The 57,671-nt window shown below is 52.3% G+C and carries 47 protein-coding genes and 1 pseudogene (1 of these 48 running past the window's edge); 19 read left to right on the forward strand and 29 right to left on the reverse strand.

Translation table 11 applies throughout. The features are described 5' to 3' along the window. From ACFE7X_RS04860 to ACFE7X_RS04945, 18 genes and pseudogenes are all read right to left on the reverse strand, one after another. Positions 1–3,596, reverse strand: a pseudogene (locus ACFE7X_RS04860) (ATP-binding protein); it reaches 124 nt to the left of the window's first position. A 97-nt stretch (positions 3,597–3,693) separates the two neighbouring features. Beyond that, a complete protein-coding gene (locus ACFE7X_RS04865; protein WP_375434539.1) occupies positions 3,694–3,981 on the reverse strand; it encodes a DUF983 domain-containing protein in 288 nt (95 codons plus the stop codon). Positions 3,982–4,091: 110 nt separating this feature from the next. After that, positions 4,092–4,262, reverse strand: a complete 171-nt coding sequence (locus tag ACFE7X_RS04870) for a hypothetical protein (RefSeq protein ID WP_375434540.1) — start codon at positions 4,260–4,262, stop codon at positions 4,092–4,094. Between the two features lie 124 nt (positions 4,263–4,386). Beyond that, positions 4,387–4,950 (reverse strand): DUF420 domain-containing protein, encoded by a 564-nt coding sequence (locus tag ACFE7X_RS04875; RefSeq protein ID WP_375434541.1) that lies wholly within the window; start codon positions 4,948–4,950, stop codon positions 4,387–4,389. Further along, positions 4,937–5,566 carry an SCO family protein gene (locus tag ACFE7X_RS04880; RefSeq protein ID WP_375434542.1) on the reverse strand — a complete coding sequence of 210 codons (630 nt, stop codon included), beginning with the start codon at positions 5,564–5,566 and terminating at the stop codon, positions 4,937–4,939. Before ACFE7X_RS04880 ends, ACFE7X_RS04875 begins: the two co-directional genes overlap by 14 nt. A 37-nt stretch (positions 5,567–5,603) precedes the next feature. After that, positions 5,604–5,945, reverse strand: a complete 342-nt coding sequence (locus tag ACFE7X_RS04885; protein ID WP_331147719.1) for a cytochrome C oxidase subunit IV family protein — start codon at positions 5,943–5,945, stop codon at positions 5,604–5,606. A gap of 94 nt (positions 5,946–6,039) precedes the next feature. Beyond that, positions 6,040–6,819 (reverse strand): cytochrome c oxidase subunit 3, encoded by a 780-nt coding sequence (locus tag ACFE7X_RS04890; protein WP_375434543.1) that lies wholly within the window; start codon positions 6,817–6,819, stop codon positions 6,040–6,042. Between the two features lie 21 nt (positions 6,820–6,840). Continuing rightward, complete coding sequence (locus ACFE7X_RS04895) at positions 6,841–7,434, reverse strand: heme-copper oxidase subunit III (protein WP_375434544.1); 594 nt, start codon at positions 7,432–7,434, stop codon at positions 6,841–6,843. A 103-nt stretch (positions 7,435–7,537) separates the two neighbouring features. After that, complete coding sequence (gene cyoE, locus ACFE7X_RS04900; protein WP_375434616.1) at positions 7,538–8,389, reverse strand: heme o synthase; 852 nt, start codon at positions 8,387–8,389, stop codon at positions 7,538–7,540. Between the two features lie 52 nt (positions 8,390–8,441). Beyond that, positions 8,442–9,527: a heme A synthase gene (locus tag ACFE7X_RS04905; protein WP_375434545.1), complete on the reverse strand. Its 1,086-nt coding sequence runs from the start codon at positions 9,525–9,527 to the stop codon at positions 8,442–8,444. 169 nt (positions 9,528–9,696) lie between these two features. Next, positions 9,697–11,556: a cbb3-type cytochrome c oxidase subunit I gene (locus ACFE7X_RS04910; protein ID WP_375434546.1), complete on the reverse strand. Its 1,860-nt coding sequence runs from the start codon at positions 11,554–11,556 to the stop codon at positions 9,697–9,699. Positions 11,557–11,586: 30 nt separating this feature from the next. Then, positions 11,587–12,648: a cytochrome c oxidase subunit II gene (locus tag ACFE7X_RS04915; protein ID WP_375434547.1), complete on the reverse strand. Its 1,062-nt coding sequence runs from the start codon at positions 12,646–12,648 to the stop codon at positions 11,587–11,589. 99 nt (positions 12,649–12,747) lie between these two features. Then, positions 12,748–14,073 carry a quinol:cytochrome C oxidoreductase gene (locus ACFE7X_RS04920; RefSeq protein WP_375434548.1) on the reverse strand — a complete coding sequence of 442 codons (1,326 nt, stop codon included), beginning with the start codon at positions 14,071–14,073 and terminating at the stop codon, positions 12,748–12,750. Beyond that, positions 14,073–14,837, reverse strand: coding sequence for a c-type cytochrome (locus ACFE7X_RS04925; RefSeq protein WP_375434549.1), 765 nt, complete (start codon positions 14,835–14,837; stop codon positions 14,073–14,075). Before ACFE7X_RS04925 ends, ACFE7X_RS04920 begins: the two co-directional genes overlap by 1 nt. Then, positions 14,837–15,361 (reverse strand): DUF3341 domain-containing protein, encoded by a 525-nt coding sequence (locus ACFE7X_RS04930; protein WP_375434550.1) that lies wholly within the window; start codon positions 15,359–15,361, stop codon positions 14,837–14,839. Before ACFE7X_RS04930 ends, ACFE7X_RS04925 begins: the two co-directional genes overlap by 1 nt. Continuing rightward, complete coding sequence (gene nrfD / locus ACFE7X_RS04935) at positions 15,354–16,811, reverse strand: NrfD/PsrC family molybdoenzyme membrane anchor subunit (RefSeq protein WP_375434551.1); 1,458 nt, start codon at positions 16,809–16,811, stop codon at positions 15,354–15,356. The genes ACFE7X_RS04930 and nrfD overlap by 8 nt, the downstream gene beginning before the upstream one ends. Before the next feature lie 104 nt (positions 16,812–16,915). Beyond that, complete coding sequence (locus tag ACFE7X_RS04940; protein ID WP_375434552.1) at positions 16,916–19,954, reverse strand: TAT-variant-translocated molybdopterin oxidoreductase; 3,039 nt, start codon at positions 19,952–19,954, stop codon at positions 16,916–16,918. A 153-nt stretch (positions 19,955–20,107) separates the two neighbouring features. After that, on the reverse strand, positions 20,108–21,481 hold the full coding sequence (locus tag ACFE7X_RS04945) for a c-type cytochrome (RefSeq protein WP_375434553.1): 1,374 nt from the start codon (positions 21,479–21,481) through the stop codon (positions 20,108–20,110). A 386-nt stretch (positions 21,482–21,867) separates the two neighbouring features. On the opposite strand from ACFE7X_RS04945, the gene rpsF reads away from it, so the two are divergent. The 6 genes from rpsF (at position 21,868) to priA (ending at position 30,604) form a co-directional block, all read left to right on the forward strand. Beyond that, a complete protein-coding gene (gene rpsF, locus ACFE7X_RS04950) occupies positions 21,868–22,245 on the forward strand; it encodes a 30S ribosomal protein S6 (RefSeq protein WP_375434554.1) in 378 nt (125 codons plus the stop codon). Between the two features lie 8 nt (positions 22,246–22,253). Beyond that, positions 22,254–22,505, forward strand: coding sequence for a 30S ribosomal protein S18 (gene rpsR, locus ACFE7X_RS04955; protein ID WP_022822548.1), 252 nt, complete (start codon positions 22,254–22,256; stop codon positions 22,503–22,505). Between the two features lie 96 nt (positions 22,506–22,601). Beyond that, complete coding sequence (gene rplI / locus ACFE7X_RS04960; protein WP_375434555.1) at positions 22,602–23,045, forward strand: 50S ribosomal protein L9; 444 nt, start codon at positions 22,602–22,604, stop codon at positions 23,043–23,045. A gap of 241 nt (positions 23,046–23,286) precedes the next feature. Further along, positions 23,287–25,830 carry a GSCFA domain-containing protein gene (locus ACFE7X_RS04965; RefSeq protein WP_375434556.1) on the forward strand — a complete coding sequence of 848 codons (2,544 nt, stop codon included), beginning with the start codon at positions 23,287–23,289 and terminating at the stop codon, positions 25,828–25,830. A gap of 64 nt (positions 25,831–25,894) precedes the next feature. Further along, positions 25,895–27,931, forward strand: coding sequence for a thioredoxin domain-containing protein (locus tag ACFE7X_RS04970; protein ID WP_375434557.1), 2,037 nt, complete (start codon positions 25,895–25,897; stop codon positions 27,929–27,931). 129 nt (positions 27,932–28,060) lie between these two features. Continuing rightward, positions 28,061–30,604 (forward strand): primosomal protein N', encoded by a 2,544-nt coding sequence (gene priA / locus ACFE7X_RS04975; protein WP_375434558.1) that lies wholly within the window; start codon positions 28,061–28,063, stop codon positions 30,602–30,604. A 46-nt stretch (positions 30,605–30,650) separates the two neighbouring features. Here priA and ACFE7X_RS04980 read toward each other — a convergent pair whose 3' ends face one another. Together ACFE7X_RS04980 and ACFE7X_RS04985 are read right to left on the reverse strand one after the other, a co-directional pair. Next, positions 30,651–31,352 carry a hypothetical protein gene (locus ACFE7X_RS04980; protein WP_375434559.1) on the reverse strand — a complete coding sequence of 234 codons (702 nt, stop codon included), beginning with the start codon at positions 31,350–31,352 and terminating at the stop codon, positions 30,651–30,653. A gap of 192 nt (positions 31,353–31,544) precedes the next feature. Beyond that, positions 31,545–32,156: a hypothetical protein gene (locus ACFE7X_RS04985; RefSeq protein WP_375434560.1), complete on the reverse strand. Its 612-nt coding sequence runs from the start codon at positions 32,154–32,156 to the stop codon at positions 31,545–31,547. 187 nt (positions 32,157–32,343) lie between these two features. Here ACFE7X_RS04985 and ACFE7X_RS04990 point away from each other — a divergent pair, with 187 nt between their 5' ends. From ACFE7X_RS04990 to ACFE7X_RS05000, 3 genes are all read left to right on the forward strand, one after another. After that, on the forward strand, positions 32,344–33,129 hold the full coding sequence (locus ACFE7X_RS04990) for a class I SAM-dependent methyltransferase (RefSeq protein WP_375434561.1): 786 nt from the start codon (positions 32,344–32,346) through the stop codon (positions 33,127–33,129). A 139-nt stretch (positions 33,130–33,268) separates the two neighbouring features. Then, entirely contained in the window at positions 33,269–34,513 is a 1,245-nt protein-coding gene (locus tag ACFE7X_RS04995; RefSeq protein ID WP_375434562.1) for an S-adenosylmethionine:tRNA ribosyltransferase-isomerase, read from the forward strand. A gap of 248 nt (positions 34,514–34,761) precedes the next feature. After that, complete coding sequence (locus ACFE7X_RS05000; RefSeq protein WP_375434563.1) at positions 34,762–35,079, forward strand: hypothetical protein; 318 nt, start codon at positions 34,762–34,764, stop codon at positions 35,077–35,079. Positions 35,080–35,219: 140 nt separating this feature from the next. Here ACFE7X_RS05000 and ACFE7X_RS05005 read toward each other — a convergent pair whose 3' ends face one another. Together ACFE7X_RS05005 and ACFE7X_RS05010 are read right to left on the reverse strand one after the other, a co-directional pair. Beyond that, a complete protein-coding gene (locus tag ACFE7X_RS05005) occupies positions 35,220–37,829 on the reverse strand; it encodes a M14 family metallopeptidase (RefSeq protein WP_375434564.1) in 2,610 nt (869 codons plus the stop codon). Positions 37,830–37,972: 143 nt separating this feature from the next. Beyond that, positions 37,973–38,242, reverse strand: a complete 270-nt coding sequence (locus ACFE7X_RS05010) for a hypothetical protein (RefSeq protein WP_375434565.1) — start codon at positions 38,240–38,242, stop codon at positions 37,973–37,975. 222 nt (positions 38,243–38,464) lie between these two features. Here ACFE7X_RS05010 and ACFE7X_RS05015 point away from each other — a divergent pair, with 222 nt between their 5' ends. After that, positions 38,465–38,932 (forward strand): hypothetical protein, encoded by a 468-nt coding sequence (locus ACFE7X_RS05015; RefSeq protein ID WP_375434566.1) that lies wholly within the window; start codon positions 38,465–38,467, stop codon positions 38,930–38,932. 194 nt (positions 38,933–39,126) lie between these two features. Then, positions 39,127–40,038, forward strand: a complete 912-nt coding sequence (locus ACFE7X_RS05020; protein ID WP_375434567.1) for a prohibitin family protein — start codon at positions 39,127–39,129, stop codon at positions 40,036–40,038. Between the two features lie 74 nt (positions 40,039–40,112). On the opposite strand, the gene ACFE7X_RS05025 is transcribed toward ACFE7X_RS05020, so the two are convergent. Both ACFE7X_RS05025 and ACFE7X_RS05030 read right to left on the reverse strand, forming a co-directional pair. Further along, positions 40,113–41,498 carry a RagB/SusD family nutrient uptake outer membrane protein gene (locus ACFE7X_RS05025; RefSeq protein ID WP_375434568.1) on the reverse strand — a complete coding sequence of 462 codons (1,386 nt, stop codon included), beginning with the start codon at positions 41,496–41,498 and terminating at the stop codon, positions 40,113–40,115. A 24-nt stretch (positions 41,499–41,522) separates the two neighbouring features. Next, positions 41,523–44,585 carry a SusC/RagA family TonB-linked outer membrane protein gene (locus ACFE7X_RS05030; protein WP_375434569.1) on the reverse strand — a complete coding sequence of 1,021 codons (3,063 nt, stop codon included), beginning with the start codon at positions 44,583–44,585 and terminating at the stop codon, positions 41,523–41,525. Between the two features lie 310 nt (positions 44,586–44,895). On the opposite strand from ACFE7X_RS05030, the gene ACFE7X_RS05035 reads away from it, so the two are divergent. Continuing rightward, positions 44,896–46,068: a ribonuclease D gene (locus ACFE7X_RS05035; protein WP_375434570.1), complete on the forward strand. Its 1,173-nt coding sequence runs from the start codon at positions 44,896–44,898 to the stop codon at positions 46,066–46,068. A gap of 114 nt (positions 46,069–46,182) precedes the next feature. On the opposite strand, the gene ACFE7X_RS05040 is transcribed toward ACFE7X_RS05035, so the two are convergent. Continuing rightward, complete coding sequence (locus tag ACFE7X_RS05040; protein WP_375434571.1) at positions 46,183–46,368, reverse strand: hypothetical protein; 186 nt, start codon at positions 46,366–46,368, stop codon at positions 46,183–46,185. 398 nt (positions 46,369–46,766) lie between these two features. Between ACFE7X_RS05040 and ACFE7X_RS05045 the strand changes: the two genes are divergently transcribed. Both ACFE7X_RS05045 and mltG read left to right on the forward strand, forming a co-directional pair. Further along, a complete protein-coding gene (locus ACFE7X_RS05045; RefSeq protein ID WP_375434572.1) occupies positions 46,767–48,218 on the forward strand; it encodes a helix-turn-helix domain-containing protein in 1,452 nt (483 codons plus the stop codon). Between the two features lie 321 nt (positions 48,219–48,539). Continuing rightward, positions 48,540–49,601 carry an endolytic transglycosylase MltG gene (gene mltG / locus ACFE7X_RS05050; RefSeq protein WP_375434573.1) on the forward strand — a complete coding sequence of 354 codons (1,062 nt, stop codon included), beginning with the start codon at positions 48,540–48,542 and terminating at the stop codon, positions 49,599–49,601. A 96-nt stretch (positions 49,602–49,697) separates the two neighbouring features. On the opposite strand, the gene ACFE7X_RS05055 is transcribed toward mltG, so the two are convergent. Continuing rightward, entirely contained in the window at positions 49,698–51,239 is a 1,542-nt protein-coding gene (locus ACFE7X_RS05055; protein WP_375434574.1) for a hypothetical protein, read from the reverse strand. Positions 51,240–51,393: 154 nt separating this feature from the next. On the opposite strand from ACFE7X_RS05055, the gene dtd reads away from it, so the two are divergent. Then, positions 51,394–51,843 carry a D-aminoacyl-tRNA deacylase gene (gene dtd, locus ACFE7X_RS05060; protein ID WP_375434575.1) on the forward strand — a complete coding sequence of 150 codons (450 nt, stop codon included), beginning with the start codon at positions 51,394–51,396 and terminating at the stop codon, positions 51,841–51,843. 82 nt (positions 51,844–51,925) lie between these two features. Further along, on the forward strand, positions 51,926–52,252 hold the full coding sequence (locus tag ACFE7X_RS05065) for a nucleotide pyrophosphohydrolase (protein WP_375434576.1): 327 nt from the start codon (positions 51,926–51,928) through the stop codon (positions 52,250–52,252). Positions 52,253–52,374: 122 nt separating this feature from the next. Here the strand turns inward: ACFE7X_RS05065 and ACFE7X_RS05070 are convergent, their stop codons facing one another. Further along, on the reverse strand, positions 52,375–53,091 hold the full coding sequence (locus ACFE7X_RS05070; protein ID WP_375434577.1) for a 2-phosphosulfolactate phosphatase: 717 nt from the start codon (positions 53,089–53,091) through the stop codon (positions 52,375–52,377). A 148-nt stretch (positions 53,092–53,239) separates the two neighbouring features. After that, positions 53,240–54,346: a glycine cleavage system aminomethyltransferase GcvT gene (gcvT, locus tag ACFE7X_RS05075; RefSeq protein WP_375434578.1), complete on the reverse strand. Its 1,107-nt coding sequence runs from the start codon at positions 54,344–54,346 to the stop codon at positions 53,240–53,242. A 206-nt stretch (positions 54,347–54,552) separates the two neighbouring features. On the opposite strand from gcvT, the gene ACFE7X_RS05080 reads away from it, so the two are divergent. The 3 genes from ACFE7X_RS05080 to ACFE7X_RS05090 all read left to right on the forward strand — a co-directional run bounded on the left by ACFE7X_RS05080 (position 54,553) and on the right by ACFE7X_RS05090 (position 56,991). Then, positions 54,553–54,918 carry a CZB domain-containing protein gene (locus tag ACFE7X_RS05080; protein WP_375434579.1) on the forward strand — a complete coding sequence of 122 codons (366 nt, stop codon included), beginning with the start codon at positions 54,553–54,555 and terminating at the stop codon, positions 54,916–54,918. Positions 54,919–54,956: 38 nt separating this feature from the next. Then, the gene (locus tag ACFE7X_RS05085; protein ID WP_375434580.1) at positions 54,957–56,492 is read left to right on the forward strand and encodes an ATP-binding protein; all 1,536 of its coding nucleotides are present in this window, start codon (positions 54,957–54,959) and stop codon (positions 56,490–56,492) included. Positions 56,493–56,559: 67 nt separating this feature from the next. Beyond that, positions 56,560–56,991: a response regulator gene (locus ACFE7X_RS05090; protein ID WP_375434581.1), complete on the forward strand. Its 432-nt coding sequence runs from the start codon at positions 56,560–56,562 to the stop codon at positions 56,989–56,991. Between the two features lie 95 nt (positions 56,992–57,086). On the opposite strand, the gene ACFE7X_RS05095 is transcribed toward ACFE7X_RS05090, so the two are convergent. Further along, positions 57,087–57,662, reverse strand: a complete 576-nt coding sequence (locus ACFE7X_RS05095) for a ribonuclease HII (RefSeq protein WP_375434582.1) — start codon at positions 57,660–57,662, stop codon at positions 57,087–57,089. Between the last annotated feature and the right edge of the window lie 9 nt (positions 57,663–57,671).

Here is a 57,671-nt window from a genome sequence, read left to right on the forward strand (position 1 = left end):
TTAGGAATGAATATTTTTTCGCGTCCCTCCACCGGAATACCCGCACCATTGTCTTGAATACCAATACGCACCCGGCCTTCGGGCTGAATTTGAATACACACGTCAATAACTGGAGCCCGACCTTCGGGTACGGCTTGCAAGGCGTTGATCAGCAAATTATTGAAAGTCCGCACCAGTAAATTTTCGTCGGCGAATACCGTAATCGGTTCGTCTCCTGCTGGCACTAGCAGACCAATACGGGCGTCGGGGCGGCTTCCTTGATGCAACTCTACACAGCGGCGGATTACTTCCACTACATCTAACCGCGCCGGACGCATGGCGGGTAGGTTCGTGAAGTTGGAAAACGAGGTAGCAATATCCGTCAGAACATCAATCTGCGTAATAAGCGTTTGGGATACTTTGCCCAACAACTCGTTGATGTTGGGTCGGTTGTCGTGAATAGCCCGCTGCAAGAACTGCAAACTCAGCTTCATAGGCGTAAGCGGATTCTTGATTTCGTGCGCCACCTGCCGGGCCATTTCGCGCCATGCCGCTTCCTTCTCCTGTACAGCCAGTTCTTGTTTGCTTTGCTCCAGCTTCAGCAGCATGGCATTGTATTCGCGCACCAGCAGCCCAATCTCGTCGTTGGACTGGTAATCCAGCATTTCGTTCTGGCCCGTGAGCGTGGTTTGCTTCAGCTTTTCGGTAAGTAGTTTGAGCGGATTGGTGAGCACCCGGGAAGCCACGAAAGCTAGCACCAGAAACAGAATAAACATCACCGTGAACGTATTCAGGATAATGGCAATCAAGTCAACCAACTTGTTGTCAAGGTCCTTCTCGGAATCGAAGAAGGGGATGCCGACGTAGCCGAGCACCGCACTGGCGCGCTCGTCGGCGTCGGCGGCGGCCCGCAGTGGCAAATACAGCGTGTTGAACGACAAAGAACCGGCGCGCTCCTCGAGAAGCACCCGGGGTTTCACTTGCTCTTTCAGGCCCGCTACCGCCTGTGGGTTCATCAGCGTACCCAGCAGCCCCGACTCGAAAATGATTGGCTGGCTACTTACCAGCAAGATGCCGTGGGAATCGTAGAGGTTGAGGTCGGTTTCGGTAAGAGCCGACACGTTGTCGGCTAGAGCCAGAAGGTCGGCTCGGCTAGCCGAATCGGCCAGAAGGCGGCTGTTTTCGAGTAGATTGTCTTGCACGGCCCGACCGCGCCGCTCATACGTACGCCGTAGGTCGCGCTGGTACGAACTTTTCACTTGGCTGATCGTAGCTACACTCACCACCACCAGCGGCAGCATGATTCCGAGGTTGAGGAATAGTTGAATCTTGGTACTGAAGTTGGTACGAAACACATCCAGGTACGCCCCCTGCCCTAGCAGATAAAACCCACTGGAAATCAGTACGAAGAAGGCGTGAAGCAGAAATAGAAAAGAGAAATTGGACAGCCAGTCAGCAAAGCCATAAGTGGCCGTAGTGACAACTACTGTACGTTGCTGCGTTTCGTCGCGCGTGGCAAAGTGGTGAAACCGACCCACGACGAGTCCACTCTGGTACAAACGCGGGTTGTTGTACAAGTCGGGCGTGAGGCGATTAATGTAGTCGTAGTCTCCTTCGCTGTATACTAGCTGGTCGTTTTCGTAGCCGGCATAGCTCAAATCAGCCCCTAGACCCGGCTGGAAAAATTTTTGATCTATCAGCAGTTCTGGCACCACACTATAGGTGGTCAACTTTTTCAAGGTTAGCTCCAACAGCACCGTGCTACTGCCCTTGGCCGTAGGAACCGTCACAAAATCAACGTAACGCCGGGTGCTAAACGAATTGCTGCCACGCACTAGAAACAGATTCAGTTGATCGGTGCGAGTGGCATTGCGTAACAGGCGGCTGCGCATCTCGGGTAACGTTTCCGCTTTTGGCTCCCCCCCTATTGGTTTGCCAGCAGGATTGAAGACAGTAACCGTAATTTCGTATTTATCGAAATAGTCGCGCAAGTAATGTTTGGTGATTCGCTGGCGCACAGATTCTATATTCAGAATATTTCCAGGCAACATGGTACGCAGTATCATGGTGCGCAAAGAATGGTCGGCGGCCATTTCCTGACCACGCTCATTCAAGAGAAATTCTCCTTCCAAATCGTTTTCTACAAGCAGATTGCCCGCTAAGGTCTGCTTGTTGAGCACTAACTGCCTATCAAAGTGCTCGAACAAGGCTAACGCTCCCACCGCCGAGCTGATACTAAGCATCAGGAACAAGAATAAATAAGTCTGATAGGGTATCATGGCGGCTACACTGCGCAGACTAGTGAGCCGCAGGAAAAAGAAAAACAGCAACGTAATTCCTAGCAACTCGAAATCAACTTGCCCTAGCGCCACTCCTATCGGCAAAACTATTATTGTGCTTAGGCCTAGAATTAGCACACCAATACGCCGAGTTTCAATTCGCACGGTAGCTTCAAACAGTTGAGCCAGCACGTAGAAGCCTGCTAAATAGGCCCCTGTGTGTAGCACAATAGCCAAACAGAGAAGAGCCTTGAAGCCCGAGACAGAAATATCCTGCGTGACATCAACTATGATTTGAGAATTGCTGAAGCTGTTGGAATAAAACTCAAACAGCCGTTCTAATAGCCCAAAAAAACCTAGTACCAGCACCATTACCAGCGTGATGCGGGCCGTCACTTCATTCACCTTATTGGGCCACTCAGCTACTTTGTAGCGCTGAAAAAGTAGCAAGCCGTACCCCGCCGCAACCGTCAGCAGCAACGCATTGATAAGTAAATCGCCGAGCGAGGGGGAAAGCCAAGAGGCAGCGTATACTCGCGGATTGAAGAGAGAAAGCTCGATAAAGGAAAATGGCAGTCCAAAATGCAGTAATACGGCCCGCAGCACTCCTAGCGGCAGTACCACCGCCGCCGCGCCCGCTAATTCCTGACGCGCCCGAAACAGCCGCTGCGCCCATATCAGCCAAGCTGCTATATACAAGCCAAATCCTAATAGCATGAAAGCGAGCGGCAGGTACTTAACCGTTATCGGGTTAGGCAGCAGGCTTTCCAACGAGAAAAGATAGTTGCCTTCATTGGAATACAGTTTAGGCAGATTAGAGCGCCCACCATCGGCTACTAGCCGCAGGTTGAGACCTCTAAATAGCGCCCTTTCAGCACCTTCGCGCAAGTAGCGGTTGCTGATACCATAACTTTCTTCTAGCGGAATATAGGTTAGCACCACATAAGGGCCCGCCACGTGCCGCAGTGCCAAATAGCGGCCAAATTGCATAACTACAAGCTTCTCGTGAAAATCTTGCTGTGCATTTGCGCGATTAGGTGGTACCGTATGATCAGACCAATACAGAAGCTGGCTGCCCCGAAATACAAAGCAGGGATAAGTGGTTTGCCCGACAAGAGTCTCGAAGTTCAGCTTGCCCTCTTGCACTTGGGTGGCTACAGCCGCTGCTTCCTGCTCGGCAGCAGCTTCGGACTCCATTACCAATCGCTGAAGCCGCGCTGCATCTGTGCGCAGCAATACGCCTGGCGCTTGGCCATACCGGTTGCCTAAGTAAGCCCCCGCAAAACATAGAAAGGCGGCCAGCAGTAAAGCCAGCGGCAAAAACCGGAAAAACTTCAAAAGAAAATAAAATAAAGCAGTAGCGCGGTGCTCCGCAGAAACTGGCACCCATCAAAAATGCCGCCAAATGGCGGCATTTCCTATTTTCGACGTACGCCTATAATGGTGATTTACCTACTAGCGTTGGATCATAGCGAATACCGCCAAAGAAGTAGAGCATTACTACTCGCGCATAGCGGAAAAGTAGTGGCGTTAATGCCACCACGATAGTAGCTACTGCCGTTACATATACCCACACCGGCGGGTCATTGGCGAGGTAATACAGCATCACGCCTGTAAGAAAGACGATACCTGTGGAAAAGCCGTAACTGATGTACATAGCTCCCCAGTAAAACCCTACCTCAGGCTCGTAATACTGACCGCACGCTACGCAGTCCTCGTACATTTCATCAAACCTACGCAGATTCTACGCCGGGCACTTAAATAAAGGCCCTTGATGGCAGTGTGGACACTTTTGGGCCACCATTGCCACCAGCGTAGAATCGATAGCGGCCATTATTTAGTGGTTGCCTTGCTTCGGGGATGCGTGTTACGATACCAGAAATAGCCAACGGCTCCCATCAGCAAATACGGGATGGCCGCCATATACATGATGCCTTTGTTCAGGCCCGAGAAATCGTAGCCATCTTTTTCCGTACGCGACGCTTCCACCTGCGTTTTACACATAGAGCATTGGGCGCTGACTACCAACGGCGCCAAGCTGAACAATAAACCTAATATTACTGCAAAAAACGAGTTTGCTACTAGCTTCTTCATACTATTTTCAACAACAGAGAGCAGGTAAAGTTTCCTAGTACGGTGTATAGTAAGGTGAAATCATGAAGTACACAATGACGCCGGTAACTGACACGTACAGCCAGACTGGAAAGGTCCAGCGGGCGATGCGCCGGTGCTTATCGAATTGCTGCGTGAGAGCAAAATAAAGCGTGAAGAGCACTAAGCCCACTGTAACAATGGCTAAGGTGATATGAGTAAGCAGCAGAAGGAAATACACGTACCGGATTACGCCCTCACCTCCAAATTTAGTACTGGCTTCCTGCGAGTGATATACCACATAGGAAATCAGAAATAAGGAACTGATCAAAAAAGCCGTACCCATCATAGCACGGTGCCGCGTCACTTGCTTGTTGCGGATAAAAACGTACCCAGCTATCAGGCAAATGGCTGTTAACGAATTGAGTACAGCATTCAGAGCCGGCAGAAACTTCACTTGCGCCCCTGGTACTCTAAAAGTTTCGGGGAAGTAGTAAAGTGTTGCAACCACTAAGGGCACCGCCGCAGCCAGTATGCCTAAAGTTACTTTATACTTAGTGTAGTCACTAGGTCCGAGGGCTGACTTACTAATTGTGGTCATAGGTGTAGAGCAACACGTTAATTTCCGTCATGAGGCGGTCCACGTCCTTGGCTTTAGTACCATCATAGATGCCGCGCACGTGCTTATCACGGTCTACAAGGTACAAGTTCTGGCTGTGCACAATGCCGGGAGCCACACCACTTGGAGTTGGCAGCTGGAACTCCTCGGTAACTAACCGATAAAGAGCTGTTTTGTCACCAGTCAGGAAAAACCACTTTCCAGCAATAGCGCCGTATTGTTCGGCGTAGCGCTCCAGCGCCGCCACGGTATCGTGCGTGGGATCCACTGTATAAGAAACCAATTTTACGCGCGGTTCGTGCCGAAATTTCTCTTGTATTCGCGCCATTTGCCCATTCATTCTAGGACAAGCGCCAGGGCAGGTCGTGTAGAAGAAATTGGCCACGTATAAGCCGCCACTCACATCTTTTTGCGAAATCAAGCGGCCAGACTGGGAAGCCAACTGAAAGTCAGCTAACCTATGAAAAACAGTATCGCGCCGCCACTTTCCTTCTACCAACGTCGAATCGATTCGGTCGGGCAGGAAAGTGGGCAGCGCGTAACGGTTGGCTCCGAACGTGTAAAGGAACACGAAGGCAAGTACTGGGACCAATAGCATGAGGCCCAACAACAAGACGTGTTTGGGCCTCATGCTGTTAATTGAAGGCGTTCTGGATAGCTTGGCCGCTGTATGTTCCTTCTGAAACTAGAGCAATTAGCAACCATACGAGGAGCGCCATCGGAATCAGAATAGTCCAGATGAGCGCCTTCACCTCATGCTTCAAGTGCATAAACTCAGCCACAATGAAGAAGGCCTTGAAGATGGTGAGGATAATGAAAATCGAATTACGAAGCGTACCCGGATTCATTAAGAATACGAATACGAACTCTAATGCGGTAATACCCACCAAGACAAAAAAGGTCTTCCAAATCCAGCCTACATTAGGCTTTGGAATTTCCCCAGCTGGTACCGGTTCTGTGTTTGCGTGATTAGCCATTGGGTAAATGATTTGATAGTTGAATCGTTAAATAGTTGCTTGTTTGATGGTTTGCTGGAACATTCTACCATTTAACAATTCAACCACTCGACGATTAAACGAGGTAGAAAAAGGTGAAAACGAACACCCATACAAGGTCTACAAAGTGCCAATACAAGCCTACTTTTTCCACCATTTCATAGTGGCCGCGGTTATGGAAGGTATCGTTGGTGGTAGCGATGAAACAGTAAACCAAGAGACAGACCCCCGAGAAAACGTGCGTACCATGAAAACCCGTGATAAAGAAGAACAAGTCGGCAAACAGTACTGGGCCATATTGATTTTGCGCTAGGTTGGCCCCATGAAATACAGCGCCATCTGCCATCATAGTACCACTTTCAGTACCATGAATGAAGTGACCCCACTCCCAAGCTTGAGAGCCAAGGAAGGTAGCGCCGAAGAGAATGGTCCATAGCAACCACTTCTGCACATCCTGCTTGTCCATCCGGTGACCAGCTTCTACAGCCAACACCATTGTCACGGAGCTGAAGATGAGAATCATCGTCATCAACGCCACGAAGCCTAGAGGTACGTTGGCGTGCCCCATACCAGGGAAAGCATTGAACACCTGATCCGGAACCGGCCAGTAGGCCGTCGAAAATTTAAATGCTTTGCCAGCTGCGGCGTCGAAAGCAGGATATCGGTGGCGGATCAGGCCGTACGTGGTCAGAAAAGCAGCGAACGTGAAGGCGTCCGACAGCAGAAAGAACCACATCATGAGCTTGCCATAGCTTGCTTTGAAGGGTTCGTTGCCACCATCCCAGTTGCCGCTCCGGGGCCGATCGGTGGCGGAGGAGGCAGTGGTTTGGGGCTGCGTCGTGATAGTGGTGGACATAGCGTGCAGGGTAAGACGAAACTAGTGGTTCAAAAGTAGGAACAAATACAAGTACAACCAAAGCCCGCCGAGGAAGTGCCAATAGATGGTAACGTTACCGATGGAGAGCATCTGCCGCGAATGCACTTGATAGTTAAAGCTTTTGCGTAGTACACGGAGCAAAAAAATCAGCCCGGTAATCAAGTGAAAAGCGTGTACCCCCATCAGCACATACAAAAAAGAACCTGACGGATTAGCATCAACGCCACCGAAGTGAATCTTGTTGCGTACTAGTTCGGCCCACACATTCCACTGGCCCATCAGAAATACGAGGCCCAGTACGAAAGTGATAAGAATGCCTGTTTGTACACGACGCAACTCGTCTTTGCGCGCTGAAATGTAAGCCCATTGAATGCTGACGCTACTTAAGGCAATAAGGATACTGGTGTACAGCAGACCATGGGGCAAATCAAACTCCAACCAGTTGCCTTCTTCGCGGCGCACAATGTAAGCGCTGGTGTAAGCAGCAAATATCATGGTGCTGCTTACCATCATGAGCCAGAGCAACACGCGCAACGGATGGGTTCCGATGGCAGGCTCCCGGTCTTTAAGAATCTCTAATTCAGAGGAATGCATGGCAGAAAATTATATGGTTTTGAGCAACGCTCAGCTTATTAAGAAACACTCGCAGCTGAAATGTAGTTTGCATTTCCCTTACATCTCGACTGTTTTTCTTGACTTATATCTTGTCTAAAACCAGCGCAATCTGTACGATAGGCAGATATAGAAAAGAGCCAAACATAATTCGCATCGCGGCTTTCTTGGTGCATGTACGCATCAAATAGAGCGTTTGCATTAGAAACAGCACACCGCAGAGAACTGCAACCAAAGCCGATGTCTTGCCTGCCATATTAAGTTGCAAAGGCAGTAAACTCAGCGGAATGAGTAACAAGGTGTACGTCATGATCTGAAAGGCGGTGCGCAAGTCTTTCTGCCCCGGCGAGGGCAGCATTTTAAATCCTGCGGCTTTGTAGTCGTCATCAAGGACCCAAGCAATAGCCCAAAAATGGGGAAACTGCCACATGAACTGGATACCAAACAGCACCCATGCTTCTGGCCCTAGCATACCTGTGGCGGCTACGTAACCAATAAGAGGCGGCATGCCTCCCGGAATAGCCCCAACTGCCACACAAACCGGTGAAATGGTCTTGAGAGGCGTGTAGATGAAGCCGTATAGGATAAGCGAAAGCAACGAGAGTGCCGCCGCTAAAGGATTGAAGTAATACGTGAGTATCCCCAATCCTAATATTCCCATTAGAATGGTAAACACCCATGCTTCCGTGATGCTTAGGACGCCCTGTGGCAAGGGCCGTTTGGCCGTCCGCTTCATCAGTTTATCGAGGTCAATCTCGTAAATCTGGTTGATGGTATTAGCTGCTCCCGTAACGGCTAGCCCACCTACCATCACAAGTAATGCTTTACCCCAGTCGAAAGCTTGGACCCCGAGCAAGTATCCGATGGCACTTGAAAAAGCGACCGTCAGTGCCAACCGGAATTTTATTAGCTGAAAATATGCCCTGGCTTTGGTCATCAGTGGGTAAAACAACGCAACCGGCAGATAGTCTCCGAACCGGGCCGCAAAGTTACGCAACAACGCTTGCATAAGCGGCCTGTGGTTGCGTTTTAGCTTGGCGAGCATAACGGATAATAGTCAAGAACTGCGCACCAAACAAAACAGTAGCCACTGTAAGGTGCACGGGCTGTACGGTGGCAGGCAGCGCAAAGTAGGCCAACGTTACTCCTGCCAGTATCTCTAAGCCTAGCAGCCCCATTGTAACCGTGGCTAGTCGCTGTAACTGTGTGCTGCGAGTTTGATAGAGTTGATATCCCACGTACATGTTTAGAGCGAGCAGCACCAGAGAGAACGAGCGATGCACTTTGAAGATATTACCTAACTGCTCCACCCAATCGGCCCGGCCCAGATAATTAGCTGCGGTAGCTACTACGTCTACTTGCTCTCGCACTTGGGTGCCCAACACAATTTGCCCGAAAGTAAGTAAAGCAGTCAGCCACAGATATGGAATAAGCCTCTTCGGAAGCGTTGCTTGAGTGGAAGGCAACTCATTTTGCCCTTGTTGCGAACGGTCTACAGCATATATCAGCATAGCTACTATTAATAGTGCTAGCGCCATGTGCACTGTCACGAGTTCAGGTAACAGGTTAGTAGATACCACCAGTGATCCTAGCCAACCCTGAAATCCGGTTAGTAAAAAAGCGCCGAAGGTTAACCAAAACACGAATCGGTCACGGCGCCAATAAGGTAACGCCAATATCACTGTTAGGAAAATGAACACCCCAATCAGAGCCCCTAATAACCGATTCAGGTATTCAATCCAGGTTTTGGTAGCGTTGAAGTCCGTCTCAATAAACTGAGTGGGATGCGCAAATATTTGACTTGCCACTTGCTTGAATCCGAGCCGCTCTAAGGTTTTAGCCAACTTTTGATTTTTGGCCACACGCTGTGCAGTATAAATCTCTTTATAGCCAATTGGCAATTCACTTGCTTGTGTGGGAGGCACCCAAGTGCCAAAGCACTTCGGCCAATCGGGGCATCCCATACCTGATCCTGTACTACGGACAATTCCCCCCACCATTATCAGCAGATACACAGATAATACAGTCAGAATGCCGAAAAACCGAAAGCGACGTACAAAAGCAGGCTGGGTCATTTAAAATTTATTGTTGCTAGAATCGACATTGAAATAACAGTCGAAATCCAGTTTTGGTGTCCGGTTTTCCATCAGAGCCATACAATTTGCTGACGTTTAAACCCAGAATAAACAAAACGGGCCGCCGTAAGTACAGCGGCCCGTTTTCGGGATCATTAGCAAGTAGCTACTACTCGTTTTCGCTCTCGTATGGCAGATTCGAAGACTGAGTTTTCGAATAAGGCACATTTTGTGGGATAAAGTCTTCTTCTGCGCCTGGCTTGCTATAATCGTAAGGCCAGCGATATACAGCTGGAATCTCGCCAGGCCAGTTACCGTGACCAGGTACTACTGGGGTGGTCCACTCCAAAGTAGTCGAACGCCATGGGTTCTCGGTAGCACGACGGCCGCGGAAGATGCTGTAGAAGAAATTGAAGACGAATATAAACTGCGCAAAGAATGCTAGAATAGCCGCAATCGAAATGAACTTGTTTAAGTCTGCAAACTGACTAAACATCTCGAAACCAGTCCAAGCGTAATAACGGCGCGGGAAGCCCGCAATACCGATGTAGTGCATAGGTAAGAACACCAAATACACGCCGAGGAAGGTGAGCCAGAAATGAATATAGCCAAGCTTCTCATCCATCATACGTCCAAACATTTTCGGGAACCAGTGATATACCCCGGCAAACAAGCCAAAGAAGGCAGAGCTACCCATTACCAAGTGGAAGTGGGCCACCACAAAATATGTATTGTGCATCTGGATGTCCAGAGCAGCATTACCAAGGATGATACCCGTTAAACCGCCAGAAATGAATAGCGACACAAAGCCGATAGAGAAAAGCATGGCCGTGGTAAAACGAATGTTGCCGCGCCACAACGTTGCCAGCCAGTTGAAGGTCTTCACGGCCGAGGGCACGGCAATAATGAGCGTCAGGAACATAAATACCGACCCCAAGAACGGGTTCATGCCCGTCACAAACATGTGGTGAGCCCACACAACGAATGACAGCAGAGCAATACCGAGCAGCGAACCAATCATGGCCCGGTAGCCGAAGATAGGCTTGCGAGAGTTGGTAGCCAGAATTTCTGACACCATGCCCATAGCTGGCATAATTACTATGTATACCTCAGGATGTCCTAAGAACCAGAACAAGTGCTGAAACAGAATTGGCGAACCGCCCGTGTTAGGTAGTGCCTGCCCAGCGATGTAGATATCTGACAAGAAGAAGCTAGTACCAAAACTACGGTCGAAGATGAGCAACAATGCCGCCGAGAACAGCACTGGAAATGCTAATAGACCTAAAATGGCAGTAAGGAAGAATGCCCAAATAGTAAGCGGCAGTTTGCTCATGCTCATGCCACGGGTACGCAGGTTGATAACCGTAGTGATGTAGTTAACGCCACCGAGCAGTTGCGAAACAATGAACAACGCCATCGACACCAACCACAACGTCATACCCATGCCAGAACCAGGAATGGCCTGTGGCAGGGCGCTTAAGGGCGGATAGATTGTCCAACCGGCAGAAGCAGGCCCTGTTTCTAAAAACAGTGACAGAAACATAATAACGCTCGACGTAAAGAAAAACCAGTACGAGAGCATGTTCATGAAGCCCGAAGCCATGTCGCGGGCCCCAACTTGCAGCGGAATCAGAAAGTTGGAGAACGTGCCGCTCAAGCCCGCCGTCAGCACGAAGAACACCATGATGGTGCCGTGCATCGTCACCAGTGACAAGTAAAACTCGGGGTTAAGCTTACCGGCTTCCACCCATTTACCCAAAACTGGCGTCAGCCACGCCATTGTTGACTCAGGCCAGCCAAGTTGCAAACGGAATAAGCTAGATAGGGTACCACCCAGAATAGCCCAGAAGATACCTGTGATCAGGAACTGCTTAGCAATTATCTTGTGGTCGGTGCTGAATACGTACTTGAACAGCCAATGCTGGTCATGATGATCATCGTGAAGCGCGTGCTCATGGTGCGTAGTTTGTGGCTCGGTTGCCCCGATACCACCCTGCACCTGCGCTTGGTTAGGAAGATTAGCAGCCATATAGGAAGCGTGCAATTAAACTAAGTGAAACTATAGCGAAGCTTTGGTAGTGGGCGTAGCTACCGCAGCAGCTGCCTCTTTTACAACCAGCTTCTCTTCCTTCTGTTTGAAAGAAGCCAATACATCAGGGTTCTGTTCGGAGAAGGACTTCTGTTGAGCGTACCAAGCCACATAATCGTCTGGTTCGTCTACCACAATGGTAAACTTCATAGCGAAGTGACCACGACCGCAAATCTGATTGCAAGCGAGTTCATAATTGAACTTTGGATTGCCGAGTTGCGCACGCATATCATCCGTGGACTTAGTAGGAGTAAACCAAAATTTAGTTGGCATACCAGGTACTGCGTACATCTGTACTCGGAAATGAGGCATGTACACAGCGTGTAATACGTCACGCGAACGGATCTTCAACAACACGGGATGTCCCTTGGGTACATGAATTTCACCAGGTACAAAGTCATCGAGGCCAGCTTTGTCAGACAAGTCGAATCCAAATTCATTAGTAGCGTCGATGAGGCGATAGTTTACAACTCCCAGCTTCATGTCACGACCAGGATAACGCACTAACCAGTTGAACTGCTTACCCATCACCTCCAATACTACTGCATCTTTGGGAGCTGGTCCAGTAATGCGGGTCCACTCTTTCCAGCCAGCGAATACCAACGCAGCCATTACAATGGCAGGGATTACAGTCCAGATAATCTCGATTTTGTTGTTATGCGGAAAAAAATACGCCCGACGACCTTCTTGATGTTGGTACTTATAAGAGTACACAAACAACAAGATTTGAGTGAGTACGAACACCAATCCGATGATAATCATTGTAATCCAAAACATCCGCTCGGTAGCATGGCCATGCACCGAAGCAATGGGTGGATTCATTTTGTCGTAGTTATCACCAAACGACCAAGCGAAAGCAGCTCCCCCCACAATTAGGAACACAAGCATCAATATCGCATTTACGCGGTTACTGGTGCCAAATTCACGAGCTGAACTACCAGAAAAAATTGAAGTCAGAATCTGGAGACGGAACAGCAGGCCGAATACGACCAACACCAACGCCAGTACCAACAAAATACCAAGAGCAGTCATTCTGTAAGAGTTAGAAGAGAGAACTTAGAGCTTAGAGCTTGTCAACTTAGATTAAACAAATAATCTAAACTTTAAGCTCCCCAATCTCAGCTCTAAAAATTAGGTGGTATGATGAACGCTTTCGTCCAAGAATGGATGGTGCAGTGGAACCAACGATGACTGAGAAAGACGCTTAGTCATCAACAACAAGAAGCTTCCTAGGAATATAAGTGCAACCCCGAACTCTATTACAAACCCATTATTAGCCTGCATAGTTGCTGGCATAATCATTAAATAAAAGTCGAACCAGTGACCAACCAGAATAGCAATACAAACAATCTTGAGCATAATCATTTGACGCTTGGCATCACGCGTCATCAATACCAAGAAAGGGAAGACGAAGTTGATAAGAAGGTTGAAGAAAAATAGCCAAGTATATTGGCCATTGAAGCCTCCTAAACGCTGATTGAAGTACACAGCTTCTTCAGGTAAGTTGGCGTACCAGATCAGCATGAACTGCGAAAACCATACGTAAGTCCAAAAGATGCTGAAACCAAACATGAATTTACCTAAGTCATGTAGGTGGCTAGCCTGGATAAACGGCAAGTAACCAGCCTGCTTGAGTAAGATTACGCACAATGTAGTAGCTGCAATACCTGATACCCACCAAGAAGCAAAAACGTACCAGCCGAACATGGTAGAGAACCAGTGCGTGTCAATCGACATAACCCAGTCCCATGCTGCCATAGAAGATGTTACAGCGAACAGTACTAGAAACAGTGCTGAAGCAGTAATACTCTTATGAAAGTATGTGGTACCCCCGTTTAGGTCTTCGGCCAGCGATAAAGCTCGCAGCTTGTTGGTAAAAACAACCCAGATGGTGATGTAAGAGATAGTTCGGATCAGATAAAAAGGAACGCTCAAGAAACCCGATTTGCCGGCAATAATACCGTCATAGGTTGCGCTACCTTTTGTCATAATGCCTGGCAACGTCCAATGGAAGATGTCATTGTTAATCAGGTTTAAACCAAAAAGTAAAACCAACAAAACACCTCCAGGCAACACCCAAGCACTAAGCGCTTCATTAACACGCTTGATCAAAACAGACCAGCCTGCATAAGCAACGTACTGAATAGCCATGAACACTGTGCCAATGACGGATACCCCGGTGAAGAACACATTGTTATGCCACAAACTTACCAGAAGACGTTTAGCCCAAATCGGGCTGCCATGGTGAGCCGTACCTTCATGCCCAGCAGTTGTAGCACCGTGCGCTGCAGCTGCACCTTCGTGTGCTTCTTGACCAACGCCAAAAGCAGCCAGTATCAAACCGATTACTAGCAGAACAACGCCAGCAACTATTATCGTGATGAATCTCTTGCGAGTGACTGACGAAACCTGAAGGTATTCCGCCGTTACACTCTCTTGGTGCGTCAGAGTTGCCATTAATTCTGCGGTTTAGCCGTTTCGCTTGAAAGATTGGTTCCGTTTCTTGCTTCTACGCCGCCCTGTCCGGGTGTTACCGACTCCTTGTCGGCTTGTGCTTCTTGAACAGGAGCTTGGTTTTGGCCATCAGTGGATTCTGACGTTAATCCTGAATCCTGTCCTTTAGCTTTCAAGAAATCGGCCATACCGTCCGGACCCTTTCCCTGCTGTAGCATCCGCACATACATAGCAATTCTCCAGCGCTCATCCGGCGCTACTTGTGAACCATGTGGCATCATACGACCTTTTCCCCACTGAATCACATGGTAGATGTGGCCGTCGTTCATGGTCTTGTAGGCACCCGCATAATACGAAGGGACACCCTTGAATTTAACAGCAACGGGCCCCTGGCCATCACCTTGCTCACCGTGACAGTGCTGACAGTTACGCGTATACAGCGTTTGCCCTTCTAGCAGGTTCTCCTTGGTGTATGCAGCAGGGTTTTTTAGTGTCCGCTCTGCAATACCTACACTATCCTTAGGAATGTGCGAATAGTAATTAAGCTTACCAAGCGGAACAGTTCCAACCACCGGAGTACGCTCGTTAATACCCATAGGATTAACGGTGTTGGTGTTCAACTGCTTTAGCGGCTCATACGGAATTGGATAATACATTTCCGGAGCGTACTCGATGCCAGGATCATCAGCCCGGTTGCAACTGGTAGAGAATACCGAAGCAAACAGAACAGCCGACGCTTGCAAGCCTAGTTTCAGCGAATGCGTCATTAGAATTTAGACATTTCTTTCTCATTCACTTCTGAAGCGCCATTAGCGCGCAGCAGTTGTGTCAGATGGTTCAAGTCAGTTTTCTCGTTCATTTCAATAGCTAACACGAACTTATCATCAGTAGCTCTTACATCTAGAACTGGTGTTTTCCAGCGAGGATAGAGGTTACTAATGATGTAGAAGGTGATAACCATTCCGTGACAGGTGAAGAACACCGTCAGTTCAAAAGCAACGGGTATAAAGGCAGGCAGCGCAATGTGAGGTTTACCACCAATAATCATTGGCCAATCGAAACCCAGTGTGTAGATCTGCAACCACAAAGCAAAAGCTAGCCCAGTCATACCTAAAAAGAAGGCAGCAATAGGCAACCGAGAACGTTCTATTCCCAGAGCATCGTCAATGCCGTGAATGGGAAACGGAGAAAACACCTCGTAGATCTTTACGCCCGCCTCCCGGACGTTTTCAACAGCGTGCAATAGCACGTCTTCGTCTTCAAAAATGCCGAGGGCAAAGCGCTTACTCATTCTTGTTATAATTTACGGGTGCCGAAGCTGGAACACCGTGGGTGGTAGGTTGGTGAGCCTGTTCGCTGTGACCATGGATACCGGTATAAGTCGGGCCATTGTCAACGGTGTATTTCAGGATAGTCTTCACTTCAGCCATGTTGACTACGGGGAAGAATTTAGCGAAAAGTAGGAATAGCGTGAAGAACAAGCCAAGCGTACCTACATAGATACCAATGTCTATGATGCTAGGCGAAAACATTACCCAGCTCGAAGGTAAGTAGTCACGGTGCAACGAGGTTACGATAATCACGAAGCGCTCAAACCACATACCGATGTTCACGATGATGGACAAGATGAACGTCAAAGGAATGCTGTAACGAACACGGCGGAACCACACCAATTGAGGAGTAATTACGTTGCAGGTCATCATCGAAGCGTAAGCCCACCAGTAGGGCCCAGTAGCCCGGTTGATAAAGGCGTACTGCTCGAATTCAACCTGTGAGTACCAAGCAATAAAGAATTCAGTGATGTAAGCTACCCCTACTATAGAGCCGGTCACCATCATGATTTTATTCATGAGAGCGATGTGCTCTAAAGTGATGTAATCCTCTAGCTTGAATACTACCCGCGTGATGAGCATCAGCGTAAGTACCATTGCGAAGCCAGAGAAGATAGCACCAGCAACGAAGTAAGGAGGGAAGATAGTGGTGTGCCAACCCGGTACAACCGAGGTAGCGAAGTCCATTGATACGATGGTATGTACTGAAAGTACCAGGGGCGTAGAAACGCCTGCGAGAATCAACGATACAGTTTCGTAGCGCGACCAGTGCTTAGCTGAACCTTTCCAACCAAAGCTCAATAAAGAGTAAGCTACTTTGGCGATAGGGCCTTTAGCCCGGTCACGAATAGTTGCAAAGTCGGGTACCAAACCTGTGTACCAGAATACCAGCGAAACGGTGAAGTAAGTTGAGATAGCGAAAACGTCCCAGAGCAAAGGAGAGTTGAAGTTTACCCACAGTGAACCAAACGTATTCTGGAAGGGAAACACCCAATAAGCCAACCACGGACGTCCCATATGCAGTACAGGGAACATAGCGGCGCATATTACAGCGAAGATGGTCATAGCTTCAGCCGCCCGGTTGATTGAAGACCGCCACTTCTGGCGGAACAACAGCAACACCGCTGAAATCAATGTACCAGCATGACCGATACCTACCCACCACACAAAGTTGGTAATATCCCAAGCCCACCCTACTGTTTTATTAAGGCCCCACTCTCCTATACCGTACCAAAGCGTACGATATACAGAGTAAAAGAAAATTCCGAGGAAAAAGAGTGCCACGCTTAAGGCAGCCATCCAACGTATGTTGGGTTTAGCCTCTACCTGGCGGCAAATATCTTGAGTGACGTCATGGTACGTTTTCCCCCCGGTTACGAGCGGCTCCCGTACAGGCGATACGTGCTGCATATACTTATTGGTTTAGTAGGGTTTAGAACTCAGGAACTGGACTTCTTCTCCTCTTAGCCTAATTTGAAATCCGAGGTCCAAGTCCCTGAGACCCCAGATCTAGCTTAGGCGTTGAAATCTGACTTTTCTCTGTTACGAATCTTAGTCAGGTACGTGATGTTCGGCTGCGTGTTGATGGAATCAATCACTTTAAAAGCACGCTCTCCATCTTCCCGACGCCATACTTGCGCAACACGAGTGTTTGGGTCACGCAAGTCACCGAATGTTATAGCTTGTGTTGGGCACGATTGAGCGCAAGCAGTTACCACTTCTCCATCCTTGGGACGGCGCTTTTGCTTTTTAGCTTCCAACTTAGCAAGCTGAATACGCTGCACACAGAAGCTGCATTTCTCCATTACCCCCCGAGCCCGTACTGTCACGTCCGGATTCAGCACCATGCGACCTAAGTCGGAGAACATATGGTTGTTAACATTCTCAAACTTCTCGTTCGAGTAGTACGAGAACCAGTTGAAGCGACGAACCTTGTATGGGCAGTTGTTAGCGCAATAGCGAGTTCCTACGCAACGGTTGTACGTCATCTGGTTGAGACCTTCCGAACTGTGCGTCGTCGCAAGTACTGGGCACACTGTTTCGCAAGGAGCATGGTTGCAATGCTGACAAAGCATTGGCTGGAAAATAACCGATGGGTTTTCGGAGGGGTCTTCCATGGCAGCGTAAGTATCTAGCTTGCCTTTGGTTTCAAAGTCCTCCTTATGAGCATCAGAGCTATAGTAACGGTCAATACGCAGCCAGTGCATCTCGCGACGGTTAATTACCTCCTGTTTGCCTACAACCGCAACGTTGTTTTCCACTTGACACCCAATCACACACGAGCCACAGCCTATGCACGAGTTGAGGTCGATAGACATACCCCAGTGGTGATTTTTATACTCGTAATCTTGCCACAACGAAACCTTATTTGGTTTCTGGGGGCCTTCTGGAGTAGAGACAGTTTCGTACTCAGTTACCTCTTTGGGATTCTTGATGTACTGAGCTAGCGTAGATTCTTGTACCACGGACTTGCGGTCCATGATGGTGTGGTGAGTTTGGGTTTGAGCGATTGGCGCGGTAGCGTCAGTCTTTTCCAGCTTCACTTCACCGGTGTAAAGAAGCCCGTTGTCGCGGCCTACGACGACGAATGGATAGGCATTAGCGCCAACATTATCCCCTACTCGGCCAGACTTTTCTCGGCCATAGCCGATGGCTATGCTCACGGTGCCCTTGGCCTGACCAGGTTGAATCAAAACAGGAAGCTCGATAGTCTTTCCGTTAGACGTTATTTTAAGTACGTCATTTTGCTCCCACTTATTGGCTAGAGCCATCTCCCGTGGAATGGCTACGTAATTACCCCAAGTAGCTTTTGATACAGGATCAGGCAACTCTTGTAACCACGGATTGTTAGCTTCACAGCTACCAGGACCGATACCTACTTTCTCATACAAGCACAATTCAACACCAGCGGGCTTACGAGCAGCTGAAATAGCTGCAATAGCCTGATTAACGTCCATAGCTGGTGCAACCTGAGGCTGTACTGCAGCGGAGAGCGTACCCGTTGCCACCCCATCGTGCACTGCTTTGTCCCAAGCTTTCTGGAAGTCACCAGTCAGCACGCCACGCCATGAACTGCGCAGGTAATTGTAATACGTTTGCGGATTTCCAGCCCACACCAGCAAGCTATCCTGCGCTTGACGAGTGTCAAACAGTGGCGATATAGCAGGCTGTGCTAAGCTCAAGTAGCCACGTCTTGGCTCGTAGTCGTTCCACGATTCAAGGTAGTTGTGGTCAGGGCAAGCATAGTTGCACAACGAGCCCGTTTCATCTAGGCGGTCATTGAGCGAAATACTTACAGGCACTTTAGCAATCCCACTTTTTACCTTGTCAGCTAATGGATGATCGTAGGCAGGATTAGCGTTATAGAAGATTACAGCCCCTACGTTACCTGCATTCATGTCATTGACAAGACGCAGCAAACGAGCATCATCACCCTGACGCACCAACGAGGAATTCGTCAAGTCAATAGAGGTACCGACGTTTCCTAGATTCTGATTGATAGCAGCTACTAACGTCTGAACAGCTACATCATTTGAACCGGATACTACAAGACTGCGGCCACGTGCTGCTTTAAGCTCAGCAGCAGCCTGCTTCAATTGCTTGCTTGCGGCGTTGCTACCACTGCCTACTATCTCGTTGTAGAGTGCCAATGTTGTGGCACCCATTTCCGAAGGTTTAATTGGCACGCGTATATCGGCATTGGCACCGGTCAGCGTCATCATGGTTTCAAATTGAAAGTGACGCGACATACGCCGTCTTTCACTCGAAACCTTACGGTTGACAATATACTGAGGAGCGTATTCAACCGGAGAAATCCAAGTTCCTAAGAAATCAGCTCCTAGGCTTACAATGACATCTGCTTTACTGAAATCGAAAGCAGGTAGTACTCCGCCATTAGCGCGTAGCAATGCTGACTGCGAGTTAGCGTCATACATTACGTGCTCGGTATTTGGATAGCGAGCGGCAAAATCAGCAATAACCTTTTTGGTGGTCGGGCTGATAATAGTTGGCGAAACGATAGCAATCCGACCTTTAGCAGCTGCCAGCTTTGTGCGGATTTCCTGGTCTACTCGGTCTTTTTCAGCAACACGTCCCTTAATGGCAAAGTGTTGCAAGCGTGCTTTGTCGTATAAGTTCAGTACGGATGCTTGCGCACGTGCCGACAAGCCACCACGTGTTACAGGTGATTCTGGATTGCCTTCCAGCTTGATAGGCCGACCCTCACGAGTCTTCACCAAAATGCTGTTGTAATCAGTGCCGTTGAAATAGGTGGATGCGTAAAAGTTGGCAATACCTGGATCTACTTCTTCGGGCTTATTTAAGTAAGGAATAGCCTTCCGGACAGGAGCTTCGCAGCTAGCCAAAGTAGCAGCTGCAATGCCAAAACCCATCAACTTAAGAAAGTCGCGGCGCGGAGCTACAGAGGTGTCTGAAGACGCATGTGATTCTTTTACGGGCAGAAAGTCAGTGAATTCGCTGAACGCGTTTTTCACGAACTCCGGCGAGTTCTCTAATTCCTCAATTCCCTTCCAGTACTTGGGCGATTCTTGCATTTGTTATGGGGACTTAGGGTCTTGGGCAAATGGAGTGTGAAGTCCACTCCGCGATTATTCCCAAGTTTTAAGGCTTATTATTAAAGCTTTCGTTTTGGAAGCCAGCTAGACCAGCAACTTTGTTATGGTGCTGATTTAGCTGACTCTATCAACCTAGTAGTGACACTTCGAGCATTCCGTACCACCGTTCGATGATACCGTGAAAGGAGCCGCTCCATTGGCTTGGTCGTGTAACTTCACCAAGTTGTTGTAGTAAGCGTTGCCTTTAGTGTTGAGCGGTGTCTCGCGGTGACAGTTAATGCACCAGCCCATAGTAAGCGGTGAATACTGATATACCACTTCCATGTTCTGAATAGGACCGTGGCAAGTCTGGCACTGAATTGCTCCTACCTGCGTGTGTTGCGAGTGGTTGAAGTAAGCCAAATCAGGCAGATTGTGCACACGCACCCACTGAATAGGTTGCTTACGCTCAATAGCGCGGTAGATTTTCTTGATTTCCTGCGACTCTGTCTTGATCTGCGAGTGGCAGTTCATACAGATATTGGCCGAAGGAATGTTGGCTGATTTACTTTTATAAACCGAAGTGTGGCAGTAAGCACAATTGATCTGATGTTCACCGGCATGCAGTTTGTGCGAGAAGGCAATTGGCTGTGTAGGTTGGTAGCCTTGCATCAAGCCGATACCCATAGCACCCTGAACTGATTCGTATAACAATACAAGCGTGAACACTACCCCTGCCCCAATACGGATGGCCGATGACTTGTAAAGTTTGCTCCAGTCGAAGCGCTGCTCTAAAAGCTCAACATCACGGCCGTCTAGATCTTTCCGACCGCGCAGTACATCTTTCATGATGTTGGCAATGATAACCAGCGTTACCACTAACACAATCAGTACCACCACCAATACGATTAGCAGGATGTCAGCATATTGACCGGCGCCAGCTCCTTCGCCGCCTTCACCAAGTTTGGTGTCAGTGGCTGGGTTGTCTTTGTTAGTTCCGGAACCACCACCTGTAGCAGATGCTCCTTGCCCCTCCTGAGACGTTACCCAAGCTAGAATAGAAGTAATTTCCTGATCTGAGAGTTGGAAGCTAGGCATCTGCTGCTTCTGGTACTGGTTGTAGAGCTTCACAGCGTAATCATCGCCGCTGGCAACCACCTTGCTGGAGTTCTTGATCCAAGGAATCAGCCAAGAAACTGGACGGCGCTTAGTAATACCAGCTAGGGCCGGTCCTACTACCACATCGTTGACGGCGTGGCACTGGGCGCAGTTACCTTTGAAGAGAGCGTCACCCGCAGCGATAGCAGCAGCGTCACCGCCGCCGGCGCCTGGAGTTGCTCCTGCGGCAGGCGCTGTTGCTGCGGCAGCTGAACCGGCATCTGGAGTACCGGGAGTCACCCCTTCCTTACTTACAGCCGGGGCCGCACCTACCTCACCGCCTTGAGCCGAAGAAGTAGTAGTAGCAGCAAACGTCAGGAAAAGAGCAAGAAAAAGGGAAGAAAATGAACGAAGGCGAATGCTATTCATAGCACAATTTTACTGTAAGAAAAGAAACGCGAGGGGGTGGTTCAAGGCCACAAATGTAGGTCAGGAATCGTAGAGAACAAACCCGTTCGGGCTAATTCTCGCCTAGTTGAGCTTGCTTTGCGGCTTTCTAATTGAGTATTCTACACACCCTATACTAACAGGTGTCGACAAGCGGTCCATCCCTGGTTTCCCTCATTCTACCAGCCACAGCAGCTTGCTCTTTAGCTAACCCATTCCGCACCGCGAAGGTTTGCTTCCTGATGTCCAAAATGTTAAGAACAATTTTCTGGTAAATATTTTGGTATGGGAGGTAAAAGCCACAACGGAAAAGTCGTATCTTTGCCGGCTCATTAATTTTTTCACAATTCAAATTCTACCCCGTCGTAATGGAAGTAAGAAATTACGAGACGGTCTTCATTTTGACTCCCGTATTGAACGAAAGTCAAGTGCAAGAGACGGTCGAGAAGTTCTCGCAGGTGCTTAAGGAAAATGGCGCCGACATCATCAACTCTGAAGCTTGGGGCCTAAAAAAATTGGCGTATCCAATTCAGAAAAAAAATACGGGCTACTACTTTCTCGTGGAGTTCACTGGCTCGGGTAACATCGTGGACACGCTGGAACTCGCCTTCCGTCGAGACGAACGGATTATCCGCTTCCTCACTACCGTTCTGGACAAGCACGCTGTAGCTTACAGCCAGCGCCGCCGCAACGGAGAGATGAACCAGCAGAAAACCCAGAAACAACCGGAAGCCGTAGCCCAGTAACTTAAACCATGAGCCTCGCCAACGAACGTATCCACAAGCAGGATACCCGCAAAAAGTATTGCCGCTTCAAGAAGAACGGCATCAAGTATGTTGATTACAAGGATCCGAACTTCCTGCTGAAGTTTGTGAACGAGCAGGGCCGAATTCTGCCTCGCCGCATCACGGGCACTAGTCTGAAGTTCCAGCGTAAAGTAGCTCAAGCCGTAGCAAAAGCTCGTCACTTGGCTCTGATGCCCTACGTAACTGACTCTTTGAAATAGATGGTTGTTGATAGCAGATTGCTGTCTATGGAGTAGGACTGCAAAGACACTACTAACGGCACTATCAGCTATGCACCGATCAACAATTAAAAAATCATGGAAGTAATTCTGAAAGACGACGTAAAGGGCCTGGGCTACAAGAACGACACTGTAAAGGTGAAGCCTGGTTACGGTCGCAACTATCTGCTCCCGCAAGGTTTGGCCATTCTGGCTGATAAAACCAACAAGAAGATCGTCGCTGAGAACATCCGTCAGGCCGCTCACAAGGCCGACAAGATTAAAGGCGATGCGCAAGCAATTGCCAATAAGATTGGTGACGTAGTACTCGAAATTCCCGCCAAAGTGGGTGAGAGCGGCAAGATTTTCGGTCGTGTAACCACGCTTCAGCTCGCCGAGGCTTTGAAAGCTAAGGGTATCGAAGTAGAGCGTAAGCGCCTCTCGTTCGACCAGGAGCCCGGTTCGGTAGGTGAGTACACCGCTACCGTGGACCTGCACCGCGAAGTGAAGCACAAAGTACGTTTTAATGTGGTAGCTGAGTAAGCTATTCAAGTTAAAAGAAAGCCCGACTGTCTTGACAGTCGGGCTTTTTTGATTCACTTATTTAAGTAATAAATCGGGATATTCAAGTACCCTTACTTGGCTTGTTGTATAGCTAGTATTTAACTGAAATTACTACAGTGACACTTCTTGCATGTTGTTTCAGTAAGCCACATTTTGGCTGAACGCACGATGTTGAGTAGGTTGCCTGTCCGTTGGCTGATTTTTGCCGTATCTGTTTGGAATGTTCCGCACTGAATTACCTCTCACTCCCGCTTTGCACCAATTGCCTCTTTCGGCACGCGTGCTAACTATTGGTTCCTGCTTTTCCGAAACTATTGGGGGTCGGTTGGCAGAAGCCAAGGTACATACGTTAGTTAATCCGTTTGGTACCTTATTCAATCCTATTTCTGCCTGCAAGCTGCTACGGGCAGCGGCCGGTGAAGAGATGGACTGGCAGCAGCACCTAGTAGAAGCGCGAGGACGTTGGCAGAGCTATGATCTTCATGCCAATCTCGGGGCCGATTCTCCTGTGGAATTGCTCCAGACAATCCAACAACTCTCACGAGATACGGGGGTGTTCCTAACTACGGCTGATGTAGTCGTACTGACGTTAGGCACAGCGTGGGCTTATCGACTAAAAGAAACCGATGAGTTAGTAAGCAACTGCCACAAAGTGCCAGCAGAAAAATTCAATAAGGAGTTGCTGACTCCCGATGAAATTATCAACGCTGTTGCAGAGACCCATGCGTATCTCCGTTTGCGGAATCCTAAACTGCGGTTTGTACTGACCGTGAGCCCAGTACGCCACTTGAAAGATACGCTACCACTGAATGCAGTAAGCAAATCGGTATTGCGGGTGGCCTGCCACTACTTGAGTGAGCTACTGCCTGACGTATCGTATTTCCCGGCCTACGAGTTGCTGTTAGATGATTTGCGCGATTACCGCTTTTACGCGGCCGATATGCTGCACCCTTCGGTCGTAGCGGAAGATTATATATGGGAGAGGTTTGCACGAACCTACTTCGACGTCGAGTTTGGCCGGTTCCGTAAGGAATGGGAATCGGTCCGACAAGCCTTGCATCACCGGCCATTACATGCAGCTGCTCCCGAGCACCGGCAGTTTCTTGTTAGCACGCTGGAACGGCTGGAGAAGCTCTCCAGTCAGGCCGACATGCGCATGGAAATTCTGGAAATCCGCAAGCAGATACAGAATTTGCCGTTGCCGAAGCCACAACCGGTACCGGAAGCCGATATAGAAGACAATGAGGAACGGATTGATGTAGGCGATGAGGCTACCCCGGTGCCAGTAATAGCGGCAGAGCACACCGTTTTGATAGAAGCTATTAGTGAGGTTGTTGAAGTAGAACCCGAAAAAGTAGAGGAACTCAGTGAGGCGGAAACTATGGCAGAAACCATGGAAGAAGCGGCACAGCCCAAGAAAAAGCGGCGCAACCGAGGTGGCGCGAAGCGAAACAAGAAAAAGCATGCGGCCCGGTTGGCAGAAGAAGCGGCTGCCCTAGCGGCTGGCACTACTATTCTTCTTAGTGAAGCATCTTTGGTAGCGGAATCAGATGAAACAGCGGAAGAGGTAGCAGCAGAAGAAGTAGGTACGGCCTCTGTTGTTACGGTGGCTCTTGATCCGGATGTTCCTCTGCAAACAGCAATGGAGCGCCGTAAGCGCGGCTCACGTCGGGGCAGAGGCCGCGGCAAACAGTTAACTGAAGTAGTTTCTCAAGCTACGGGTATCCCGACCGAACCTAGTTCGTTGGCTCCGGACCTCACCGAGTCACCAGTGCTGATTGATCCTGATGCGGAATTCGTTACTGGAGCGGCTCTGCTCGAACCTACAGTACCATCAACTGACCAGACAGATAGTGTTGAGCCAGCAACTTCTAACGTGACGCCAGGCTTGCAGCGGCCAGTCCGTACGGGCCGCTCAGCTAGTGAGGTACGAGCGGCGGCCCTACGTAAGTCGCGTCGGCCCGATTCGCGCATCAAAACGCTGTATGCTACTCCACCAGAAACGCCGCCAACAATAGCACCCTCAGCAGAGGCAACGCTGCTGGAATCTTCTTCAAATCCTAATGACCTGGTAACCTCAGCTTTACCGACTGCTGCCATTGAAGTCCCGTCTGAGTTGCAAGTTCCAGCGTCTGCGGCACCAGCATCTGTAGCACCAGAACGACCACCGGTTGTTAGTGCTATTCCGTCGGTGAAAGGAACAGGTGCTTCCGGCCGATTGACTGCCTCAGGCCAGGCTACTCTAAATACAGCGCCAGCCCGCTTGAAATCAACGCCTCCGCCACCGGCTGTTGAAATTGAAACCTCAGCTGAGCCAGCTACCATAAGCCCGGCACTTGATCCTGTAGCACCCTCAGTAGAGTTGGTACCCGCTCCGCTACAAACGAACGAGCAGCTTCCTGCTACCCCAGTTACCGAAGCTCCTTTACCTGATCCTGCGCCACTAGCTTCAGCGCCCAAAAAACCGCGGCATCGGCCAGCCAAGCCGCAGGCCAAGCAAAATACTGCCTCCGTAGAGCAGTCGGCGCCAGTTGAAGTCGAAAAGAAAAAGCCAGCCCCAAAAGCAAACAAGAAACGGAAAGCCACTGAAACATCTGCTCCCGCTGCATCTGCACCAGAAGCGGCCCCGCCTTCGGGCCGACGTAAACCAGCTGCCAAGCCAACAGCGCCGGCTACGGAGCCCCCAGCCGCCGCACGTAAACGGCCTGCTCGGCCACCACGTCGCAAACCTGAAGCTCCTGATGAGACACCAGATGCATCTTAAATACTGTTGATTTTAAAACCCGGTCCCACAGGACCGGGTTTTGTCTTTCCAATCCTTCTGTCCGATGAATGCATCTAAGCAGCCCGACTCTACCAACCGACTTGCGCAAGAATCTAGTCCCTACCTCCTTCAGCACGCCCACAACCCTGTTGATTGGTATCCGTGGGGTGACGAAGCACTGAGCCGGGCTCAAGCTGAACAAAAGCCGATTCTGGTAAGTATCGGCTACGCGGCTTGCCACTGGTGCCATGTGATGGAACGCGAGTCGTTTGAGGATGCGGGGGTTGCGGCCGTAATGAACGAGCATTTTGTGTGCATAAAGGTGGACCGGGAAGAGCGGCCCGATGTGGACCAAGTGTACATGGAGGCCTTGCAAGCCATGGGCGTGCCGGGCGGTTGGCCGCTAAACGTGTTTCTAAATTCGGAAGCCAAGCCTTTTTATGGCGGCACCTATTTCTCGCCCGGCAACTGGAAGCAACTGCTAACCAGCATTGGTCGGGCTTATCGAAACGAAGATCGGAAGCAACTAGATGCTTCGGCCGAGCAGTTTGCGCAAGCGCTGCAAGCCAGCGAACTAGAGAAATACCGTATTTCGGCCGCTACAGAAGGTTTTTCGGCAGACGAGTTTAAGCTGCTTGTGCACAACTTGGCCGGTAAATTCGACCGGGAATTAGGTGGTATGAATCGCTTACCAAAATTTCCAATGCCGAGCATATGGCGCTTTTTGCTACGCACCTACCAACTCAGCGGCAGCCGGCGCCTATTAGCTCAAATCAACCTCACACTGCGTGAAATGGCCTGGGGCGGCATCTACGACCAGGTAGGCGGCGGGTTTGCCCGCTATTCCACCGATGCCGAATGGCTGGTTCCGCACTTCGAAAAGATGCTCTATGACAACGGCCAACTGGTAAGCTTATACGCCGAAGCCTACCAAGTAACCCATGATGATCTATACCGGGAAGTGGTATACGATACAATCAGCTTTGTAGAGCGCGAGCTAACCAGTCCGGAAGGCGGCTTCTACTCTTCCCGCGATGCCGATAGTGAAGGCGAAGAAGGTAAGTTCTACGTTTTCACCAGAGAGGAATTGCGCGCTGTTCTGGCTGATGAAGAATCTTTGGCGGCCGATTACTACAGCTGTACTGCCGTGGGCAACTGGGAGCACGGTCGCAATATTCTGCATCGCCGCGCCTCCAGCACCGATTTCGCTGCCGCGCATCAGCTTGCGCCCGATGTGCTGGCCGCACTGATAAAAGAATGGAAGCAGAAGCTACTCACTGCTCGTAACCGTCGCATCAGCCCTGGCCTCGACGACAAGATCCTAACCGGCTGGAACGCGCTAATGCTACAAGGCCTATTGGATGCCTACCGAGCCTTCGCTGAGCCCAAGTTTCTGGTGTTGGCACTTCGGAACGCGCGGTTTATTGAAAATAAGCTACGCAACGGAGCCGGCCTCCACCGCAACTACAAGAATGGGCGCGCCTCTATCAGTGCTTTCTTGGAAGACTATGCGTTGGTTATCCAGGCCTACATCAGCCTCTACGAAGCAACCTTCCAAGAGAGCTGGCTACATCAGGCCAAAAGCCTGACCGAGTACGTGCTAATTCATTTCTTCGACCCTACGGAAGAGCAGTTCTTTTACACCGACGACACCGGCGAGAAACTCATTGCTCGCAAAAAAGAGCTGTTCGACAACGTAATTCCTGCTTCCAACTCGGTTATGGCGCACAACCTGCACCGGTTGGGCTTACACCTCGAAAACAGCCACTATACCGAGCTAGCCACTGCCATGCTGCGCCGCATTCAGGCATTAGTAGTGCAGGAGCCGCAGCACCTTACCAATTGGGCGACGCTGTACACCGCGCAACTGAAACCAACTGCTGAAATTGTAGTTGTCGGCCCGGAAGCAGAGACTTTACGTCAGGAGCTAAGCCGCGAATATCTGCCCAACGTCGTGCTAGCCGGCACTGAAAGCGCCAGCACGTTGCCTTTGCTCCAAGGCCGGGAGCCGCATGATGGAAAAACCACGATTTACGTGTGCTTCAACCACACCTGTCAGCAGCCGGTGCATACGGTGGCGGAGGCCCTGACGCAGATGTAGTAAGCTGTTTGCGCAACGAGTTTCAGCGCTAGCTATATAGCCGCTTCACCCGACGATTTTATCGGCGCAGAGGCCCGGCGCAAGCACCACCTTGTTATCTTTACCTTCCGCTTTCAGATTGCTTTTCCCTTGAGTCTTACGTTCGACTTTGTTCAGTTGCAGCCAGAACCCGCTGCCGACCGTGTCACGCTATTTGCCGACGTGATTCTGCCGTTGCCGCTGCCCAAGCTCTACACGTATCGGGTGCCCTACGAGCTAAACGACCAAGTGGTGATTGGCGGACGCGTGATTGTGCAGTTTGGGGCCAAACGGACGTTGAGTTGCATTGTGGCCGCCGTGCACGAAACACCCCCCAAAGAATACCAAGCCAAGTACATTCTGGAGTTCATCGACGATGCGCCCGTCGTTACGCAACCGCAGTTACAGCTGTTTCGCTGGCTGGCCGACTATTATATGTGCACGCTGGGCGAGGTAATAAACGCGGCGCTGCCCTCGGCCTTGAAGCTTAGCTCGGAGTCGCGGGTGCAACTGCATCCAGCTTTTGTGCGCGAGGAGAATCCGTATCCGCTCAGTGAGCAGGAAGAGAAGATTGTCGACACGTTGAGTGCTGGCGAGGACGGCAAATCCTTGACCTTTACCGAAGTCGGAGAATTGCTCGGTATTGCTTCATTCCACAAGGTTATCAAGAGCTTGATGCAGAAAGACGTAGTCTTTCTCTTCGAACACATGGCCGATAAGTACGCGCCGAAAGTGGTGAAGAAAGTGCGGCTAGCGCATCATTTTGTGGCGGAAGCAGCGCTGGAGGGCTTGTTTGCGCAACTCGCAGCGCGGCCCAAGCAGCTCGACGTGCTGATGCGCTACTTGCAAAAAGTACCCGTTTATCAAAACGAATTCACCAACCAAAACGGCATCGAGAAGGTCTACCTCACGTCGGCCCCGCACCTCTCCCCTTCCGCTGTTAATACGCTCATCAAAAACGGGGTATTAGAGCAGTTCGATGTAATTGTGTCGCGCTTTCCCCTCGATGATGCCACGCAGGCCAACATGCATTTCACTTTGAGCGAGGCCCAAATCGAGGCCCGCGACGAGGTGATGCGCCTGTTCAACACCAAAGACATTGTGCTGTTGCACGGCGTGACCGGCGCCGGCAAAACAGAAATCTACATCGACCTGATTCGCAACGCGCTGGATGGCGGCGGGCAAGTGCTGTATCTGCTGCCCGAAATTGCTCTCACCGCCCAGATTGTAACCCGCCTGATGCGTGTGTTTGGCTCCCGGTTGGGCGTGTACCACTCTAAGTTCTCTGACAACGAGCGGGTAGAAGTCTGGAACGGGGTGCTGTCGGGGCGGTTTCAGGTGGTGATTGGCGTGCGGTCGGCCGTATTCCTGCCCTTCGACAATCTGGCTTTGGTGATTGTAGACGAGGAGCACGAGTCGAGCTACAAGCAGTATGACCCAGCCCCGCGCTATAATGCCCGGGAGGTGGCCCTGATGATGGCCAACTTCCAAGGGGCCAAAACGTTGTTGGGTTCCGCTACACCAGCTGTCGAAACGTTCTACCAGACGCGCACCGGCCGCTACGGGCTCGTAACGCTCACCAAACGGTTTGGCGAGGCGGGTTTGCCGGAAATCGAGTTAGTGGATACGCGCAAGAGCCGGGAAGCTAAGAAGATGCTCAACCACTTCACGCCCGAGCTGCTGACGGCCATGGAAACCAAGCTCAGCCTCAAGGAGCAAGTGATTCTGTTCCAAAACCGGCGTGGCTACTCCCCTTTCATCAACTGCGTGGACTGCGGCTGGATTCCAAAATGCATGAACTGCGCCGTGAGCCTTAGCTACCACAAACAAGCCCACGAGCTGCGCTGCCACTACTGCGGCTACCACGACCAGATGCCCGTGGAATGCCCCGCCTGCGGCTCGCGCAACATCAAAACCGTGGGATTTGGCACCGAGAAGATTGAGGACGACCTAAAAGTGATGCTACCCGCCGCCAACGTGCAGCGCATGGACCTCGATACTACCCGCGCCAAAAACTCCTATCAGCAAATTATCGGCGACTTCGAGCAGCAAAAAACCAACATTCTGGTCGGCACGCAAATGGTAACCAAGGGCCTGGACTTCGCCAACGTGAGCTTAGTAGGCATCATCAATGCCGATAGTATCATTCACTACCCAGACTTCCGAGCGCACGAGCGAGCATTCCAGATGTTTGTGCAGGTGAGTGGCCGAGCGGGCCGTAAGGGCAAGAAAGGCAAAGTCATCATCCAGACGGCCGACCCGCTGCAAATCATCTTCGATAAGGTGATTCGCAACGACTACTTGGAGTTCTACGACTACGAAATCACGCAACGGCGCGAGCATGGCTATCCGCCGTTTATGCGGGTTATTCGGCTCGTAGTAAAGCACGTAGATCAGCTACTTTGCGAGCGGGCCGCTATCCTGCTGACCGGCGAGCTAGTAGCCCGGCTAGGCCGCGAAGCCGTGCTCGGGCCGGAAGCACCCTATATTTTCCGCATTCGCAACTTCTATTTGCAAGAAATTACCATCAAGCTCAGCCGCGAACATACCGTTCTCAAATCAGCTAAGGCAGATATTCTAGCAGCCATCAATGCCGTCAAGAACGAGAAAGATTACAAGCAAGCTCGCTTCGTAGCCGACGTTGACCCGATGTAGCAACTATGTAAGATGCTAAGCGGCAGCGCAGCTGGTAAGTGTACGTTTAACTTCCCGCAATAGAGAAGATTGAGCCCAACAATAATAGAATAATTGCAGGTAGAAGCAGGAGCACGCCATATATAAAGACTAGTACTCCTAACACACCACCTATAGTCAATAAAAGCCGGCCCGTCTTTCTACTTTGGCTCCTGCGGCTAGCTAGCTTTGCAGATATGGGTGGAATGGCATCATCTGCCGCCGCTTCACGCGCTTCGCGCACACGGCGTAAGCGGCCGTTCTTTCCTTGGAAAAAGAGCAGGGCAAGCCCAATCAACAGTATCATTAAGCCTCCCAAAAACCCTATAACCTGACTTAATCCGTCCCATTCCGTTGGGGGAGCGTCAGTACTGGCAATGGCAATCATTAAGCCTAGCCCCACAGCCGTTGTAGCGCCACCAACGCTATTTACAATCGTGGTGGCTGGATCGGGCTTGCTGCTTATAACAGATTTGTTTACGGCAGTGTCGGGCAACAACACCGGCAGCTTATTCACCGAAGGCATTGAGGCGGGCGCTACTTGGTCCCCTTCATCCTCACTCAGAATTTCTCTCTCGGGCAGTGTGGCCGTCAATACGGGCTGTGATTGATAGAATGTTGGTTTACGCAAGTTTGGTTGCGGTCTGTATATTTCAGTGTCCGGTAAGATGGTAACGGAACGCACACTTTGACAGGCAGTCAGCGAAACCAGCAAAGCAGCCAGAAGCACTTTTCGAACAAAGTATCTATGCATTTTATTCTATAACAGGCTTAGATAGAGTAAATCGTATTAATATAATTAATGTAAGTGGAAAAAGGCGTTGTTCAACTCTCACTGTACTTAGGTAAACGCACAAAAAAGCCCTGAATACCGGAGGCAGACAAGGCTTTTAGTATCAGCAATAAGTACGAAACGTGGGACCTACAATTCGTCGAGCAGATAAAGAATTATCAGAATCACCCCAACGAGGAACAGGATAGAGCCTAGAATGGCGAATACGTTCCCGATAACGCCTCCAATAGAACCCAGCAAACCTACCAGTAGACCAACCAGCAATAAGATAACGCCTTGCCGAAGCTTACCTTCCAGTTTGCTAGTGGCAGCCGTTTCGTGGCGTTGCTTGAGCTGCACCTTGCCAGTCGCTTTGTCCACCTGTTTTAGCACCTTCGCGACTCCCATTTTCTGCACTAGATTCAGTCTATGCGCTGCCGGTTTGTTATCCTGCTTTAAGCGAGCGGACTTAGCTTGGGCTTTCGGAGCAGCTAAGGGAGTGGCCGCGCTGGCGGGTGTACCAACGGCAGGCATTTCAACAGCAACAAGTTTTTCTGCCGGCTGTGCAGCTTGTGTTTTCGCAACCGTTACGTCCTTTTCTGCTACAGTTGGCGTAGGAACTGATTTAGTGGTGCCATACGTAGCGTGATAAGGCGTTGTTTTGGGCAACATGGCATACTCGGCGCGGTTGCAACTAGCGGCGCTTAGGGCAATGGCCGCAATAGCAGTCAGCTTAGGCAGAATGTTGAAAAGGTGCTTCATGAGCTAAAATAGTTGGTGAAAGGTTCAGGAACGGGTTTTGTACGCGCTAAAATAGAAATGGGCGGTAAAACATCATCAAAATTGCTTTTTATTATCGTCCACTAGTCTTGCGCATAGTTCGAAGTTGGCCGAACGCTTCTCCCGGTTAGGATGTTTAACTAAACAGGATTTACTTGCACTCGGGCCTATGTCTCTCTCCTCTTTGTTCCGGACTACCACCTTGTCCGTTTTTCTACTTCCGGCCGCCTGTACCCAAACCCCGATGGAAAGCTCCTCGGCCGTGGCGGCAGAACAACCTATTGTAACCGACCAAACGGCTACGGCAGCAGATACAAGCGGCTACCATTTGGCGCCACCTCAAGATCCAAACGGAATTGGCAGGTATTATCAGGGCCGCCAAATAGCGCACGTCATGGGTCATGAGGGTGCCGAGTGGCTGGAGCGCGGCGACCGGCAGGAAGAAGAGCGAACCGACGTACTGTTGCGCGAACTAAAGCTGAAGCCTACCGATGTAGTGGCCGATATTGGAGCCGGTACGGGTTATTTTTCTTTCCGTATTAGCCCCTTAGTGCCGCAAGGCAAGGTATTGGCGGTGGATATACAGCCAGAAATGATTAAATATCTAACCGACCACAAAGCAACCAATAAGGCGCAGAACGTACAGCCAATTTTGGGTACGGTTCAAAATCCCAACCTGCCTACTGGCGGCGTCGATATGGTATTGATTGTGGATGCTTATCACGAGTTCGATCATCCGCGGGAAATGATGCGCGCGATTCGCAGTTCGCTGCGGCCTACTGGCCGAGTGGCATTGGTAGAGTACCGGGCCGAAGATCCAAACGTGCCCATCAAGCGCATTCACAAAATGACGGAAGCCCAAGCTCGTAAGGAAATGGAGGCTTTGGGAATGGTTTTCGTGGAAAATATCAAGAGTCTGCCCCAGCAACACCTGCTGATTTTCCGCAAATCATGAAGGTCAGGCTCTTTGCCTTCAACCTTCCAAGCTTTTACTGAATACGGTCCGCTATGTAGCGGACCGTATTTTTTAGGTGGCCGGAAGAATATATGACCTCCAACTGTTCCGGCTGACTTCGTAATCTACCTTTGTAGGTATGTCGATTCCTGTTGCTGACCCCCGCCTGCTTTCCATTCACGATTACACCTATACTCTCCCCGCAGAGCGAATTGCTCCCGAGCCCTTGCCCGACCGGGACCAGTCGCGGCTGCTTGTGTACCGTAGCGGCCATATCACCAACCAGACTTTTCACAACTTACCCACAGAGCTTCCATCGGACACGCTATTGGTGTTCAATGATACCAAAGTGGTGCAGGCCCGGCTGTTTTGCCGCAAGCCTAGCGGTGGGCAAGTCGAATTGTTTTGTTTGGAACCGGTAGCGCCGCATAGCGCCATTGAGCTGGCCATGCAGCAAACCGGGGAGTGTGTGTGGAAATGTCTGGTTGGCAACGGCAAGCGCTGGAAAAGTGGTCCGGTTTCACTGAATTTCACAGCGCAAGGTCAGGCAGCTACCCTTATTGCTGAGCGTGCAGAGGCCGTCGATGGTTATTCGCTAATTAAGTTTAGTTGGAATCCGGCCACTCTACCGTTTGCCGAAGTACTGCGTGGTGCCGGTCATCTGCCGCTGCCACCCTACCTCAACCGGGAGGATACAGAGGCCGATGCAGTCCGCTACCAAACGGTGTATGCCACGCACGAAGGCGCGGTTGCGGCTCCTACTGCCGGCCTGCACTTCTCTGATGCGGTAGTTGCTGACCTTGCTGAGCGCGGTATTACCACGGCCCGCGTGACCCTCCATGTGGGGGCAGGCACTTTCCAGCCCGTAAAAGCCGCTCGTATGGCCGACCATACCATGCACGGCGAACCGTTTGTGGTGCAGGCCGAAGTGTTGCGTCAGTTACTAGCGCACCACCTGCGCCCGCTGATTGCGGTAGGCACTACCAGCCTGCGCACGCTGGAAAGTCTGTACTGGCTTGGGGTGCAGGCGGCCGCGGGCCAATTACCTCCCAATACATTACCTCACGTAGCACAGTGGCAGCCCTACACGCCCGGCTCCGATCTTGCTGCTACCTCGGCTTTGAAAGCTCTCCTCGAATACCTGGACGCACAGCAGTTAGACGCGCTGCACGCCACCACTCAGTTGTTGATTGCTCCTGGCTATCAGTTCCGAATGATACAGGGACTGGTCACGAATTTCCACCAGCCTGAAAGCACACTGCTCTTGCTGGTGGCCGCCCTGCTCGGCCCCGACTGGCGGCGCGTATATGAGCATGCCCTAACAAACGGGTATCGGTTTCTAAGCTACGGCGACAGCTCATTGCTCCTTCCTGACTCACTATAGAGGCAATAGTTAGCAGAGCCTGATGGTAAAATGGGTTAGTTGCAGCTCGCTTTTCTCGTGCGTTCTTCATGCGGAACGAGGTAGATTTGTTTGGTCGATTACAACATTTCCATGCACCGCCATTCCTCGGAAATCATGGACTCCAACAGGCAAGCCCATGGGATTTTAGTTGACAAGTGCGCTACTGCAACCTATTTCGCCGGACCCGTATAAGGACCGGAGTTCAGATAACCAACTCCTCCCCAATCATGAAAAAGATCCTAATGTTGCTCGCGGCTGTAGCTTTCTCCACCGCAGCCTTCGCCCAAGGCGACAAAGTAGTAGTAAAAGACGACGCCACTGGTGCTAAAACCACTGCTACCGTTCGCGACAATGGCACGGTAAAAACTGAGTCTCGCACAGGTCGCACCAAAGCAGGCGAAAAGGTGCACAACACGAAAGAAGACGTTAAAGTAGCTGGCCAGAAGACTGGTGCAGTTGTTGAAAAAGGCGCCAAAAAGACCGGTAAAGTCGTGAAGAAAGGCGCTAAAGCTGTGAAAAACAAAGCAGAAGACGTAGTAGACTAGAGCTAAGAATTCCGCTGCAATCCGAGTTACACGGATTGCAATGTGAACCAAAACCTAGGAGACGAAACAAAAAGGCTTGCCGTTTGGCAAGCCTTTTTGTTTTGGTTTCAAACGGGCAGTTCGCTTTTGAAAGTGGTGGTTTATTGCCCTACGAAGAACAGCGCATTGCCGAACAGCAGCTTGCCGCCTTGCCAGAACCCACGAAAAAGAGGGTTGTCGGCAAGGTAGATGATCTGACCCCGACCCATATCCTGGGCGCCGAGCACAAAAGTATCGGTGAGTTTGCGGCGGGCTTTGCGACCGGCGAAACCAGCGGCATAATTGTCGCGCTTGAGCACGCCCACGTTCCAGCCGCCTTCCCCCAAAAAGCGGTAGTTGAGCGTATCGCGCACCAAGGCATAATACGTGGGGCCATAGCCGAAAGCCAGCGGATGGGTGTTGTCGAGCTGAACCCGGTAGACGCTGCCTTGCACCCGCTCCCCAATTTGCTCCCGCTCGGCACTGGCATAAGGACGCAGCAGGCGGTAGGGACTGGCTTTCTTGCTGGCAGCCGAATCAGCGGGCTTGGTTTTCAACAGGAAATCCTTTTTACCGGACAGAAAAGCGGCGGCTCCTTCCAGTGCAATCAGTCGGCCGCCACTGCGCACCCAGGCCTTCAGAGCTTCCAGGCTTCTCTCGGGGTACATATCCTCGTAATTGCCGTCGGGCAGGATCAGGACATCGAACTTGCTTAACGGCACCGAGCCCAGATAATCAGAGCCAAGCACCGTAACGGGGTAGCCAATCTGCTGCTCGAAGTAGTGCCACACTTCCCCAAATGCCGTCGGCGAAACGCCCTCCCCTGCTACTACCGCAATGGTCGGCCGCCCAACATTGCGGACGTAGCCCGAACCCAAATCGGCCCCAGAAGTCGAGAAACCCGATTTTACGGCCTGCACCACTACCCCCACCGAATCGGCTTGGGCGCGGACAAGTTGGTCGAAGCGGGCGCCGAGGCTTTCGTTGCCGGTGCGTGTAATAACGAGTGTGCCCGGCTGGTACTTTTGCCCTTCCGACTCGAAAGCCCGGCTGGCTACCCGCACTTTCACCCGTTGCTGCAACAGCCGGCTCAGAAAACGTACGTCCTGCAAGTTGTTCCACCGCGCCACGTAGGCATAAGGCTTGTCGATTGCTGCCTGTTGCTTGTTGACCGCAGAACGCTGCCTGTCGCCGCCCGCTGTTTGCGCGTTATCAACTGCTACTTTCTCCCTCAACGCGTAGGCTTTCAGCCCAAACGAATACGGTAGTGCCCAGGCCGTAATGTCGTAGGTGAGCGAGTCTTCCAGCGCCGGGCGGGGCTCGAACAACACTTTCACCAACGTCGATTTGGGCTGGTACATGCTGACCACTACGTCCTTGGCTTCCACCTGCACGCCTTCTTCTTTGCCCGAAGCATAGTTGAAGCCTCGGGTGCGCAGGCGGCGCGGTGCGTAACCGTACTGAATCTGCTGGCGCTCCAGGTAGTCCGTAAAAGCCCGAAGCTGGCCAGGGTCGCCGGCTCCCGCCACCACAAATGCCTTGTAAGGACCGTGAGGCTTGGTGCGGGCATTGTCGAAATACTTTTGAAACTCGCTTATCAGTTCATCGTGCCGCTCGGCGGCGGCCCGGATGGTGGCTAGGCTGGTAGCATGGTGGTGCGAGATGCGCTGGGTTAGCGTCAAAGTGTCGCCGTCGGATTTAGCGTACTGAATTCCCGCCCGGCCCGACCCGCCCTGCTCGTAGGTCATGCCAATGGCCCCATTGAACGACGGGTAGGTGTCGCCGTAGCTGGGGTAAAACAAGTCGTAGGTTTCGCGGGTGAAATAAAGCCAGTTGTTTTTATCGAACACCTGCCGGTTGTAGTCGCCGATGGTGTTTTGAAACTTGCGCTGAAAATCGGTGATGTCTTCGTGGTAGGGTTTGGCCGCGGGCGAGAAATAATACGGGTCGTCGGGGCCCATTTCGTGGAAGTCGGCGTGCACCTGGGGCAGCCACTGGTTGTAGAGCGTGAGGCGCTGCCGGCTTTCCTGCTGAGTTTGCCAGGCCCAGTCGCGGTTCAAGTCGAAGTAGTAGTGGTTGTAGCGGCCGCCGGGCCAGGGCTCGTGGTGCTCCCAGGCGTAGGGCGAAGCATTGGGCACCTCGGCCCGGGTGCGGTTGTACCATTGCACGTACCGTTCCCGGCCGTCGGGATTCACGCAGGGGTCGAGCAGCACCACCGTATTTTGCAGCCACTGCTGCGTTTGCTTGTTCTGCGGATCCGCCAGATCGTAGAGCACCTGCATCACGGCTTCCGACGACACGGCCTCGTTGCCGTGAACGTTGTAGCTAAGCCACACAATGGCGGGCTGCTGCCGTTGCTTGGGTCCGCTTTCGAGGCCGGCTAAGCGCAAATTGTTGCGCCGAATTTCGTCGAGGCCACTTAGGTTTTCAGGTGAGGCAACTTGTACCACTTCCAGCCGACGGTTTTCGTAGGTTTGCCCGTAATCCTGGCGTTTCATCCGGCCGGGCGCATGCGCTATTACGTGGTCGACGTAGCGCAGCAACTCGGAATGGGGAGTGAAGCGGTTGCCAAGCGGATAGCCTAAAAACTGACTCGGGGTGAGAAGTGGCCCGGCTTCGGTGGGAACGGCCGATGTCGGTTGCGCAGCACTTGGTAGTGAAGCCAGCGCCAGCAGCAAGAGCAGCAACGCCCTAAAATGGCTGTGGAAAGCCGGCCGATAAAACGTAAACATCAGTGAAAAGTAAAGTGGACAGTTGGAAGAGGCAAACAAACACAGAGCACGAACAGCACGCCTGAGACGCTAAAGAGCGTATAAAAAGCCCGTTGGTCGATACCAGCGGGCTTCTTGCACACTCAGCGTAGGCTGGTTTTGCTTTAAAAACGCGGGACGTTGCTGTAGTCGAAAAGGGCATCTTCCTCTTCTTTCTCCCGCACCTGATAAAGCACGCTTTCTGCCACGCCACGCCCAAATAGGCTTACGCCCGCATTGAGTACGCACAGCGCCACGGTACCAGCTACCACCCAATCGGTCGTAGATTCACCACGCTCCTTTTTCGCGGACGCCCATTGTACCAGGCAGGAGCCCAAACCAATGACCATTAGCCCACTAGGGGCAAACAACAACCATTTTTTCTTGTGGGTCATGATAGGAAAAGTATAGAATAGGTGAGAGGGCCAAGTGGAACTGCAAGCAGGAAAACAGGCGAAGATAGCCTAGAACTGCTTCCGCACCGCATCAGCATCCGGTGTTTCCAGTCGTACCTTTGCCGCACGGAGTGGCAGACCTTCTCCGCCTAGTCCTGATTTCCCGCCAATATATAGCTACGACTGTTACCGGTCGATTGATCTGCTTCTTTTTTCTCTCGCATGCCTGCTTACCAAGAACTGCTGCGCACCGCCTTTAACCGCGTACCTGAACCCGGCCGCTACCTTTCCGCCGCTACCCTAGCCGCTTACACCGACTTTGAACGGGCCAACAAGGCCGAGCTGCCCTTCCATTTCGAGCGGGTGCGGCTGGGTGTGGCCATGAGTTTGCTGCAAGTATTGGCCGACCTTGGCGACCATGACGAAAGCCGGCAGGTGCTGGAGGTGCTACACCGTGCACTGCGGGCGCGCTCCACCGCCGAAATAGACGCTACCATTCAGAAAGATGCCAAGCTCTTCGAGCGGCTCTATACCAACCTCTATGTCAATGAAGAAGGAGAGCAATTGCTTCACCTCTTTGAACGCACCCTCGACGCCGACACCAAACTCTTAATGGATGAGATTATAAGCGAAGCAGTAGCGTTGATTCCCGAGCTGGACTTCGACCAAAACGACGAAGATGACGACTAATACAGGCCGGTAATTCCGCCTCGAAAAGCCAACTTTCGCTTCTGGTTGAAAGTTGGCTTTTTCTTTTTCACTGGCGCAAGAATAGTTGGCAGAACACCACCTTTTTAACTGTTTCTGGTGTTGTATATATGCGGTCCTAAGCTGCGCACTGGCCTGACAGCCGGTGCCTGATTTGTTTCTCTTTTACTGTTTATATGACTCTCATTTTCTTGGGCCTACTGCTGCTGCTGGTAGGCTTTAACGCCGGCAAGATTTCCCTGTCGCTGGAACGGCTGCGGGGTGGCTTATTGCTGGTTGGTACGCTACTGGCCGTACTAGGCTTGGTATCGAGCACTATCGTCCAGATCGAGCCCGGCGAAGTAGGAGTGCAGACGTTGTTCGGTAGTATTCAGCCCCGCATTCTGAACAGCGGCCTAAACGCGGTAAACCCGCTGGTTAACGTGACGGAGTTCGACACGCGCACCCAGAACTACACCATGTCGGCGCAGCACGACGAGGGTCAGCAAGCCGGCGACGATGCCATTCGTGTGCTTTCGGCCGACGGGCTAGAGGTAGTTATCGACCTCACGGTGCTTTACCGCGTGCAGCCCGACAAGGCTCCGTACATCTTAAAAACCATTGGCGAAGGCTACCAGGCAGCTGTTGTCCGGCCCATCACCCGCACCCGCATCCGCGACAACGCAGTTTACTACGATGCGGTAGCGCTCTACTCCACCCGCCGCGACGAGTTTCAGACCCGCATTTTTGCCAGCATCGAGAAAGACTTCAAGCAGCGCGGCTTGCAACTCGAGCAGCTCCTGATTCGCAACATTCAGCTTCCGGCCTCGGTCAAGCGTAGCATCGAAAGCAAGATTTCGGCCGAGCAGGACGCCCAGAAGATGCAATTCGTGCTACAGAAAGAGCGTCAGGAAGCCGACCGCAAGCGCGTCGAAGCGCAAGGCATTGCCGACTATCAGAAAATCATCAACGCCGAGCTCAGCGACAAGCTGCTGCAATACGAGTCCATCAAAGCCAACCAAGCCATTGCCACTTCCGCCAACAGCAAGGTGATTATCATGGGCCAAGGCCGGGGCGCCACGCCGCAAGTGCTACTAAGCGACAAGTAATACGAGGATTCTGCTATCCTAAAAAAGCCGCTCCAGAGTCTGGAGCGGCTTTTTTGTTTCGAAATAGGTTAAGCTTAATAGCCTGGGTTCTGCACCAAGGCACTGTTTAAGTTGATTTCGTGGATTGGAATAGGAAAAACGAGTAGCGGACTGTTCCAAGCTAAAGTACCCGCTGGCAACTGACGACGACGCAGATCATGGATACGGAAGCCTTCGAAAGCTAGCTCCAGTTGACGCTCCCGTAGCACGCTAGCTATTGTAACAGCAGCAAGCGGGCTCAAACCGGCCCGGGCCCGAATGGTGTTTACGTCCTCAAGCGGCGCCGCTCCGATACGTGTACCCAACTCTAAATTGGCTTCGGCGCGAGTCAAGTACATTTCGGCCAGCCGTATAACCGGGATATTCTGCCCGAAGTTGTTCCACTTACTGGTCCGGATGCGGCCAGCGCGGCCACCCTGGTCTTCTACGAAAAGCAGATTTGCAGCAGGACCGCGCAAGTCGGCGGCTTCGTACAGGCTTAGGTAGGGAGCTAGCACTGCTACGTCGCCGCGGCTGAACTCAGAAGGGCCGAAGTAAGTAGCTAATCCGTCGTTGCTCGAACCCGCATTGTACTGGTCGTTTTGCTGAATCTCGAACAAGGATTCCGAAGAATTACGGGTTCGGAACGGGCCCGTTACCGTAGCAGTCAAATCGGCTCCACTGTTCTCGATAACGTCGTTGGCCAAGTCGCGGGCCAGGGCAAAGTTGCTTTGCTGCAAATACACGCGGGCCAGCAGGGCTTTAGCCGAGTATTTGTTTACCCGGCCACTACCGCTGGTGTTTTCTTCTGGCAGCAAGTTTTCAGCGGCGCGCAAATCTTCAAGCACCTGCGCGTATACTTCTCCTACCGTGGACCGCGGCACTCGTTGCGAAGCTTGTTCGGCGGTTCTGTTGGGCGTCAGTGTTATGGGCACGCCTGGGTTGCTGGCTCCCGCTTGGTAAGGCAACCCGTAGAGACGAACCAACTCGAAAAACAGTGCGCCCCGAATAAAGCGAGCTTCTCCTTCGTACTGCTGCTGCAAATCGTCATCGGTTACCACAGGCAGAGCCTCCAGAATCAGATTGGCAAAGTTGATGGTTTGGTAGGCCTGCTGCCACGTGCGGTTGGCTTCCGCATTGTTGTTAACTATTTGCCGCTGGTAAATGTCGCGGTAGCTCGTGAAAGTACCCTGCCAGAGTACGTAGTTATCGGGCGCCAGCAGTTCAGGCAACAGCAACAGATTAGTGCCATACAGCGCTGGGTTGTCGAGCTTAGCATAAGCCCCCACCACGGCGCTTTCCACTTTTGCCGGTGAGTTGAGGGCCGTAGCAGCGTCTACGGCCAGTTGTGGCTCCAGGTCCAGCTGCTTATCGCAGGCCGCTAAGCCCAGCGTGAGGAGCAGCCCGAGGGTAGCAGTGCGACTAAAGGAAAATATATTCATGATCGAGGAAAGTCGTTTTACTGATTAAAAGCCCAGGTTGAAACCGAACAGAACGGTGCGGGCCAGTGGTGGCGTGTAGAAGTCGTGGCCCAGGATGTAGTTGCCATTCTGCACCCCAACAGCGGTGTTGCCTCCTACATAGCCAGTGTTTACTTCTGGGTCGTAGCCGTTGTAGTTAGTGATGGTGGCTAGGTTCTGCCCCGTTACGTACACCCGGGCTGACTGCATGAAGGCTTTCTTCGCCCATCCGGTAGGCAGCGTGTAGCTCAGTGTCACCGATTTAATGCGGAAAAACGAGCCGTCCTCAATCCAGCGCGACGAGGTTTGCGTGCCGTTGGCGTCGCCATAACGCGCTTGTGGCACGTTCGTGATGTCGCCCGGATTCCGCCAGCGGTTCATCTGATCCGTGGTTTGGTTGTCGAAATAGTCGGCGTTTACCGACTGGTACACCCCGGCAATATTATAAATGTCGTTGCCGTAAGTGAACTGCGTGAGTGCACTCAACTCAAAGCCTTTATACGAAACGGTGTTGCTGAAACCGCCCGTGTATTGAGCGTTGGGGTCGCCGAGCTTCTGCACCGCCCCTTGGCTATACACATTGGTTTTGCTGCCGTCGGCGGTGTAAAACAGGGCGTCACCGTTGGCAGGGTCCACCCCGGCATATTTCACGCCGTAGAACACCCCAATTGGCTCTCCGACCCGCACTCGGCTTAGGTTACGACCTCCAGAAATGATTTCCTGCCCGTTCAAGTCCGTGACTTTGTTGCGGTTAAAGGAAATATTGAAGTTGGTGCTCCACCTCACTGCCCCATCTAGATTAATGGTGTTCAGCGACAGTTCCAGCCCCCGGTTGCGCATCTTGCCTAGGTTCTCGTAGATGTTATCGTAGCCGCCAGTGTACAGCAGTTGGCGAGCCAGCAGCAGATCACTGGTTTTCTTCTCGTATATATCTACCTCCCCCGAAATGCGGTTCTTGAGCACGCCGAATTCCAGTCCGATATCGGCTTGAGCGGTGTTTTCCCAGGTCAGGAAGTTGTTGCCGAGTTGAGTGGGCCGGATGCCGGCTTGGTCGGCATAAGGAATAGCTTCGTACAGGCCCCGAGAAGCATAGTTGGTGATTTCGGCATTGCCCGTCAGGCCGTAAGACCCGCGCAGCTTCACCAAGCTCACTATGCTGTTGTCTTTCAGGAAATCTTCGTTGGAGATAACCCAACCGAGCGAACCCGCCGGAAATACGCCGGTGCGCTCGTCGCGGCCGAAACGCGACGATTTATCGGCCCGTAGGCTACCCGATATCAGATACTTCTCGCGGAAGTTGTAGTTCAACCGCCCGAAGTACGATAGGAACACATACTCGCTTAGCTGCGAGTCGCCATCGGTAATCTTAGCGGCACTGGTAATCTTGCGGAACTCGTCGTTGGGGAAGGTTTGGCCTTCTGCGGATACCGATTTTTGGCTGTATCGCTGAAATGAAAAACCTGCCAAAGCTTCGACAGCGTGGTCTTCGTTGAAGCTTTGGGCATACGTAGCCGTGTTGTTGGTGGTGTAGTTCACCACGTTACCTTGGCTTTCGAAAGCATAGCCCCGACGCCCCCGACCAGTTTCGGTTTCAATACCACGATACAACTCCTCGTTGATATTGAGGAAGTCGCCCCCTACTTCGGTGCGCAAAGTTAGCGCCTTGATGGGGTTGAAAGCCAGGAAGGCCGAGCTGATCGAACGATAGTTGCCGGAACGGTTAGTAGAGCTTAGTTCCGCTAGGTTGTTGTAGTAAAGCGTACCGGAGTTGACTTTCCCGTCGGGCAGATATTTGGCTTGCAGCGGTGGCAAGGCATTTAGCTGCACCGGGTTGGCGAAATCATTGTCGTCCGCTACCCGATCATTCACCGACCGAACCAAGGACACATTCACGCCCACTTTCAGCTTGTCGCTGATGCTGTGGTCGAGGTTGGCGCGAAAGCTACCCCGGCGGTAGCGGTTGCCAATGATGATGCCTTTCTGGTCGTTGAAGGTGCTGCTGATGTAGAAGCGCGTTTTGGCGTCGCCCCCATTCACGTTGAAATCGTATTGCGCTACCGAACCCTTGCGGAAAGCCGCCCCCGCCCAGTCGGTATCAAACTCGGAATTATAGTCGATGCCGCCTTCCGCATCAAACACTTCTGCTACATCAGGGTTAGCGCCGTAGTTGCGGAAGATATAGCCGCCGCGGAAACCCGTGGCAGGATCGGCTACCCGGGCCCCGCTATTCAAAATAGCCTCGCCGAACAACTCTTTGTACTGCGCTGAATTCAGGAACTCACGAGTGCGGGTTGCTTTGCTGGTTCCCCAATAAGCGCCTACGTTCACGCGGGTTTGGCCTTGCTTGCCTTTTCTGGTAGTCACCAGTATCACCCCATTAGAGGCCCTGGAGCCATAAATAGCCGACGATGCGGCATCCTTCAGAATCGAGATACTCTCGATGTCGTTCGGGTTGATATCCGCCAGTGGGTTACTGGTTTCTCCGAATGCCACCCCCGCGTCATTGGACGTAACAGGAATACCATCAATTACATACAGCGGCTGGTTGGATGCCGTCACCGATGACGCTCCCCGCACCCGAATCTGAACCCCTGCTCCTAATTTGCCGGAGCCTTGGTTGATTTGCACACCGGGCGTACGGCCCTGGATAGCCTGCTCGAAGCTAACGGTTGGCACGTTTTGCACAGCGCTGCCCGAAATCTGCGTAACGGCGCCCGTCACCTCGGACTTTGCCTGCGAGCCGTAGCCGATAACTACTGCTTCGCTCAGCGCCACCGCGTCTTCTTTCAGCGTCACGGCTACCGCCGTACGGTCGCCAACTGCTACGATTTGCGTGGTGTAGCCCACCGAACTGACTACCAGCGTGGCATTGGGCTGTACTGTTAGGGAGAAGGATCCATCAGGGCCAGTGCTGATGCCGTTGGTAGTACCTTGTTCCAGTACGGTTACTCCCGGAATTCCTGCACCATCGGAGCCAATTATCCGGCCAGTAATGGCACGGGTCTGGGCCCAGGCTGGCGCGGCCGCTGCAACGGCACACACCAAAGGGATGAATAATTTTTTCTTCATGCAGTCTGACCTGCGAAGGCCTATTAAAGTGGAAGTGGGCTATGAAAAAGAAGGTGTGTTGTTAAATAGTAGCCGCAAAACTGAAGCAACCAGTTCACAAAGTAAGGTCAAAACATGAAAAAACATCACTTTGCACGAAACTAGTCCTTCCACAGACGAGCCTTAGCTTACTCTGCTAAGTGAAGACCACCGCTCAGCGGTAGCTGGAATTGGATTTGCTTGTTCGTCATGCCTACCTTTACTGGCATCATCGAAGCCTTTGTTTAGCAGCGGATCCATGCCGCGCTCCGTCCTCCTCTTTCTCCCGTGAATGTCTAACCCCATCCAGTACCTGACCACAGCGGCCGAGGTGCAACACGCCGCCGACATTCTGCGGACTGCTCCCCGCATTGCCATCGATCTGGAGTTCGATGATATGCGCCACCGTTACGGCCGGAATTTGGCCTTGATCCAAATTTTTGACGGGCAGACTCCTTATCTTATCGATCCGCTGCCGCTCACCAATCCAGCTCATGATCTGGAGCCGCTCTTTGCCATTCTGCGCGACCCGGCGGTGGAAAAGGTGTTTCACAGCTGCAAGTCCGACATTCTTTTGCTCGATGAGGTATATGGCGTGCACGTTCGCCACATCACCGATACCAGCGTGCAGTACACCCTGCTTGCGGAAGCCGACAATAATATTTCCTTGGGCCGCCTCATTCAAGCCGAGCTAGGCATTGAGGTGGACAAGGGTGAGCAGAAATCGAACTGGCTGAAACGCCCGCTCACTGAAGCCCAGATGCAGTATGCCGCCAATGACGTGCTGTACCTGTTCGAGTTGGCCGACCGGCTGCGCGACAAACTATCTGCTCTCGGCCGTACGCACTGGGCAGAAGAAGAAAACGCGGCCCTGGAAGACGTGCGTTATTCGCGCGACGAGCGGCCGTATTTGCGCATGGCGGGCAAATACCGGATTCTGCCTCAGGAGCTACCCTTGTTTCGTGACCTGTACCTGCTCCGCGACCAAGTGGCCCGGCAACTAGACCGCCCTCCTTACATGGTGTTCGCCAACGAGCGGTTGCCAGAGTTGGTCCGGGATTTACCGCGCAACCTGAATGCGTGGAAAGCGGCTCGCGGCCTGCATCCCGAACTCAAGCGCCCTCCTTATCTCGACCAGTTGGCTGCTCTCTCGGCCGATGGCTTCGTTCCAACCCCGGAGCCAACTATACCCGCCGAGCAACGCCGTTTCCCTTTCCGACGCCGGCTCACTGGCGAAAAAGCGTTTCGTGCTGATGCCCGCGAGCAGTTGCTGACCCAACTAAAAAACTTTGTTACTTCCGACATCAACGGCTTCGTAGCTAATCTAGTACTTTCCAACCGCTTAGTGGCCGACATCGTAGAACTAGGCACCGAGCAAGTCTTACGCCCCTGGCAGAAAACCATTCTGCGCGAAACCGCTCAGCGCCACAATCTCGACTACGAACTGGTAGCGCAGCCATTCTGAATCAAGGGCTGAGTTGGCCACATTCAAGTAAACAGATTTAACTATTATTTAGAAACAAGAGCGGCTTGCCTATGGGCAAGCCGCTCTTGTTTCAGCCTGCCCGGCTTCCTACTCTCAAACCACTAACGAGCCGCCGGCTCCCTGCAAATTATCCTGGATGAGGTGCGTTTTGGGCAGGAAGCCGGCCAATTTGCCGGCCTCGAATTCGCATTGCCGATCCTGCCGCCATTTCATAAGCTGCTGCCGCGTCTGGCCGAATCGAAGGTGCAATTCTGCCACAGATACCAAGGTAGAAGGCATGAGAATTCGCTGCACTCAGCGGAAGTAAGAGCCCGTGGTTTTTACACGCTCTGGCGTGATATAAGCTGGAGAAGTAACGAGCGACCGAAGATCAGCGAATGGCAACATAGGGTAGAGGTTAAGTTGCCGATGACACTTGCAGGAGCACTGTTGCTTGAAAACAGACAAGCGAATATTCGCCAAACGCTTTGCATACGCTCTCTGCTTTTATTTGCAGGGTTTTAATTTTGTCCAAAAGAAACTCCCCGAAATTCTGTTCTTTGCAGGTAGCAGTCTTGGGCTTTACTTGTTTCTCATGCCGACTTGCTACTCCTGCTCCTACTTCCCCACCCGAAGCCTGTCTTCGTGCTTTATCGCCTATGTTAAGCCACGGTCAAGTTGTCCGATTGATATTTGGATTGAAGCTGCGCGAATTGCGCCAGGAACGAGGGTTTACCCCAGCGGAGCTAGCGCGCGCCTGTGATGTTTCGGTGTCTTATCTGAACGAAATTGAGAAAGGCAAAAAATACCCGAAAGCCGACAAGATTCTGAGTCTGAGCAAGGTGTTAGGCGTTAGCTACGATCAGCTTACTTCGCTGACTTTGAGCAGGCGGTTGGAGCCTATTTCGGAGTTGCTGCAATCGGAAGTGCTGAAGGAGTTTCCGCTGGAGATGTTCGGGCTGGACCCAGTGCGGATTGTGGAGCTGATTGCCGATGCGCCCGCCAAGATGAATGCCTTCATCAGCACGCTTTTCGAAATAGCGCGCAACTACGAGATGCGGCAAGAAAACTTCTTTTTAGCTGCCTTGCGCTCGTATCAGGAGATGCACGACAACTACTTCGAAGATCTGGAGCAGGATGTGCGCACATTCTGCGTCGGGGAAAACCTTACCACCACTGCGCCCTTCGATACCACCCAATTAGAACGAGTGCTGATCAAGAAATACGGCTACACGCTCAACCGTACTAGGCTGGCCGATTATGCCTCGTTAGGGCGGTTACGTTCCGTGTTTCAGCCCAAAACGCGCTGCCTGCTCTTGCGGCCCGGCCTCTCGAAAGCACAGGAAGCCTTTGTGCTTGGCCGCGAGGTGGCCTTTAATTATTTGGGACTGAAAGAGCGGCCTTATGTGAATGCGACCTTTCCGGTGCGCTCTTTCGACGAAGTACTCAACAACTTCAAGGCTTCTTACTTTGCTGGGGCGCTGCTGATGGAAGAAGAAAACTTGGTGCGCGACCTGCACGAGTTTTTCGAATTGCCGAACTGGCAACCCGACAGCCTACAGGCGCTGCTCACGCGCTACGACGTGTCCCCGGAGATGTTTATGCAGCGCCTCACCAATCTGCTGCCGCGTCATTTCAACTTGCAGAGTTTATTTTTCCTGCGCTTCGACCAAGCCCATGCCATGGACGATGGTTACAAGCTGAGTAAGGAGTTGCACCTTTCGCGCCTGCACAACCCGCATGGCAACGAGTTGCACGAGCATTATTGTCGCCGTTGGGTGTCAATCAGGCTGGTGCAAGAGGCGCGGCTACGGGCGCTTACCGAGGCGCCCGCCTTTGTGCTCGGCGCCCAGCGTTCCTGCTATCCCAACCACGACGAGTACTTGTGCTTGACGCTAGCCCGCGCGGCGGGTCCCACCGAACCAGCCGTCAGCGTAACCGTAGGGCTGCTCTGCGACGACAATTTGCGCCAGAAAATCCAGTTTTATGACGACCCCGCCATCATTCAAAAAACGGTAAATGAAACCTGCGAGCGGTGTCAGATTCCGAATTGCGAAGTGCGGGCCGCCGAGCCGGTAGAGCTGGAGCGCCGGGCCCACCGGCGCGAAACCGAAGCTGCTATTGACGCTCTGGTTAACGCCGACAGATAAGAAACAAGGAGTTTAACCGTTCTGCCACTTACCCGGCGTAGTAATGGTACGCTTGAGGCGCGGAATGTCGGAAGGACAACTGCTGGCTAAGTTTTAGCCGATAAAACGTCGAGATTGCCGCAGGGCAAGATTTATTTGCCTATAGCTGCCGATACAAATGACTGCAAAACAGTGAATTTCACTGGTATTGCCCTTCTTCGCAATACGACAGTGCCGGCTCTAGCTTAAAAGTTGCTGAATGGCATTCTGGAACTGCGCAGCCTATTTCAGGGTATAGCCAACCACGCTATAACCCGTTTCGATCATCAGAACCATTTCCTTTTGCCTAGTACTGAAGCCGCCAACACCTCTCGCCGCCTACTTTGGTTTGTGCTCCTGCTTGCCTTGTTGTTAGGCAGCGCGGGATTTTACGCCGCTTGGCGGATGTTTTGGCAGCCTAACGTGGCCGTATCGCCCTACGGGGCAGCTTACCTCTACATTCGAACGGGCACCGGCTATGCGGCCGTACTGGATTCGTTGCGGCGCCACGAGTTGCTACGCCACATAGGCACTTTCGAGTGGCTGGCCGAACGGCGGGGTTATCCCCGGCTGGTACGCCCCGGCCGCTACCGCCTCAGCCCCACATATGGCAACGACGACCTACTGGATATGCTGCTCGAAGGCAGGCAAGACACCCTCGATTTCACCCTTGATGCCTTTAAATACAAGCCGCAGTTAACGCGGCAAATCAGTCGGCAGCTAGAGGCTGATTCAATGGAACTGCGGCAACTGCTAAACGACAACACCTTTCTGACCAATCGGTACTACCTCGACACGACCACGGTGCTAACGATGTTTCTGCCCGGTCCGTACCGTTTCTTCTGGAACACTTCAGCCCAACAGTTTCTGGATTCGGCGGCCGCCACGCACCGCCGGTTCTGGACCAGTCAGCGCCAGCGTCGTGCTGATTCCCTGGGGCTCTCGGCCGTGCAAGTGCATGTGCTGGCCAGCATTGTGCAGCGCGAAACGGCCATGAAAGAAGACAAGCCCGTTATTGCGGGCGTGTACCTGAACCGCTTGCGGCGTGGCATGCGCCTGCAAGCCGACCCTACGTTGCTGTGGGCCATTGGCAATTTCGGGGTGAAGCGGGTGCTCAACAAAGACAAACTCGTGGACTCGCCCTATAACACCTACAAGCACAAAGGCTTGCCTCCTGGCCCTATCACCTCCGCCAACCGTCAGAGCTTGGACGCTGTCCTGAAGCCAGCAACACATAAGTACGTGTTCTTCTGTGCTCGCCCCGATGGTAGTGGCTACTCCGACTTCGCGGAAACTTTCGCTGAACACAAGAAAAATGCACGCCGCTACCAACGCGGCCTCGACAGTTTGGGAATCAAGCGGTGACTTCAGCACGAGCACCTAAGTAGGTGTTATGGAAGCTACTTTGATTGTTGATTGAGTACCCCATAATCACGCCGTTACGGCACTCCTCTGGTACGCTCACCGAAGGCGGTACAAACGGAGCTGCGCGGAATCTTGGCGTGCGGTGCGCTGCAAGGCAAGGGTTTGCTCGTAGCTTAAGCCGGTGTACTCGGAATGCTCCAAGAACAGCAACGGCGAAGTTAGCAGCGGCTCCGGTAAGGTAGCCAAGGGTGGCTGGCGGCGTAGAGAGTCGAAAGCGGGAGAGTTGGTTACGCGCCAATACGCATCGAGCAGCACATATTCGAACTGCTTTTTCCTCCACAGCGGAAGCTCCTTCTCGTTTGTAACCACGGCTAAAGTATCAGTAGCGGCTAGGAACGGGCTAAGGCCGAGGCCAATAGTGCTTACTACCCGCACCGGACCAGGCGTACGGGCGTGGAGCAACCGGGCCATATTGCTGTAGTGGGTTGGGGCATAGGCATAGATTTCACGCTGTATCCTATGCAGGTTAAAGGCAGTAGCGGCCAGCAGTACGCCCGTTAAAAGTTGAGTGGAAATTGGGGCAATTAACGGCATGCTGCGTAGCACCCGGCGCAACACCACAAACGCGAGAATATAGAACAGCGGATAAACCAACAACAATCCGCGTGGCGCCTTGAGCAGCAACGACATACCTCCCAGAAAGCAACCAGCCCAGATACTCAGATAAGTTGGCAGGGTGATAGGATGCCTCCCGCGAGGCGAGCTTAGCAGCCCGCGCCGTATTGCTAGTAGCAAGCTACCTGCCAGCCCCGGCAGCAGCAATGGCGACTCGAAGTCCCAGAGGTAGCGCAAGTAGTAAAGCCCATCCAAGCGCAGGTGCCCGGTCCGTCCGGCAGCATTGCTGACCCCCGGAAACACCAGATTATAGTACACGGCCGGCCAACGATACCATGGCAAACCACCCACCATGCCGAGCAACCCTAGTACCAAGTAAGGGGCAGCCAAGACCAGCAGAACCCGCATCAGCACAACGGGCTTCCACAGCAAGCCCCGGCCGTAAAGTAGTTCCAGCACCACCAAAACCGGGAGTGTCAGCAGAAACTTATAGTTGATACTCAGCCCCAACGCCAACCAGAAAGCAGTCTGCGTCAACACACGCCCATTCGGCTGGTGCAGGCGTCGGTAGTGAGTTCGTAGTAGCCCTACAAACACGAATAGGCTCATGGAACCCATGGTAAAGTCGCGGCCCGAGAAGGTAAGAAATACGGAGGTGCCGGTGAAAAGTAGTAGGAGCGCTATTTCAGAGGCAGTTAAGTGCAACTGCGCTCCTACAAACTGCACAAGCCAGGCTAAAGCGGCCACGGCTACTAAGGCATTTAGGTGCTGGTACACCTGGTAGTTGGTGGTAAACCAAGCCACTGGAGCCAACAGCAGCGAAAAGGCTGGGCTGCCGTGGTGAAACAGGTTGCGCAAGTTGCCATGCGCCACCTCCTGCACAATTTGCCAGTTGCGCACCGAATCGTAATCGGGCAGCGACACGTCTGGTAGTCCGTACAGCCGCACCACCGTCACGGCCACCAACGCTAGCAGCGGCAGCAGCCATACACGCGAAGTAGATGAGGTGAGAGTAGAGTGCAAGGCAGTTAACTGCGAATGGAAGCCGCAAGATGCTAGTTTTGCCCGTGAAGCGGATTGTCTAGCGTTTGTTCTCAGCATCCGGCATCGCTAGAAAACGAGTTGCAAAACTTTACTCTACAGTTTCCGCCACGTCATCTAACCCCTCAGTTGCTTTATGCGCACCGTCATTCAGCGTGTTCAACACGCAAGCGTCACTGTTGAAGGCCGCATTACGGGGCAAATCGGCTCTGGCTTATTGGTGCTAGCTGGCTTTGCCCCCGACGACACGCTTGCCGTGCTCGATTGGATGGCACGCAAGCTGGTGCAACTGCGTATTTTCTCTGATGAGGCAGGTAAGATGAACCGCTCGGTGCAAGATATAGGTGGGCAGGTGCTAGTAGTTAGCCAATTCACCCTGCTGGCCGATGCCCGCAAAGGCAACCGCCCGAGCTACATCGGTGCCGCGCCGCCACCCATTGCCGTACCACTCTACGAGCAGTTTGTGCTGCGCCTAGAGCAACTGCTAGGGCAGCCCGTTGCCACCGGCGAGTTTGGCGCCGATATGCAAGTGGAGTTGCTCAACGATGGCCCCGTGACCATTGTGCTGGATTCACAGGAGAGGTGAAGTGGTAAGAAATGAAATTGTGAAAAACAACATTGGCAACTCCATCCTTCGCAATTTCACCCCGCACAACCTCATTTTTCTTATGACTATCGAAGAAGCGCAGCATACCGTTGATACCTGGATTCAAACCACCGGCATCCGTTATTTCAACGAACTAACCAACATGGCCATGCTCACCGAAGAAGTAGGCGAAGTGGCCCGCATCATTGCCCGGCAATATGGCGAGCAGTCTTTCAAAGATTCCGACAAAGACAAAGTGTTGGCCGACGAGTTAGCCGACGTGTTGTTTGTCGTCATCTGCCTAGCCAATCAAACCGGCGTAGACCTAACCGAAGCGTTGAAACGCAACTTGGAAAAGAAAACGCTCCGCGACACCGACCGCCACCGCAACAACGAGAAATTGAAATAAGCGACCTTGTAACCTAAGGCCAAGTCGTTGACTTAGAGCCTATCCAATTAGGTGAAAGCATCGTCATTCCGTGCCTGAAGCGAAAGGACAAGTTCCTATCTAGATAGCCTCTTAGCCTTGGGTTACGAGGCTGCTACAATTCGCCCTTCGCTGTACACTGGCACCACAGCATACACATCTTGGCGCACACAAAACTCCATGTCTTTGTGTGATTCCAAGCTGTTGAGCCGCCGGACATGCGCTGATTTAAGCAGGTAGTTTGCTACGTTCGGTTGAGCGGCCTGCCATAAGTCGAGGGCGGCCAGCGTGGCGTCAGAATCTGTGGTGTTGAATTCGGAGGCCAGATGATAAGCCAGCGCGCCGCCGAACAAAGTGTCTTCCAAGCAAAAGTTTCCCTTCCAGCCCGCGCACACCACCACTACGTCCTTCTGCTGACGACGCAGAAAATCTGCCACGGCCCGTAAGTTCAGAAAAGCTCCCACTACCACGGTATCGGCCGTTTGAGACAGGTGCAAGGCGCGGGTGCCATTGGTGGTGGTAATGGCCACAGCCCGGTTGCGCACCGGCACCACCCCATCCAAATAGCCGAACGGCGAGTTGCCCAGATCCACGCCTTCCATCTGACGGCCGTCGCGCTCTGCGGCCGTCAGGTAGCCTTGCGCGGCCATAGCTTGGCACTCGGCGACTTCACTTACCGGCACCAGGTGCGTAACCCCTTCGGCCAGCGCCGTTACAATAGAGGAAGTGGCCCGCAGCACATCCACAACCACTGCCACCCGGCCCCGCAGATCATAAAGCGTTAGTAGTTCCGGCGAAAAGCAAATATCTAGGGTAGGCATGGCCGAATCAATCAACAAGAACGTCGTGCTGCGCTTGCCCGAGCCGCTTGATAGTATGTAGCAACCGCTTACGGCTACGTACTACCAGGGCGCTTCAGCAAGCGCCACACGACGCACCTTCTTTTAGTGAATTAGAAATAGCAAACTGTTATGCCTCCTCCGTACCGGGCACGAAAGGTAGTTTAACTACTGTAGCCGGATGATTCTTACCCCGCACCTGAACGAAGATTTTGCTGCCGGGCACACTAAATTCGGTTTGCACGTAGCCGAGCCCGATGCCTTTGCTGAGCGAAGGCGACTGAGTGCCGCTGGTTACCTCCCCTATCTTCTCACCGGCCTCGTTCACCAGCTCGTAGTGGCCGCGCGGAATACCAGGGCCATCCATCAGAAAGCCCACCAGCTTGCGGGCGACGCCCGTTTCTTTCTGCACTTTGAGTTTATCGGCGTTGGTGAAGTCCTTGGTGAACTTGGTAATCCAGCTTAGGCCAGCTTCCAGCGGCGAGGTTTCGTCGTTGATGTCGTTGCCATAGAGGCAGTAGCCCATTTCCAGGCGGAGCGTGTCGCGGGCGCCGAGGCCGATGGGCTTCAGGCCGTAGGGTTGGCCGGCCTCCATCACCTTGTCCCACACCTGCCGGGCGTGTTCGTTGTGTACGTACAGCTCAAATCCACCCGCGCCAGTGTACCCCGTAGCCGAGATAATGACGTTGGGCGCTCCGGCAAACGTGCCTTGCACAAACGAATAATAGGGAATGGAGCGTAAGTCGGCGTCCGTCAGGCCTTCAAGCGCCGCAATAGCCTTGGGGCCCTGCACCGCGAACAGGCTGATTTCGTCGGACACGTTTTCCATTTCCGCCCCGGCCGTGTTGTGCAGTTGGATCCAGTTCCAGTCTTTATCGATGTTGGAGGCATTCACCACCAAGAGGTACTCTTCATCGGCTAGCTTGTACACCAACAAATCATCGACGATGCCACCTTCCTTGTTGGGCAAACACGAATACTGCGCTTTACCGGGCGCCAGTTTGCTCGCGTCGTTGCTGGTCACGCGCTGAATCAGGTCGAGGGCCTGCGGGCCACGCACCCGAAACTCCCCCATGTGCGATACATCGAAGATGCCAACCGCACGACGTACCGTGCGGTGCTCGTCGAGGTCAGAGGAGTAACGCACGGGCATGTTGTAGCCGGCAAAGGGCACCATCTTGGCGCCTAGCTGCTGGTGTACATCGTTCAGGACTACGGTTTTGAGGTCTTCGGCCATTTGTGTGGTTTCTTTTTCGTTTCTCTACTGCTTTGCCGGCAGGACACGTTCTGTTAAGCGGCGAAATTAGCTAATTCTAGCGGGCAGGCGGCTACTGTTATCTTTGAGGGAATTGAGTGTTTGCTTGCCAGTGATTCTCTTGCCAGCTTCATGGCTCATCACGCTTCCCTCCTGAACTTTGCGCCTGCTTTCGAGCGACCTTCCCTATGACCGACGAACTTAAGCAGGACTTTGAATCGGGGATGGTGAAGCACTTGCTGTTCAAGTCCAAGCTTCGCTCGTATCTATACGGCAGCAAAATCAACCCAGGTCCCATCCGCGACCCCGCGCAATGCGCTTTCGGCGCCTGGATTCAGGAGCGCGCATTAGGGGCCTACGCCCACTTATCCGAATCGCGCGAGCTAGACCATCTTCACACGCTTATCCATCGGGAAGCCAGCCGCCTCATGGACATGCATGAGCGCGGCGAAACCGAGCAGGCGCTGGCTGGCTTATCAGCGGTAGAGAAAATGGCCAACCAGCTCACGCTCTTACTGCGAACTATGGAGCAGAAGCTGCGTACCGGCTTCTAACCACTGTTTCCAGCTTATATGTTTTCCTCGCTGCTCGCATGAAGCTGAAGCTTTCCACCAAACTCTTTGCTGGTTTTTTAGTCGTTCTGTTGCTGTTTGTGGGGGTGGTGGTGGCCAATTACCAACTCTCGCGCAAAGTGCTACGCAACGCCCGGCAAGTACAAGCCTCCCAGCGCATCTTCACCGATGCCTCGATGCTCATGCGCAACATCGTTGACATGGAAACCGGCTTCCGGGGCTACCTGCTCATCGGCAAAGAGGAGGTATTGGAGCCCTACCACCAGGGAGAGCGGTATTTGTTGAGAAACTTCAGCCGGCTGCTTAGCGAGCTAGACCCCGAAAGCCCGCAGTATGCGCGCATTGTGCGGGCTCAGAAAATGTTTCGGGAGTGGCTCAACTACTCGCATCTGCTTATCAGCGAAAAGCGAGAAGCCCAGCGTCGTTCGCCCGGCCAACAGGGACTTGAGGGAGTGGAGCATCGCAAGTTGGCCGAAGGCCTTGAGGGCAAGCTTCTCATGGACCAGATTCGGGTGCTGTTTGCTGGCTTCGATCAGGAAGAGCGCAAGCAGCGCGACAAACAAAGCACCCGGCTCCAAGAGAGCATCAACGAAACCCGGCTCATTTCGGTGGGTATCACGCTGCTAGCCATCCTGCTTGGGCTCATGTGGGCGACCTACATTATTCGGCTCATTGGCCACCGTATTCATACGATGGTCAAGCTTTCGTCGCGCATCGCCGCGGGTCAGTACCGCACCAACATTCGGGACACGGAGGGCGACGAGCTAAGCGAACTAACTGCCTCCCTCAATCAGATGGCGGCAACCATCGACAACAATATTACGCAACTCGAACGCCGTAATCAGGAACTGGATCAGTTTGCCTACGTGGTATCCCACGATTTGAAAGCCCCCCTGCGCGGCATCGAAAGTGCCTCTCGCTGGATTGAGGAGGACATGGGACAGGATATTCCTCTGCATATCCGGGAGTTTCTGGTGCTGATGCGGGTACGAGTGAAACGCATGGAGCAACTTATCATGGGCATTCTGGATTTAGCCCGGGTGGGTCGCTCTCCGCAGGCTGATGAGCCGGTGTTCGTGCGCCAACTGCTGCGCGAGATCATCGACTCGCTGGATCTACCCGATGGCTTCAGGGTAGAACTGCCATTTTATTTGCCTACTCTCGTTACCAACCGGGTGCAGTTGCAGCAGGTATTCACCAACCTCATCAGCAACGCCGTCAAGTACCACGACCACCCCGAATCGGGCACGGTAGCCATTGCTTGCAGCGAAGACCCACAATTTTACACGTTCTCTGTCACCGACGACGGTCCCGGCATCGACCCGGAGTATCATGAGAGAATCTTCGTCATTTTCCAGACGCTTACGGAGCGCGATACGCTGGAAAGCACGGGCGTAGGCCTAGCTATTGTAAAGAAAATAGTGGAACGCCAAGGGGGCTCTATCCAAGTGAAATCGAGAGAGGGCGAGGGTGCAACGTTCCAATTTACTTGGCCTCGTCAGAGTCGATTCGTCGTAGAAAACCGAGCTAATAGCACAATTTCAACACTAAATTAGGTACCAATCGTATAGTCGGTAGCCCTAGGGCAAGTTTTCGCTCTTATTCATCTAACCGACACCTGCTATGCCTAGTATTCTTTTGGTCGAAGACGACCAGATGGACATCATGAACGTGCAGCGCGAATTGCGCAAGAATAATATTGATTTGCCCCTTCACATTGCCCGCAATGGTCGGGAAGCACTCAATATGTTGCGCGGCGAGGGTGGCCAAGACAAAATAGAACTGCCGCGCGTTGTGATGCTCGACATCAATATGCCCCGCATGAATGGTTTGGAGTTGTTGGAGCAACTCCGCTCCGACCCCGAATTAGTTGGTCTCAACGTATTCATCATGACCACTTCCGACCTCGACACCGACCGACTAAAAGCTAAAAATCTAGCTGTCAGCGGCTACATCATCAAGCCTCTAAACTTCGACACCTTTGGCGAAGGCGGTTCTACCGTCGATGGCTTCAGCTTGTTCCTGGATTTGTTGATGATGAAGGATAATCAGTAATAAGCTTGGCACCACTACCCGCTAGCTGTTCTGCTTGTACTAATGTGCAGTCAGAACAGCTAGCGGGTAGTGGTGCCAAGCCCATGAATATTCATTTACAGTAATCGGAACCCCATTCGGTGGTGTTTGGTGGAGCCATGGGCACGAATGGCAGCACGATGTTGCAGGGTTGGGTAACCAGCATTTTGCTCCCAGCCATATTCCGGATATAGTTCAGCTAGTTCCGCCATTCGCTCATCGCGGAAGGTTTTGGCCAGTATAGAGGCGGCGGCAATATGCCGGTAGCGGGCGTCGCCTTTGATGAGGCAGGTGTGCTCTATACCCTCGTAGGGCCGGAAACGATTACCATCAACAGCTAAATGAACTGGTTGAACAGCCAAGGTCGCCACGGCGCGGTGCATGGCCAGGTAGCTGGCTTGCGCAATGTTGAGTGCCGAAATTTCGTCGGGTGAAGCTTCAGCTACTGCCCATGCCACGGCCTCACGGCAGATAGCAACGCGCAGTTCTGTGCGGCGGCGGGCGCTAAGCAGCTTGGAATCGTTGAGGTACTTCGGATTAAAATCGGGAGGAAGAATTACAGCGGCGGCAAAAACCGGTCCGGCCAAGCAGCCCCGGCCGGCTTCGTCGAGCCCGGCTTCGAGAGGGTGGCCAGTGTGGGAGGCGAGTAACATGCCTCAAAG

The organism is uncultured Hymenobacter sp., assembly GCF_964242765.1.
Taxonomy (GTDB): Bacteria; Bacteroidota; Bacteroidia; order Cytophagales; family Hymenobacteraceae; genus Hymenobacter.

What these genes read in the sequence shown, in the direction of transcription:
- rpsR (WP_022822548.1), top strand. Translation starts at nt 22,254, where the DNA reads ATGAGCCTCGCCAACGAACGTATCCACAAGCAGGATACCCGCAAAAAG.
- ACFE7X_RS05010 (WP_375434565.1), bottom strand. Translation starts at nt 38,242, where the DNA reads ATGACCCACAAGAAAAAATGGTTGTTGTTTGCCCCTAGTGGGCTAATG.
- dtd (WP_375434575.1), top strand. Translation starts at nt 51,394, where the DNA reads ATGCGCACCGTCATTCAGCGTGTTCAACACGCAAGCGTCACTGTTGAA.
- ACFE7X_RS04890 (WP_375434543.1), bottom strand. Translation starts at nt 6,819, where the DNA reads ATGTCCACCACTATCACGACGCAGCCCCAAACCACTGCCTCCTCCGCC.
- ACFE7X_RS05080 (WP_375434579.1), top strand. Translation starts at nt 54,553, where the DNA reads ATGACCGACGAACTTAAGCAGGACTTTGAATCGGGGATGGTGAAGCAC.
- ACFE7X_RS04910 (WP_375434546.1), bottom strand. Translation starts at nt 11,556, where the DNA reads ATGGCTGCTAATCTTCCTAACCAAGCGCAGGTGCAGGGTGGTATCGGG.
- ACFE7X_RS05090 (WP_375434581.1), top strand. Translation starts at nt 56,560, where the DNA reads ATGCCTAGTATTCTTTTGGTCGAAGACGACCAGATGGACATCATGAAC.
- ACFE7X_RS05000 (WP_375434563.1), top strand. Translation starts at nt 34,762, where the DNA reads ATGAAAAAGATCCTAATGTTGCTCGCGGCTGTAGCTTTCTCCACCGCA.
- gcvT (WP_375434578.1), bottom strand. Translation starts at nt 54,346, where the DNA reads ATGGCCGAAGACCTCAAAACCGTAGTCCTGAACGATGTACACCAGCAG.
- nrfD (WP_375434551.1), bottom strand. Translation starts at nt 16,811, where the DNA reads ATGCAGCACGTATCGCCTGTACGGGAGCCGCTCGTAACCGGGGGGAAA.
- ACFE7X_RS04880 (WP_375434542.1), bottom strand. Translation starts at nt 5,566, where the DNA reads ATGCTATTGGTCCCAGTACTTGCCTTCGTGTTCCTTTACACGTTCGGA.
- ACFE7X_RS05020 (WP_375434567.1), top strand. Translation starts at nt 39,127, where the DNA reads ATGACTCTCATTTTCTTGGGCCTACTGCTGCTGCTGGTAGGCTTTAAC.
- ACFE7X_RS04865 (WP_375434539.1), bottom strand. Translation starts at nt 3,981, where the DNA reads ATGTACGAGGACTGCGTAGCGTGCGGTCAGTATTACGAGCCTGAGGTA.
- ACFE7X_RS04990 (WP_375434561.1), top strand. Translation starts at nt 32,344, where the DNA reads ATGTCTCTCTCCTCTTTGTTCCGGACTACCACCTTGTCCGTTTTTCTA.
- ACFE7X_RS04875 (WP_375434541.1), bottom strand. Translation starts at nt 4,950, where the DNA reads ATGACCACAATTAGTAAGTCAGCCCTCGGACCTAGTGACTACACTAAG.
- ACFE7X_RS04920 (WP_375434548.1), bottom strand. Translation starts at nt 14,073, where the DNA reads ATGGCAACTCTGACGCACCAAGAGAGTGTAACGGCGGAATACCTTCAG.
- ACFE7X_RS04995 (WP_375434562.1), top strand. Translation starts at nt 33,269, where the DNA reads ATGTCGATTCCTGTTGCTGACCCCCGCCTGCTTTCCATTCACGATTAC.
- ACFE7X_RS05015 (WP_375434566.1), top strand. Translation starts at nt 38,465, where the DNA reads ATGCCTGCTTACCAAGAACTGCTGCGCACCGCCTTTAACCGCGTACCT.
- ACFE7X_RS04970 (WP_375434557.1), top strand. Translation starts at nt 25,895, where the DNA reads ATGAATGCATCTAAGCAGCCCGACTCTACCAACCGACTTGCGCAAGAA.
- ACFE7X_RS04965 (WP_375434556.1), top strand. Translation starts at nt 23,287, where the DNA reads ATGTTCCGCACTGAATTACCTCTCACTCCCGCTTTGCACCAATTGCCT.
- ACFE7X_RS05065 (WP_375434576.1), top strand. Translation starts at nt 51,926, where the DNA reads ATGACTATCGAAGAAGCGCAGCATACCGTTGATACCTGGATTCAAACC.
- cyoE (WP_375434616.1), bottom strand. Translation starts at nt 8,389, where the DNA reads ATGACCAAAGCCAGGGCATATTTTCAGCTAATAAAATTCCGGTTGGCA.
- ACFE7X_RS04930 (WP_375434550.1), bottom strand. Translation starts at nt 15,361, where the DNA reads ATGAGTAAGCGCTTTGCCCTCGGCATTTTTGAAGACGAAGACGTGCTA.
- ACFE7X_RS04905 (WP_375434545.1), bottom strand. Translation starts at nt 9,527, where the DNA reads ATGACCCAGCCTGCTTTTGTACGTCGCTTTCGGTTTTTCGGCATTCTG.
- ACFE7X_RS04885 (WP_331147719.1), bottom strand. Translation starts at nt 5,945, where the DNA reads ATGGCTAATCACGCAAACACAGAACCGGTACCAGCTGGGGAAATTCCA.
- ACFE7X_RS04945 (WP_375434553.1), bottom strand. Translation starts at nt 21,481, where the DNA reads ATGAATAGCATTCGCCTTCGTTCATTTTCTTCCCTTTTTCTTGCTCTT.
- ACFE7X_RS05085 (WP_375434580.1), top strand. Translation starts at nt 54,957, where the DNA reads ATGAAGCTGAAGCTTTCCACCAAACTCTTTGCTGGTTTTTTAGTCGTT.
- rplI (WP_375434555.1), top strand. Translation starts at nt 22,602, where the DNA reads ATGGAAGTAATTCTGAAAGACGACGTAAAGGGCCTGGGCTACAAGAAC.
- ACFE7X_RS05005 (WP_375434564.1), bottom strand. Translation starts at nt 37,829, where the DNA reads ATGTTTACGTTTTATCGGCCGGCTTTCCACAGCCATTTTAGGGCGTTG.
- ACFE7X_RS05030 (WP_375434569.1), bottom strand. Translation starts at nt 44,585, where the DNA reads ATGAAGAAAAAATTATTCATCCCTTTGGTGTGTGCCGTTGCAGCGGCC.
- ACFE7X_RS05095 (WP_375434582.1), bottom strand. Translation starts at nt 57,662, where the DNA reads ATGTTACTCGCCTCCCACACTGGCCACCCTCTCGAAGCCGGGCTCGAC.
- ACFE7X_RS04985 (WP_375434560.1), bottom strand. Translation starts at nt 32,156, where the DNA reads ATGAAGCACCTTTTCAACATTCTGCCTAAGCTGACTGCTATTGCGGCC.
- ACFE7X_RS05035 (WP_375434570.1), top strand. Translation starts at nt 44,896, where the DNA reads ATGTCTAACCCCATCCAGTACCTGACCACAGCGGCCGAGGTGCAACAC.
- ACFE7X_RS05070 (WP_375434577.1), bottom strand. Translation starts at nt 53,091, where the DNA reads ATGCCTACCCTAGATATTTGCTTTTCGCCGGAACTACTAACGCTTTAT.
- ACFE7X_RS05025 (WP_375434568.1), bottom strand. Translation starts at nt 41,498, where the DNA reads ATGAATATATTTTCCTTTAGTCGCACTGCTACCCTCGGGCTGCTCCTC.
- ACFE7X_RS04870 (WP_375434540.1), bottom strand. Translation starts at nt 4,262, where the DNA reads ATGTGTAAAACGCAGGTGGAAGCGTCGCGTACGGAAAAAGATGGCTAC.
- rpsF (WP_375434554.1), top strand. Translation starts at nt 21,868, where the DNA reads ATGGAAGTAAGAAATTACGAGACGGTCTTCATTTTGACTCCCGTATTG.
- ACFE7X_RS04925 (WP_375434549.1), bottom strand. Translation starts at nt 14,837, where the DNA reads ATGACGCATTCGCTGAAACTAGGCTTGCAAGCGTCGGCTGTTCTGTTT.
- ACFE7X_RS04940 (WP_375434552.1), bottom strand. Translation starts at nt 19,954, where the DNA reads ATGCAAGAATCGCCCAAGTACTGGAAGGGAATTGAGGAATTAGAGAAC.
- ACFE7X_RS04915 (WP_375434547.1), bottom strand. Translation starts at nt 12,648, where the DNA reads ATGACTGCTCTTGGTATTTTGTTGGTACTGGCGTTGGTGTTGGTCGTA.
- ACFE7X_RS05040 (WP_375434571.1), bottom strand. Translation starts at nt 46,368, where the DNA reads ATGCCTTCTACCTTGGTATCTGTGGCAGAATTGCACCTTCGATTCGGC.
- ACFE7X_RS04895 (WP_375434544.1), bottom strand. Translation starts at nt 7,434, where the DNA reads ATGCATTCCTCTGAATTAGAGATTCTTAAAGACCGGGAGCCTGCCATC.